Source organism: Lysobacter sp. Soil_N_51 (assembly GCF_057655755.1).
This window is the reverse complement of record NZ_JBDGLR010000001.1, coordinates 285,406-339,967: the sequence shown is the minus strand read 5'-3', so window position 1 is coordinate 339,967 and position 54,562 is coordinate 285,406. Positions and strand designations below refer to the sequence as shown.

Here is a 54,562-nt window from a genome sequence, read left to right as displayed (position 1 = left end):
CAGCACGGTCGGGGTGATCGCGGCGATCCGCGCCTCGATCCGGGCGCGGGCGTAGTAGTCCAGGTCGGGCTTGCGCTTGAGCGTATTCAGCTGAACCAGCGCCTGCTCGGGACGGCCGCGCAGGTAGGCGGCTTCGGCGTAGGCCTCGCCGGCACGGATCGAGTCGCCGGCGATTTCGCAGGCGCGGGCGAAGGTCTGCTGCAGCAGCGGGTCGTCGCTGTGGTTGCCGAACAGCGGCCGCAGCACGGCCTGGGCGCGCTGGCCGGCGGCGGCGGTGGCGCGGTCGGTCAGCACCTTGGCGTAGCTCAGGGCGATCGCGCGGTTGTTCGGGGTCTGCCGCAGCAGCGCCTCGAAGCGCGCGTCGGCCGCGGCGTTCTTGCCCGACTGGGCTTCGGCTTCGCCCAGCGCCAGGCTCAGCCACAGCTGGTCGGGGTGCTTGGCCAGCAGTTCGGTCAACGCCGGAATCGCCGCGCCGGACTGGTTGTTGCGCATCCGCGCCAGGGCCAGGCCGTAGCGCTGGGCTTCGGTGTTGGCGCCGAGTTTTTCGTATTCGCGCACCGCCTCGCGCGGCGAATTGGCGCTGAACACCCGGATCCGTTCGCGGGCGTAATCGAACAGCCCGGTGCCGCCGGCGGTCAGCGCCTGATCGGAGATCTTCAGGCCGCTGGGCAGCAAGGGGTTGTCGGTGCCGGTGGCGGTATCGGGCAGGCTGAAGGGGGCCTTGGGAATGCGCTCGACCCGGGTTTCGGTGGGGGTGGCGGTGACCGCGGTGACGCTGTTGCGGTTGGCGATCTGCTCGGCGCGTTCCTTGGCCTCGCTGATGCGGGTGGTGGTGACCGGGTGGGTCATCAGGTAGTCGGGGGTTTCGCCGTACCAGTTGGCCGCGTTGCTGCGCGAGACGACCTGCATGCGGCCGAAGAACCCGGCCATGGCGCTGGTGTCGTAATTGCTGCGGTACAGGGTCTGGATGCCGATCCGGTCGGCCTCGGACTCGTTGGAGCGGGTGTAGTTGATCTGGCGCTGCTGCATCAGGCCCAGACCGGAGGTGATCGCGGCCATGGTCGCGTCGTCGGTGGAATTGCTGCCGGCGCCCTGCGCGGCGACGATCGCGCCGAGCATCGCCAGCAGGATCGGCAACTGATCGCGCTGGGCGCGCTCGACCCCGCGCAGCACGTGCTGCTGGGTGACGTGAGCGATTTCGTGCGAGATCACCGCGGCGACTTCGTCTTCCTTCTCGGCGGTCAGGACCAGGCCCGAGTTGACCCCGATGTAGCCGCCCAGGGTGGCGAAGGCGTTGATCTGGCGCTCGCGCAGCATGAAGAAGGTGAAGGGCTGGCGCGGCTTGTCGCTGTTGGCGGCCAGGCGCGTGCCGAGGGTGTCGAGCCAGCTGTCGATCAGCGGGTCTTCGAGCAGGTAGTCGTAGTGGCGCAGCTGCGCCAGCATCATCGAGCCGTACTCGCGCTGCTTGGCCGGGGTCAGCAGTTCCGCGGCCGAGGAGCCGATGTCGGGCAGCTTGTTTTCCTGCGCGCTCGCGCAGACGCTGCCGAGGGCGAGGGTTACAGCGGCGGTGAGCAGGGCGATGCGGCGCAAGCGATGAATCCTCAAGGCGGTGGTGCGGACGACGACGGGCGGTGCGGGTACAAGGTCGTGGCGGTCATCGCGCTGCGAGTCGATGGCAGGATGCAGCCCGCCGCGATCGATGGCGTGAATGCGCCGTTAATTTCCATCGCAGCCCACCGCGAGAACGCACCCGTAGCGGAAAAGACCGGCCGACCCCACGCCAGCGTACTGAGTCCGGCCGGACTGCGTTCCATCGGCGCGCTTTAAACTGCCAAGCCGCACGCCCATATTCCGACCGCAACCCCTTTCAAGAGTTCAGCAGGAGAACCGTTTTGAGCGACACCGCCCCCAAGCCGCAGATCGTCATCTATAGCACCGCGATCTGCCCGTATTGCGTCGCCGCTAAGAATTTCCTCAAGAGCAAGGGCCAGGCCTGGAGCGAAGTGCGCATCGATCTGGACCCGGCCGAGCGCGAAAAGATGGTCGCGCTGACCAAGCGCACCAGCGTGCCGCAGATCTTCATCGGCGACACCCATGTCGGCGGCTACGACGACATGATGGCGCTGCACCGCGCTGGCGGGCTGGAACCGCTGTTCGCGGCCTGAGCGACGCCTTCGGGAGGCGTTCGTCGCCGCCCGTTTGCGTGCGCTGATGCCTGTTGATCCATGTCCGCCCGGGCGTGATGGTTTGCCGATGATCGCGCCGGAAGGTTCGCGCCGCGCGCCGCGATCGCGTCTGGCGGGCGTATTTCCCTTATTCGAGGAGCTTGTGTGAGCAACGACCGTACCGACGACAACGCGGCCCAGAGCCAAAGCGACCGCGTCGCCGAATTCACCGCCTTCCGCAAGCGCATGAACGAACGCATCCTGGCCGAGCCGAATCAGGTCGTGCGGCGCTTCTTCGCCCTCGACACCCAGACCTACCAGGTCGGCGCGCTCGACGTGAAGACCAAGGAGCTGCTGGGCCTGGTCGCCTCAATGGTGCTGCGCTGCGACGACTGCATCAGTTACCACGTCGCCCAGTGCAAGGAAGCCGGGGTCAATCGCGAGGAAATGTTCGAAGCGTTCTCGGTCGGCTTGGTGGTCGGCGGCTCGATCGTGATCCCGCACATGCGCCGCGCGGTCGATTTCCTCGACAAGCTGGAGCAGGGTGAGGCCGCCGCACCGGCCGGCCACGACCACGGCTGAACCCGGTTTCCCCTTGTAGGAGCGGCGCGAGCCGCGACCGCGCCACCGCAGTGACGACGCAGGCGCGATGTCGCGGTCGCGGCTCGCGCCGCTCCTACAGGGGGATGGCGGGCTTTCACCGCGCCGGAGGCCATGCCGAATCGGGCCGCTTTACAGCCCCCGACCATCGTCCAGTACTGCCCCGAATGCAGGGGCAGGCCGCTTCCGGCATAATTACGGGGCTAAGACCTCGTGCGCCGCGCCGCCTGCGCCGCGCCCTTCAGCTGGAAGAACTCCCTCATGACGCAAACCATTACGGTCATCCGTGGCGACGGCATCGGCCCCGAGATCATGGACGCGACCCTGCACGTGCTCGACGCGATGAACCTGGGCCTGTCCTACGAATTCGCCGACGCCGGCCTGGTCGCGCTGGAAAAGCACGGCGAGCTGCTGCCGGCCGCGACCATGGATTCGATCCGCAAGACCCGCATCGCGCTCAAGAGCCCGTTGACCACGCCGGTCGGCGAGGGCTTCAGCTCGATCAACGTCGAACTGCGCAAGCGTTTCGACCTGTACGCCAACGTGCGTCCGGCCAAGTCGTTCCCGAACACCAAGTCGCGCTTCCCGAGCGGCGTGGACCTGATCACCGTGCGCGAGAACACCGAAGGCGCCTACATCGGTGAAGGCCAGTCGTTGTCGGAAGACGGCGAGACCGCGCTGCTGACCCAGAAGATCACCCGTCGCGGCTCCGAGCGCATCGTGCGCTACGCCTTCGATCTGGCGCGCAAGACCGGCCGCAAGAAGGTCACGGTGGTGCACAAGGCCAACATCCTGAAGTCGACCTCGGGCCTGTTCCTGAAGACCGCGCGCGAAGTGGCGCAGCAGTACCCGGACATCCAGTGCAACGAGATGATCGTGGACAACACCTGCATGCAGTTGGTGATGCGTCCGGAGCAGTTCGACATCATCGTCACCACCAACCTGTTCGGCGACATCATTTCCGACCTGTGCGCCGGTCTGGTCGGCGGTCTGGGTCTGGCCCCGGGCGCGAACATCGGCACCGACGCGGCGATCTTCGAGGCCGTGCACGGCTCGGCGCCGGACATCGCCGGCAAGGGCATCGCCAATCCCTGCGCCTTGCTGCTGGGCGCGGCGCAGATGCTCGACCACATCGGCCAGCCGGAGAAGGCGACCAAGCTGCGCGAGGCGATCATCGCCACGCTCGAAGCCAAGGATTCGCTGACCCCGGACCTGGGCGGCGAGGGCAATACGCTGTCGTTCGCCAAGGCGATCGCGAGCCGCGCTACCGCTTGATCGGTGGGTTATCGCTGAGACACAACGAGGCGCCTTCGGGCGCCTCGTTGCGTTTGGGTGTTCTGCGGCCGATCTGCCCTCACACCCACCCCTCTCCCGCAAGCGGGAGAGGGGCTACAGAGCCCCAGCCCTTGATCCCTTCTCCCGCTTGCGGGAGAAGGTGCCCGCAGGGCGGATGAGGGCAGGTGGGCACGGCCCCCGACCGCCCCCATGAACTCCCCCAAAGCGTTCCACCCCCGGCACTCGACACAGGCCATGCTGCACTGCAAAATCGCGCCGTCTTAAAATCCATTCGGATGAAGCGATGAATGAGCCGCTCCGCCCCGGCACCCCGATCACCCCCAGTGCCCTGGCGCTGACGCCGCTGCTGCTGTTCCTGGCGCTGTTTTTCGGCGCCGGGCTGTATTTCACCGCCAACGGCGACGCGATGGGCTTCTACCAGCTGCATGCGCCGGTGGCGATCCTGCCGGCGCTGGCGCTGGCCGCGTTCATCGCCTGGCGCCGCGGGATCAAGCCGCTGGACACCCTGCTGGGCGGCATGGGCGACCACAACGTCGTGCTGATGTGCCTGATCTTCCTGTTGGCCGGCGGTTTCGTCGAAGTGTCCAAGGCGATCGGCGCGGTCGATGCGATCGTGTCGCTAGGCGTCGGCAACGTGCATCCGGCGTTGTTGTTGCCGGCGCTGTTCGTGGTCGCCGGTTTCATTTCGATGTCGCTGGGTACCTCGATGGGCACGATCGCCGCGGTCGCGCCGATCGCGCTGGGCGTGTCGGACGCGTCGGGCCTGGACCGCGCGCTGGTGCTCGGCGCGGTGATAGGCGGCGCGACCTTCGGCGACAACCTGTCGGTGATCTCCGACACCGCGATCGTCGCCAGCCGCACCCAGGGCTGCACGATGCGGGAGAAATTCCGCGAGAACCTCAAGCTGGCCTTGCCGGCGGCGATCGCCACCCTGGTGCTGCTCGGATTCCTCGGCGAGACCGCGCCGGTGCAGACGCCCGACCCGGTGTCGCCGTGGTTGATCCTGCCGTACCTGATCGTGCTTGGGCTGGCGATCGCCGGTGTCGACGTGATCATCGTGTTGAGCATCGGCCTGGTCATCGCCGGGTTGTTCGGCGTGTTCTTCGCCGAGGATTTCGGCTTCGCCGCCTATACCACGCATATCTGGGACGGCTTCGAGAGCATGGTCGAAATCACCTTGCTGTCGCTGCTGGTCGGCGGCCTGGGCGCGCTGATGAAAGCCGCCGGCGGGCTGGCCTGGGTGGCGCAGACCATCGGCAAGTTCGCGCGCGGCCATCGCAGCCGCCGCGCGGGCGAGATCAGCATCGCCGCCTTGTCGGCGACCACCGATGTGTTCACCGCCAACAACACCGTCGCGATCCTGATCAGCGGCGGCCTCGCGCGCGATGTCGCGCAACAGCACGGCGTGCCGCCGGCGCGCGCGGCGAGCGTGCTCGACATCTTCGCCTGCGTGACTCAGGGCGTATTGCCGTACGGCGCGCAGATTCTGTTGGCGGCGTCGTTGAGCAAGGTCTCGCCGCTGCAGTTGATCGGCAACGTGCATTACAGCTGGTTGCTGGGCGCGGTGACGATCGGGGCGATGTTGTGGCCTTCGCGCAAGCGGGCCCTCACCCCAACCCCTCTCCCGCAGGCGGGAGATGGGCTTTAGTACGGCTAGGCGGTTGAGTTCCCTCTCCTGCTTGCAGGAGAGAGGATTCAGTACGGTGAGGCGGCCATTACTCCCTCTCCCGCTTGCGGCGACCGAAACAAGTGCAGAGCTGAGAGGGTGGGGGTGAGGGCGAGGGGCGACCGGCATCGCGGATCAGCGGCCGCGCGTGCTAGTTGCCCGCCGGGTTGCCCGCATCGATCAACAGCGCCTGTCCCGGCTTGAGCACCGCATCGGCGGCGAGGCCGTTGCGCTTGAGCAGATCGGCGACGCGAATTCGATACCGCTTGGCGATGGTCCAGGCGTTGTCGCCGCGGCCGACGGTGTGGCGACGCATCTGCGCTTTCGCCGAGCTTCCATCGGCGACGGATGTTGCGCCGACACGCTTGCCGCCGTCGTCGCTGCGTGCAACGCGGTCGCGAGCTTTGCCTGTCGATGCCGCCACTTCAACCCGATCGCCCGACACCGAACGCTCCGACGCCTCGACCGACCCGCGCGTGCTCGCGATCGCAGTCGAGGCGCTGCTCGAGCCGCTGGCGACAGGCATGGCCGGCTTGTCGCCGCCCGCCAACTCGACACTCGCCAGATCGATATCGGCCGCACTCATGCCCGGCGTACCGATCGCGCTCGCCGCCACCGCCAACAACGGCGCGCGCTTGCCCGCGCTGCGAGCGATGCGACCGTCGCCGAACACCGGATTAAGGCGCTTGATCTGGGCCAGGTCCTGGTCGGTGCGCGCCGCCCATTCGCCGATGCTGTCGATCTCGGCCGGCACCGTCACCGCCGCCAGCCGCGGCACCGGGCGATCGAGCGCGCTCAGCCATTCTTCGCGGTCGTCGGCCTGTTCCATCAGGCACGACAGCGCGTGCAGCTTGCGCACATAGGCCGTGGTGATGTCGGACAGGCCGGCCAGTTGATCGTGGCGCACGTCGGCGATGCTCAGGCCGCTGCGCTTGACCGCGTTGAGCACGCGGTACTCGCCCGCGTTGTAGGCCATCACGGTCAGCCGCCAGTCGCCGCCGAACATGCCGTGCAGGGTTTTCAGATAGCGCACCGCGGCCTGGGTCGATTCGACCGGCGACAGCCGGCCGTCGTAGCCCTCGCGCATCCGCACGCGGTGGTTGCGCGCGGTCATCGCGATCATCTGCCACAGGCCGGCCGGGCCGGAGGGGCTGCGCGCGCCGGGCTTGTAGCCGCTTTCGACGAACGGGATCAGCGCGTATTCGGTCGGCAGGTGGGCTTCGCGCAAGGCGTCGACGACGTAGCCGAACAGCGGCAGCAGGTCGTCCTCGCTGGAGGCTAGGCGCTTGGGCGCGGTCGAGAAATGCTGGCGCCAGCGGCTGCTGACCCCGGGTTCGCAGGTCTTGTCGGCCAGGCCGTCGCGGAAGCGCTGGTAGATCTCGCGGCCGTTGCGGCTCGGGCCGGTGCCCGGGTCGGGCGCGGCGACCGCCAGTTGCGCCGCATCGGCGGCGATCGCCGGGGCCGACAGCGCCGCGCTCAGGCCCAGACAGGCCGCCAGCGCCAGGCGCAGCGATCTGCGCGCCGGGATGCGGACGCGGGTATCGCCGCGTCTCACGCGCGGAACCCGTCCTTCCAGCGCCGCAGTTCGGCGAAGGTTTCGGTCTCGTCGGCCGGGGCGCGGCCCAGCCGGGCGGCGATCGCGGCGATCACCGCCGGCTCGCGGGTGCGCAGGAACGGGTTGGTCGCGCGTTCGTCGCCGATCGAGCTGGGAAGGGAGGGACGTCCGGCGTTGCGCATGGCCTGGGCCTGTTCGATTCGGCGCCGCAGCGCGGGATTGGCGGGTTCGACCACGCTGGCGAAGGCCGCGTTGGACAAGGTGTATTCGTGGCCGCAACAGACCCGGGTGTCGTCCGGGAGCGCGGCCAGCCGGGTCAGCGAGACCAGCATCTGGGCGGGCGTACCTTCGAACAGGCGGCCACAGCCCAGGCTGAACAAGGTGTCGCCGCTGAACACAAGGTGGTCGGTGGCGCGGCCGCCGCGCTCCAGGTTGTCCCGTTCGAGGTAGTAGGCGACGTGGCTGCGGGTGTGGCCGGGCACGGCCAGGGCGGTCAGGCTCCAGCCGTCCACGTGCAGGCGGGTGCCGTCGCCGACCCGCGCGGTGGCGCTGGCGATGCGCTCGTCGTCCGGGGCGAACACCGGGATGTCGGGCCAGCGCTCGCGCAGCGCCGACGTGCCGCCGATGTGGTCGTCGTGGTGGTGGGTCAGCAGGATCCCGGCCGGGCGCAGCCCGTGCGCGGCCGCGGCCAGTACCGGCGCGGCGTCGCCGGGGTCGACGACCAGGGCCGATTCGTCGTCGCCCGACAGGGCCCAGATGTAGTTGTCGCTGAGGGCGGGCAGGGCGAGCAACCGCATCGTCGGACTCCTGGCGGCGCGCGGCCGGAGCCGTCGCGGTGGGCGGGGCGCTCGGCTTGCCTGACCGACGCCCGGGGCGCACAGTCGGGGCGTCGCAGACCCATGCCATCCTGGGCCGTACCGAGCTTCCTTGGTAAACGTTCGGGGCCGTGGCATCGGAACCGACCTCGGGACCGCGGGCGCCACGCTGGCCGCGCCTGATCCCGAATCCCCAATCCCGAATCCCGGCCCCACCGAGACGCGACCATGCCCGCCCTGTCCCACGGCCGTCAACCCGATCCCGAATCCGACCCGGCCCTGGCCTGGTTCGGCGAGGTGCCCGGCCACGGCCTGCTCGACGTCGAGTCGGCCTCGATGGCGCGGGTGCTCGCGGCCAGTCCGAGCCTGCCCTGGGCCTGGTTCGGGGTCGCCGCGGCCTCGCCGCCGTTGGGCCGCGGGGTCGCGCTGCGGCGCAGCGCCGACGGCTTCGACGGCGCGGTGCGCTGCCGTCTGCCGCTGCCGCTGGCCAGCGAGGCCTTCGGCGCGGTGCTGCTGCAGCACGTGTTCGACGACGGCGTCGACTGCGCGCCGCTGCTCAGCGAATGCGCGCGCATCCTCGCCCCGGGCGGGCGGCTGTGGCTGGCCACCCTCAACCCGTGGAGTCCGTACCGCCTGCGCTGGGCCGGCAGCGGCCTGCATGCGCGCGACGCCGGCCATTGGCAGACCATGCTGCGCGCCTCGGGCTTCGCCGCCGACCCGGTCAGCCTGCAGTGGCTCGGGCCGCGCTGGCGGGTCGCGCACGGCGAGGCCGGGGTCGGCGCGGCCGACGTGCTGCGCGCCGGGGTCGCCTTGACCCTGACCAAGCGCGTCCACGCCGCCATTCCGCCGGGCCGGCTGCAACAGCTGCGCTGGCAGACCGGGCTGGGCCAGGCCGGGCTGGCGAATGCCGGCCTGCCGCAGGCCGCCCAGAGCGGCCGGGTCGACAGCGGACGAGGCGACGCCCGTCGGGACGCATCCGCGCAATCCAGGATCGATCGCAAAGACCCCGCCGCGGCCGCGGCCCGAATCTCGCAAATCGTTCCCGATCGATCCGATGCGACCCGTGGCGGCGCGCAACAGCGATAATGCTCGGCCGTCGAAAGCGAGTAGCTGTTGCGTGAGCCAAACCACCGCCGAGCTCGATAAAACCGTAAGCATCCACACCGACGGCGCCTGCCTCGGCAATCCCGGCCCCGGCGGCTGGGCCGCGCTGCTGCGCTACAAGGGCCACGAGCGCGAGTTGTCCGGCGGCGAGCCCGACACCACCAACAACCGCATGGAGCTGATGGGCGCGATCATGGGCCTGGAAGCGCTCAGCGAGCCGTGCAAGATCGTGCTGACCACCGACTCGCAGTACGTGCGCAAGGGCATCACCGAGTGGATGAGCAACTGGGTCCGGCGCGGCTGGAAAACCGCCGGCGGCGACCCGGTCAAGAACCGCGACCTGTGGGAACGCCTGCACGCCGCGAGCCTGCGTCATTCGATCGACTGGAAATGGGTCAAGGGCCACTCCGGCCAGCCCGAGAACGAACGCGTCGACGTGCTGGCGCGCGTGCAGGCTGAGCGGCTCAGGCCTTATAGGCCTTGAGCCTAGGAACGAGTGGAGAGGAGTGAGGAGTGAGTGTTGGCACTCGTGGCTCTACTCGTTTCTCACTCCTGTGAACTCGTTCCTCGCTTCGACGTGCTGGCTGAGCGGCTCAGGCCTTATAGGCCTTGAGCCTAGGAACGAGTGGAGAGGAGTGAGGAGTGAGTGTTGGCACTCGTGGCTTTACTCGTTTCTCACTCCTGTGAACTCGCTCCTCGCTTCGACGTGCTGGCTGAGCGGCTCAGGCCTTATAGGCCTTGAGCCTAGGAACGAGTGGAGAGGAGTGAGGAGTGAGTGTTGGCACTCGTGGCTTTACTCGTTTCTCACTCCTGTGAACTCGCTCCTCGCTTCGACGTGCTGGCTGAGCGGCTCAGGCCTTATAGGCCTTGAGCCTAGGAACGAGTGGAGAGGAGTGAGGAGTGAGTGTCGGCACTCGTGGCTCTACTCGTTTCTCACTCCTCTAAACTCGTTCCTCGCTTTTTGAGATAATCGGCAAATGCGTCAAATCATCCTGGATACCGAAACCACCGGCCTGAGCTGGGAACGCGGCAACCGCGTGGTCGAAATCGGCTGCGTCGAATTCGTCGAGCGCCGCCCGAGCGGCCGCACCTACCACCAGTACATCAAGCCCGATTGCGATTTCGAAGCCGGCGCGCAGGAAGTCACCGGCCTGTCGCTGGAGCGTCTGGCCAATGAGCCGACGATGGAGCAGGTGGTCGATGAATTCCTCGAATTCATCAAGGGCGCCGAGCTGATCATCCACAACGCGGCCTTCGACGTGGGCTTCCTCAACAACGAGCTGTCGATCTGCGGCGCGCAGTACGGCAAGTTGGCCGATCACGTTCCCAACATCGAAGACTCGTTGCTGCTCGCGCGCCAACGCTACCCCGGCCAGCGCAATTCGCTCGATGCCTTGTGCAAACGCCTGGGCGTGGACAACTCGCATCGTCAGTTGCACGGCGCGCTGCTCGACGCCCAGTTGCTCGGCGAGGTCTACATCGGCCTGACCTCGGGCCAGGAAGAGATCGGCTTCGGCGATCCGGCCGCGATCGCCGCGCAGCAGAGCCCGGCGAGTTTCCAGATCGACCCGGGCGCGGTGCGGCCGCGGGTGATCGTGCTCGCCGACGAATTCGCCGCGCATCAGGCGCGGTTGGAGAAGCTGCGCAAGAAGGCCGGCGGCAAGTGCGTGTGGGATGTGTTCGATCCGCCGGCGGCGGTGGCTGAGGCGTAAGCGTCGCGATCGCGGCGAGCGATCGGCGATTCGATAGTCAGGTTGCGCCGGCCGTCGCGATAGCGCGGTCGCGGCTTGCGCCGCTCCTGCAGGGGGCGGTCGAAGCTTCGTTGGCTACCTGTAGGAGCGGCGCAAGCCGCGACCGCGAATCCGCAACTACCGCGCAACCAACGTCGCGTGCCGGTCAGCGACCACGCTCGAATATTCGCTGGCGCGATAATTCTGGAAAAATTTAGACGAAGACAAATTCGTCTAAATTTATGCCTCGCCGCCCAGCCTCAATGGCTGCGCACCAACACCACCGTGACATTGTCCGACCCGCCGCCGTCCAGCGCCGCGGCGACCAGCGAATCCACGCATTCCTGCGCGCTGCAGTCGTTGTGCGCCAACACCCGGGCGATGCTGCGGTCGTCGACTTCCTCGGTCAGCCCATCGCTGCACAACAGCAGTTGCATGCCCGGACGCAGCTCGCCGGTCATGGTCTCGACGTTGAGGTTGCGCGGGTCGGTGACACCCAGCGCCTGGGTGACCACGTTGCGATGCGGGTGGCTGCGCGCCTGTTCGTGGGTGATCGCGCCGTTGGCGATCAGCTCCTGCACATAGCTGTGGTCCTGCGACAACTGGGCCAGATGCCCGTCGCGCCACAGGTACACGCGGCTGTCGCCGACCCAGGCCACCTCGAAGCGGTTGCCGTTGATGCGCGCGGCGACCACGGTGGTGCCCATCGGCAGGGCGTCGTTGCGCCGGCGCGAGGTGCGGATGATCTCTTCGTCGGCGATGCGGATGGCCTGGGCCAGCCCGGTGCCGTTGCGGACCTCGCGCACGATCGACTCGCGCGCCAAGGCGCTGGCGACCTCGCCGTATTCGTGTCCGCCCATGCCGTCGGCGACCAGCCATAGGCCGAGTTCGCTGTCACCGTAATAGGTGTCTTCGTTGAGTTCGCGGCGCAAGCCGACATGCGTGAGGTGTCCGAATTCGATCATCTGCCGGTCAGTGCCATTCGCTTCGTCGGGGTTGCCATTGCAGTAACGGAATCATCGCGGCACAGCGGCCTAGTGACAAGAAAGCGTGATCCCTGCACGGCTTCATGCCCGAGATTCGATGAAGACCGCGTGTGTACCGGATCGGTGGAGCCCCGCCTGGCAACGCGCCGGCGCGAGGCCGGCCGCGGCATTTGCCCTGCATGGTGTCGCAAGTCGAATCTCGAGACTGGCTCAGTGCGGCCAAACCAAGCGTGAAGCGTGAACGAAAGCGATGGTCGTCGAACCTGGATTTGCGCGAAGTCTGCCGGAAAGCACAGCCGATATGCGCAACGAATGCAGCCGGTGTGAGTATCCACCCGGGTACGCGATGGCGATCGGATCGCCGCGCCCCGTGTCCGCCGCAGACGCAACCGCCACGGCGCGCAATGTGCCTGTCGCCGTCGCCGCCGAAACGCCGCCGCTGGCTTGGCCCGATGCTTCGACGGCCGACCCTGCCGCAAGCGCGAATGCCCAAAACAACAAGGGCCCCGAAGGGCCCATGTCGTGCGTATCTGGCGGAGAGGGGGGGATTCGAACCCCCGGTACGCTATAAACGTACGCCTGATTTCGAGTCAGGTACATTCAACCACTCTGCCACCTCTCCGGGTGCAGTGAGCCGCGAATGATACGGATACTCGCGACCGCCGACAAGGTTTCTCGCGCATCGGATCGATCCGGACCGCTCCGGCCCGCCTCCGGGCCCGGCGACGCTGGCCCGGACCTCGGCTCGAGCGCCCGCCGGGGCTACACTAAGCGGCCCCCTGATTAGCAAACGGCGGCGTCCCATGTCCGAAATTCTGGTCCCGGTGTCCTTCGGCGAACTGCTGGACAAGATCTCGATCCTGCAGATCAAGTCCGAGCGCATGAGCGACGAGGCCAAGCTGGCCAACGTCCGCGCCGAACTGAGCGCGTTGGAACAGACCTGGATGGCCCATCCGGCCGCCGGCGGCGACATCGGCCGCCTGCGCGCCGAGCTCAAGGCGGTCAACGAGCGCCTGTGGGTGATCGAGGACGACATCCGGATCAAGGAAAAGGCCCAGGCCTTCGACGCCGAATTCATCGCCCTGGCGCGTTCGGTCTACGTCGAGAACGACGTGCGCGCGCGGGTCAAGAAAGAGATCAACCTGGCGCTGGGCTCGACCTACGTGGAAGAGAAGTCCTACCAGGACTACGGCACCGGCGCGTTCTGATCGCGGCGGCCGCGGCACGGCCGGGCCGCTGAATCCTTCGGGCTTGCGTGCGCGGCGGCGCATCGCCGATGCCGACGCACGCGCGGCGGGCGCCCGCTGGGGCCCACTTAGCGCCGCGCCGCCAGACGTTTCGATTCCATGTCGCGGGTGTAGGCGTTGAAGTCGTCGTCGCTGGTGTGGCTGACGCCGATCCACACCGAGACCACGCCCTCGACGCTGTCGTCGATCACCGCGGCGACTCGAAGCCGGGCAGGGCGCGTTCGTAGCCGGCCTGGTGGCATTTCGCCGGATCGCTGGCGGCGTTCGGGTCGGCCAGGTCGTCCCAGCTGCGCACCGCGACGGCGAAGCCGAGCGCTTCGAACGCTTGCGCATGCTCGACGAAGGCTTCGTCGTCGTCGAACACGCGGTCGCCGATCAGCGCTTCGATCAGGCCGCGGCCCTGCAGCAACGAGAACTGGCCTTCGTTATCGAACTTGACGATAGCCGCGGTGGCCAGCGCGGTGCGTTCCGGGCCATGCCAGTAGCCGAACAGATTGCTCTGGTCGTCTTCGGCGAAGAAGCTGATCTGCGCGCAGACCTCGTCGATCGCGACGATGTTGGCGGCGATCGACGGATCGGCGCGTTCGGCCTCGCTGAGGTAGCTGTCGGGATGGAGCAGGGTCGGCGCGTCATCGGCGGCGAGCAGGCGGTAGCCCAGGTCCGACAGCGCGTCGTTCAAGTTCTCGTCGCCGCTGTCGCGCAGGCGCAGCAACTGGCTCAATTCGGGCGAAGGCGGGCCGTAGTCGTCGTCGATCGATCCCAGGGGCATGGCGGTCTCGCTGGCTTGGCGGTGAAAGGGGATGAGCGTGTCAGGCCGAGGTTGCACGCAGACGTTCGCGCACGTCCATCAAGGCGAAACCCAGCAGGTTGAGCCCTTGCCAGGCCTCGGGGCGGGTCGCGTCGGGATGATCGGCGGCCAGGCCGATGCCCCAGATCGGATCGACCGGGCTGGCCTCGACCAGCACCTGTTCGCCCGTGCTCAGCAGGAAATCGCGCAGCCGCGGGTTCTGTTCGAACTTGGCCTGATTGCCGGCGACCACCAGCTCGTAGCGATGCGCGACCCAGCGCGCTTCGTCGAAGCCGGCGATCTTGCGGCCGAGCGCCTTGACCTTGGCCGGGTCGTCGCTGGCGACGATCCGCGCGTGGATCGCCTCGTCGCCGAACAGCCGCGCCTTGCCGGCCATCATCCAGTGTTCGGCAGTGGCGTAACGCTGGCCGTCGCGCTCGAACGGCGCCGGGTACCACTGGCTGAAGCAGCTCTTGCCGACCTGGCCGGGCACGACCCGGTGGCCCCAGAAGCACAGATAGTCGAATTGCGCGCCGGCGCTCAGCGCGGCGCGCAGGTCGGCGAGGGAACGTGGAGTCATGTGCAACGGATCCTTGTCGGTAAAAGGTTTACGTGCCCGGATGATCGGCGCGGTAGCGTTCGAACGCGGCGATGCCGTCGTCGACGCCGATCAGATCCATCACCCCGTCGTGTTCGATCTTGGTGCCCCAGGCGATCTCGCTCGCGGGTTTGCCCAGGTATTTGCGCGCGGCGTCGTCGTAGCGGTCGGTGCAGTAGCGCAGGTCGCTGTACGGGCCGCTGCGCGCCGGGTTGCTGGCCGCGTGCAGGCCCAGCACCTTGGTGCCCATGGCGTTGGCGATGTGCATCGGACCGGAGTCCGGGGTCATCAGCAGCTGGCCGCGTTCGAGCAGCGCCGGCAATTGCTTGAGCGTGTCCTTGCCGACCAGGTCCAGCGCCGGATGGCGCATCGCCGCCATGATCGCGTCGGTGGTGTCGCGTTCGAGTTGGCTGCGGCCGCCGCACATCACCACCCGCCAGCCGCGCTGCGCGGCGTGATCGGCGACCGCGGCGTAGCGCTCGGCGCGCCAGTTGCGCACGGTGTGGCTGGAGCACGGCGAAATCAGCAAGGTCGGCGCATCGTCCCGCGGCCATTGCGCGCGCGCCCATTCGCGCGCGTCGTCGGGCACCGGCAGGTCCCACACCACCTGGGTCTGGCGCAGGCCCAGCGGCTCGCAGAAGCTGCCGATCGCGTCGAGCACGTGGATGCCGGGCCGGTCGGGGATGCGTTCGTTGACGAACAGGCCGTGCAAATCCTTGGAACGCGCGCGGTCGTAGCCGATCCGGCGGCGCGCCGGGACGAACGCCGACAGCAGATTGGCGCGCGCGGCGACCTGCATCTGCAGCAGCGCTTCGAAACGGCCGTCGGCCAGGCCCAGCGCGCGCAGTTCGCGGCCCAGCGCGCGCATGCCGGCCAGCCCGCTCTTCTTGTCGTATTCGACGAATTGCACGCCTTCGAGGCCTTCGAGCAAGCGCCGCTCGCCCTTGCCGATCACCCAGGTGATCGCCGCCTGCGGTCGCGCCTCGCGCAAGGTCCGCACCAATGGAACGACATGAGTGACATCGCCGAGCGCCGACAGGCGCAGCATGCAGAGGGTGGGAGCGGAACTGAGAGACGAATGGGTCACGTGACTTGTTAGACTCGGGCGGATGACGGGTTATGACGCCGCAGAAGGACTGACGCCGTACCGCGACGATAGCGGCTACGGTGCGATTCTGTTCGACCGCGCGCGGGTGCAGCAAGCCGCGCCGGACTGGTTCTCGCCCGCGCACTGGGGCGAAAAGGCGCGGCCGGTCGACAGCGGCGGCCGCGGCGGCGCCTGGTTCGTGGATGCGCCGTTCGGCCAGGTGGTGCTGCGGCGTTACCTGCGCGGCGGCCTGGTCGCGCGCTTCAACCGCGATCGCTACTGGTGGCAGGGCGCCAACAAGACCCGCAGCTTCGCCGAGTTCCGCCTGACCCGCGAACTCGCGCGCAAGGGCTTGCCGGTGCCGGTGCCGGTCGCGGCCTGGTATCGCCGCGACGGCCTGCATTACTACGCCGCGATCATGATCGAGCGCCTCGACGGCGTGCGTTCGCTGGCCGACCGCGCCGCGGTCGCCGGCGACGGCGCGCCGTGGGAGGAGGCCGGCCGGCTGATCGCGCGCTGCCACCGCGCCGGCCTCGACCACGCCGATCTCAACGCCACCAACCTGCTGTTCGACACCGCCGGCCAGGGCTGGGTGATCGACCTGGACCGCGGCGCGATCCGCATCCCGGCCACCGCCTGGCGCGAGCGCAACCTGGCCCGGCTCAAGCGTTCGTTGCTGAAACTGCGCGGTTCGCGCAGTCCCGAGCAGGTCGAAACCGACTTCGGCCGATTGCGCACGGCCTATGAACGCGCCTGGGAACGTGGTTACTAAGTACTTGGGCGAATTAAGAGGGCTGGAATGACTTGGCGGCTGCGTCTGCACGGTGTCGGCAATGCGTCGGCGGTGGAACTGGGTTCGGCGATGGCGACGCTGGAGCGCGACGGCGAGCCGTGGTTGACCGTCGACTGCGGCGGCGAGGGGCTGACCGCCTTTCTCGCCCATTACGGCCGCATGCCCGAGGCCCTGTTCGTCACCCATAACCATCTGGACCACATCGGCGGCTTCGAGCGCCTGTTTGTGGCCCATTACTTCGACGAAACCCGGCGCGGCAAGGTCCGCCTGTACGTGCCGGCGCCGATCGTGCCGCTGCTGCACCAGCGCGTGGCCGACTACCCCAACGTGCTGGCCGAGGGCGGGGTGAATTTCTGGGACGCGTTCCAGCTGATCCCGGTCAGCGGCCATTTCTGGCACCGCGGCCTGCGCATGGAGGTGTTCGCGACCCGCCACCACTGGCCCGACAGCAGTTTCGGCCTGCGCCTGCGCGGCAGCGCGATCTGGACCGGCGACACCCGGCCGATCCCGGAAATGCTGGCCCGGTACGCCGACGCGGGCGAGTTGATCGCCCACGACTGCGCGCTGGAGGGCAATCCCTCGCACAGCGGCATCGAGGACCTGGAGCGCGAATACCCGCGCGCCCTGCTCGAACGCTGCCTGCTGTACCACTACGGCAGCCGCGAAGAGGGCGACGTGCTGGCCGCGCGGGGGTATCGTGTGGGCAGGCCCGGCGAGGTCGTCGATCTCGCCGATCCCAGCGCCGTGCAGGCGCCGTTCGATTGACCCGCCCGGCGTCGTGACCCGCCTGGCTTGAAAGCCATCGATTGAGCGCCATTCGATTGAGAGCTACCGATTGAGAGCCTTCGCGTGAACGCCGTCCCAGGTCTGCCGCTGCCGTCGGTCCCGCTGGATCGCCAGGGCCGGTCGTTGCGCGATCTGCGGTTGTCGGTGATCGAGGCCTGCAATTTCCGCTGCCCCTACTGCATGCCGGCCGAGCGCGTGCCCGACGACTACGGCCTGGATGCGGCCTCGCGCCTGAGCTTCGACCAGATCGAGACCCTGGTGCGCGGCTTCGTGCGTATCGGCGTCAGCAAGCTGCGCCTGACCGGCGGCGAACCCCTGCTGCGCAAGCGCCTGCCCGAGCTGATCGCGCGACTGGCGCGGATCGACGGCCTGGACGACCTGGCCCTGACCACCAACGGCTCGCTGCTCGCGCGCCACGCCCGCGCGCTGCGCGAAGCCGGCCTGCGCCGCCTGACCGTCAGCCTGGACGCGCTCGACCCCGAGCTGTTCCGGCGCCTGTCCGGCGGCCGCGGCGACATCGCCGAGGTGCTGGCCGGAGTCGAGGCCGCGCGCGAGGCCGGATTCGCTTCGCTGAAGATCAACTGCGTGATCCAGCGCGGAGTCAACGAAGATCAGGTGCTGCCCTTGGTCGAACATTTCCGCGGCAGCGGCCACGTGCTGCGCTTCATCGAATACATGGACGTGGGCAACTGCAACGGTTGGAGCGAGCAGGGCGTGGTCAGCTCGCAGGAACTGCGCGACCGCATCCACGCGCGCTGGCCGCTGCGCCCGCTCGAGGCCAATTACCGCGGCGAAGTCGCCTCGCGTTACGGCTTCGCCGATGGCGATGGCGAGATCGGTTTCGTGTCCTCGATCAGCGCGCCGTTCTGCGGCGACTGCCACCGCTCGCGCGTGTCCGCCGACGGCCGCCTGTACACCTGCCTGTTCGCCGCCGAGGGCAGCGACCTGCGCCCGGCGCTGGCTCAGGGCGAGGTGGCGTTCTCGCAGCATCTGGCCACGCTGTGGACGCGCCGCAACGACCGCTACAGCGAACTGCGCGCGATGGATGCGCCGCGTTCGAAGCGGCATGTGGAAATGTTCCTGATTGGTGGCTGAGGAGGCGATGCGATCGGGTTCGTGCGGTGCATCGCGCACCCGGCGTTGAGCGGCTGGTCGCTCAAGCAGGATCGGCATCTCGTGCAACCGCCTGCGACGCTGCTGGAGCGCACGCTCGCGGTGCGTCTGCATCCGGACGTCTGCGGCGCCGGCGACGGCCCCTTGCGCGTGGTGCCCGGTTCGCATCGTCACGGCCGGCTCGATCCGGCGGCGGCGCGCGGCCTGCGCGCCGCGCACGGCGAGGTCGAATGCACCGCGCGGCCCGGCGATCTGCTTATCATGCGACCGTTGCTGCTGCATGCCTCATCCCAGGCCGTCCAACCCAGCGGACGGCGGCGGGTTCTGCATTTCCTGTTCGGCCCGCGCGATCCCGGGTTCGCACTGCGTTGGAGTCTGGCGATTTGAAACCCAAAGCTTCCCTGACCCATGTCGACCGCGCCGGCCGCCCGGCCATGGTCGACGTGTCGGACAAGGCGATCAGCGCGCGCGAGGCCATCGCGCGTTGCCGCGTGCGCTTTCCCGCCGCGGTCGCCGCGCAACTGCGCGCCGACGGGCTGCGCAGCAAGAAGGGCGCGGTGATCGATACCGCGATCATCGCCGGCACCATGGCGGTCAAGCGCACCCACGAATTGATTCCGTTCTGTCATCCGCTGCCGATCGACGGCTGCCGTTTCGCCATCGATTGGGACGGCGCCAACAGCCTGTCGATCGAATGCGCGGTCAAGACCACCCATCGCACCGGCGTGGAGATGGAAGCGCTGACCGGCGCCACCGTCGCCGCGCTGACCGTGTACGACATGTGCAAGGCGCTGTCGCACGCGATCGTGATCGGCCCGGCGCAATTGCTCGGCAAGCGCGGCGGCAAGCGCGATTTCGGTCGTAGTGATGCCGCGGTTGCGGCCCTGCAATCGGGTGAGGCCGAATCGAAACGCGGCGCGGTGAAGCGTGGCAAGCCTTCGACTGAAGTTTCTGTTGGCGCGACTCCCACGCGCGCGGTCAAGAAATCCGCATCCACCAAACACGCATCCGCCAAGCCCGGCTCGCGCAAACGCGCGGGCACGACGCGCGGCGCGCGAGGAGCCGGCGCATGAGCCTGACCGTGCTGTATTTCGCCAGCCTGCGCGACGCCGCCGGTGTCGCCAGCGAATCGGTCGATGCCGACAATGCCGACCTGCGCGGCCTGTATGAGACCTTGCGCGAGCGCCACGGTTTCGCCCTGCCGGCCGAGCGCCTGCGGGTCGCGGTCGACGGCGCGTTCGCGCGCTGGGACGATGCGCCGCGCGCCGGCAGCGAAGTCGCCTTCATTCCGCCGGTATCGGGAGGCTGAGCGATGAAACGATTCGTCCTGTCGCCGCAGCCGTTCGAAATCGCGCCGCTGCGCGAACAACTGCTCAGCGCCCACGCCGGCGCCTACGCCAGCTTCGAAGGCTGGGTGCGCGATCACCACGGCGGCCGCGCGGTCGCCGGCCTGCGTTACGAAAGCTACGCCGCGCTGGCCGACAGTGAGGGCGAGCGCATCCTGGGCGAAGCGATCGAACGCTTCGCCATCGTCGATGCGCGTTGTGTGCACCGCATCGGCGACCTGGCGATCGGCGAACTCGCGGTCTGGGTCGGCGTCAGCGCCGCGCACCGCGATGCGGCCTTCGCCGCCTGCCGCTTCATCATCGACGAAACCAAGGGGCGGGTGCCGATCTGGAAGCATGAGCGCTATGCGGATGGGGATGCGGATTGGCTGCATCCAACGCCGCCAGAGGTAAGTTGACGAGCGCGAGCGTTTCATAGGTGCGAAGGTCGCGGTTGCTTGTGGCTAAAGCTTGAAGTCGCTGAATTTCCGCGTTCGCGGGAATGACGGCCGGGAAGAACGAATCGGCTCGGGCACAGCAGGGCGGATGCCGACGCCGACAATCGAAAAGATCGCCGACATTCCACCTAACGTCATTCCCGCGAACGCGGGAATCCAGCGACTTTCGTTGCCGAGACCGCGGCACGTGAAGCGGTAGCCGCTTTGTTGTAGCGTCGACTTTCCATATCGTCAGACCGGCCGCCCGAATGTTCCGTTCAATATGCTTGTGCTTCTTGCTCTGCGCTTCGGTACCCGCGATTTCGGGCGAGCTTTTGGTAGGCAACAAAGCCGCAGACACCGTCTGGCGCCTGTCACTGAACGACGGCCGCAAGCTCGGCGAGTTCGCCACCGGGCAGGGGCCGCATGAGATCGCGGTTAGCCATGACGGCGCGATCGCATTGGTCGCCAACTACGGCGGCAAGGAGATCGGGCATACGCTCAGCGTGCTCGACCTGCGCGGCGCCACGCCGCCGCGATCGATCGACCTGGGCGAGCACGGCCGGCCGCACGGGCTGCGCTTCCTGCCCGGCGATCGCGAGGCGCTGGTCACCACCGAGGCTTCGCGGCATCTGCTCCGCGTCGATATCGCCAGCGGCAAGATCGTCGCGGCGATCGCATTGGGCGAGGGCAAGGGCCACATGGTCGCGGTCGCCGCCGACGGCAAGGCCGCGTACGTGAGCAAGGTCGATCGCGGCACCGTCAGCCGCATCGACCTCGCCGACAACACCAAGACCGACGAAGTACCGGCCGGCCCGGGCGCCGAAGGCATCGCGGTGCGGCCCGGCAGCGACGAGGTCTGGGTCAGCAATCGCGACGCCGGCAGCGTGACCGTGCACGACGCGAAAACGTTGGCGATCCGCGCCACCTTGCCGAGCCCCGGCTTCCCGATCCGCGTGGTATTCACCGCCGACGGCCGCCACGCGCTGGTCAGCAATGCGCGCGCCGGAACGCTGTCGGTATTCGATGCCAAGCGCAAGAAACCGGTGGCGACGATCGCGCTGCAACGCGACGGCGCGCAGTATCGCGACACCATGCTCGGGCGCGCGGCGTTGCCGATCGGGGTGATCGCCGATCCGAAGCGGCCGCGGGTGTACGTGGCGATCAGCGGCGGCGACGAGGTCGCGGTGATCGATCGCAAGCGCTGGAAGGTGATCGACCAATGGAAGACCGGGCGCGAACCCGATGCGCTGGCGTTGTCTTTCGCAACGGATTGATCGCGGCTGATCGGCGCGATCCAGAGCGGCGTCGAGCCCAGTTAGGCCGGCCTCGAATCCCCAATCCCGAATCCCCAAAAAGGTGGCGGCCCCGCAAGCGTGACTCCGGCGCCCGAATCGGTCGATACCGTTGCTGCCTTCCGGCCCTGGCGGGATTTTCAACTTATCGTCGCGGAGGCGCCAACGGGGCCACCATAGAGATCGCATGCGCGCCGGGGCGCCATGCGGTGTCCGGATCGGAGGCGGTGGCGCCGGGGCGTCGCCGTTTCCTTCCAGAGGGGCGGCATTCTGCCTGAAACCATCGCCGCGACGCAATGCGCCGGCGCCCGGCGTGGCCATCGGCCCGTACCGCAAGGCATTGCGGCCGCGCGACCGCGGCACTCCACGCGGCGGTGCGATGCCTTTGCGGGCCCGCTCAACCCCGCGTCCCGTGGTTCGATCATCGCGGCGACCGCCTCGCCGCAAAGGATAGAATCGCGCCATGCGCATCGCCGTCGTATCCGACATCCATGGCAACCTCGCCGCCCTCGACGCGGTGCTGCGCGACATCGAGCGTCGCGGCGTCGACCGCGTGGTCGACCTCGGTGACCTGCTGTCGGGCCCGCTGCAACCGCGCGAAACCGCCGATCGCCTGATCGCGCTGGGCTGGCCGACCATCGCCGGCAATCACGAACGCCAGGTGCTGACCGACCCGCCCGAGCGCATGGGCGAATCCGACCGCCATGCCGCCGCGCAGATCCGACCCGATCAGCGCGAGTGGATGCGCGGGTTGCCGACGACCCTGCGCTTGAACGACGAGGTGCTGCTGGTGCACGGCACCGCGCGTAGCGACCTAGAATGTTTCATCGAAACCGTCGACGCCGACGGCATGCGCGCGGCCACCGCGGACGAAGCGGCCGAGCGCGCCGGCGACAGCGACGCGCGCGTGATCCTGTGCGGCCACACCCACGTGCCGCGCAGCCTGCGCCTGGCCGACGGCCGCCTGATCGTCAATCCCGGCAGCGTCGGACTGCAGGCCTACACCGGCGAACACCCGTATCCGCATCGGGTCGAAGTCGGCACGCCGCAGGCGCGCTATGCGATCGTCGAACGCGACGACTACGGCGAATGGAACGCGCGGCTGCTTGCCGTCGACTACGACTGGAACGCCGCGGCCGAACTCGCGTCGCGCAACGGCCGTCCGGATTGGGCGAGGGCGCTGGCGACCGGACGGGTTTGAACCGCGCGGCTACCGGGAAGTGAGCCGTCAAGACGAACGTCCGCCGCTTTCGCCGAACGCCGCAATCAAGCAACGAATCAAGGGAATGAATGACATGAAGCACGCATGCCGAATGGTCCTGCTCGGGTCGCTGTTGTTCCCGGCAAGTCAGGTCGCGGCTCAGAGCACCGACGGGCGCCTGGATCAAGCGTCCAGATTGCGGCAGCCCGTGGTCTACCCGAAAGAGGCGATCGACAAGTGCGTCAGCGGAACGACGGTGATCATCGTCGACGTGGACGCCGAGGGGCGATTCGTCAACACGATCGTGGAGAAATCCAGCCGCGACCGGCACCTGGATAACGCAGCGCTGGAGGCCGCGCGCCACTGGGTCTACTTTCCGCCGCGCAACGAGCAGGGCGAGACCGAAGCGGACAGAATCCGAATTCCGCTGGATTTCGAAGAACATGAAAGCTGCTGGACGAAAATCGTCCCAGATACCCCGGCCTATCCCGAGGCGTCCTCGGTGGAACGCTACCCGCCGCAGTGGCCCGGCACGATCGAGGCGAACCGGCTCAGCGGCGAAGTGGTGGTCGTGCTGCTGCTCGAGAGCGATGGTCGCGAGCACTCGGTCCGGATCGCGAAGTCCAGCGGCGATATGGCCATCGACCAGGCGGCCAGATGGGCGGCGAGTCAATGGACCTACGTGCCCGCCGTGGTCGACGGCAAACCGGTGCGTTCGGTGCTGCGATTGCCGATCGCTTACGGCGAGAAGCCGAACTGACGGTGTCGCGGCCGATGCACCGCGCTCGGCCTGTCGCAGCCGATGTTGTCGAAGGGCAGGGCAAGCGACGTGGCGATCTCCGCCACGCCGCTTCAGATCAGCATTGAATCAAGCAACTTCGTCCGCGAACAGCCGAGCGCATTGCGCTGTCCGAACAGTTTCAATGCGCCCGACGCAGACCATGCGCTATGAAGTCACCAACAGCTGAGAAGCTTCCTTGGAAATTTCCTGGCGGATACCGGCGTACTGATCGCCGGAAAGCTCGCGCAGCAGCTGATCCTCGATAAACACGTTGGCGTTTTCGGTGAACGCCTTGAGGTATTTGTCCTCGTTGCCGGACTTGGACAACGCGTCGACCACCTTGCCTTTGAGCAGGTCCGTCGCCGCGCCGTCGGCGGCTTCGCCGGCGCCGGTTTCCAGAACCTTGTCCAGCGCGCGCACCGCGCCGCTGTCCTCACCGAACACCGACTTGAACGAAGAACGCAGCCCGGTGCCCAGGCTGTCGCCGCCCGGCAGCAGGCCGACGAACAGATTCATCATCGACTCCAGGTCGGCCTTGCGCGCCGCGTCGTCCTCGGCCTTGTCGCTGAAACCGTCCAGCACCGCTTGCTCGGTCGAGGCCATGAGATGGGTCAGCTTCTGCGTCGCCTGCAGCTTTTCGTTTTCGTTGTCCGAATTCAGTGCGTTGATGTAGTCCTTCGACCACATGTCGGCATTGCCGGCTAGCTTGTTCAACACCTCGGTGCCTTGCTCGTTGGTCGGCGACAGGCCGGTCAGGCGTTCCAGGTTGGCCATGATCCGCACGTTGCGGGTGGAATTGGTTTCGCCGTCCTCGCCGATGCCCGATTCGCCAAGACGCTTGGTGTCGAAAATCTCCGCGCCTTTCTTCAGCATCAACTCGTTCAAGGCTTCCTGTCGGCCTTCCTTGGGCATGTTCTTGTCGGTGTAGAAACCGTTGTCGCCGTAAGGATTGTTGGCCGACTGGGTGTAGACATATTCGGCCAGATCGCCGGCATAGCTGCGCTTGTCGTCGGAATAACGGCTTTCCTTGTCGTTGGCGACCGCCTTGATGATCAGGGTCATCGGATCGCGGTTGTACGCGTCCGACAGCTTGCTGTCGTCGCGGTTGAGCCACGCGTTCTCGGTGGTCACCTTGCTGAAACCCTTGCTGATGTCGTCGATTACCTGCTCGCGTTTTTCCTTGTCCACGCCGTGCAGGATGTTGTTGATCACCGACTGGTCCGGCCCGGCGCGATCGGCCGCGTTGATCAGCAGGCCCAGGTAATCGCCGCGCGAATTGGCGTCCTTGTCGTTGCCGGGCGCGCCGTCGTTGATCTGATCGATCGAGAACTTCTCGACGAACTTCGAGAACTCCTGATTCACGCCGCCCTTGCCGTCGTCCAGGCCAGCGAGCAAGCGGTCGAACACCTCACCGGTGTTGTTCTCGTTCTCGTAACGAGCGCCGGCGCGACTGCCGGCCGGATTCTTGTCGACGATCTCGCCGTCGACGCCGCCCATCTTCAGGAAATCCCAGGTCACGTCCTTGTCGACCTGACCGTTGTTGTAGCCCGAAGCCAGACTGGTCAACACCGTCCTGCGATCGTCGGCGCTGATGCGGCCATCGGCGACGAGCTTGTCGAGCCGATCGCCCTGCAGCCACGAACCGGTCGCGCCTTTATCGCCATCGAAAATCGCGCCCATGAAGCGGCCGCGGTCCTCATCGTTGAGCTTGGGCAGAAAGTCGCTGGCCAGCGCATCCAGACGTTTGTCGTAATCGTCCTTCTTGTGCTTGATATCGCCGACCGAATGCAGTTCCTTCGCCAGATCCTCCAGCTCGGAGCGGCTGGGCGAATGATAGTTGTCGGCTTGTTTCTCGACGCCGAGCTTGACCGCGTCGACTACGCCTCGGATGGCATCCAGTGCTTCCATGATCGTCACCTCTGTTCACGGGAAGGAAGACGACATTCGCGCGACGGGCGCCACGCTCAGTCATGCATGACTGAAGCGTTGAATTTAGTTCGATCTAATTCAACTAGGGGATTCCCTAGAAAATTGGCGGAAACGGGGTGGTTCGGTGATGTGAAGTGGTGTTGGATCACATCTGGGGATATTCATGCTCGAGCTGAGCATTCGAGCGAGCAGCTCCGTGATCGCGGAACCCTTGGGAAGCGCGTCTGAGAACTCAAATCTGATTATTGGTGCAGTCCATGCCGCGGATCAGGCTGTCGTTGCGCTACATTGGGGGCTACCCGCTGGATACGTTGCGCGAGACCTTGGAGCGAGTTCGGTCGGCCGACAAGCGCATCGAGCAAATCTTCGGCCGCGAAGACGTCGTGGATATCACCCCCGAAATCATCCGTCAGCTTGTAGGACAGGGTTGGGAAGAAGCGACTTTGCTGGAAGCAGTTCGGGCGGGAGCGCAGTATTCGCCCTCGCGAAACACGGTGTTGTATCCGGCGGTGTTTGGAGAAGAGGAATAGGTGAGGGTCTAGCCCTGATCACATGGCTGGCGCCCATTCCATTTGTGGACGCTTCGAAAAAAGCAGAGCCCCCTTTCGAGGGCTCTTATCGGGTCGTTTTTTCTTCTAAGCCGCCTTGCGGCGGTGAACGAGGTAACACCCCCGCGATCGCGGGGAATGACCCGATGCATGGAGGGTAGGGCAGTCAATTCAACTGTCAAGCTGGTGAAGCAAGATGGCGCCGCTCGGGTTAGCCAAACCCCTTCTCGTAGCGAAACTCTCCGAGCAGCCCCCGCATGAGATCCCCATCAAGCTGTTCAAACTCGAGAACGAGTTCCTCGCCAGGTGCCCGCGGCTTCGCTGGACCATCATGCGGTGCGTTCTTGGTGTGTCCCCGGACCCGCTCACCGTTCGACTTGATATAGGGGAGAAGGACAATTCGGCCGAAGTTCGCCGAATGTATCTTGCCTTCGAACCAGATTGCTTCGTCATCCTCGCTGTCTGCGCTTCCACTGCGCTCCTTCACTTGCCAGCCAATACCGCCTTGTTCATACCAGAATACGTAGCTGCCCCAAACTACGGCACGTTTGCCGCGTGTTAGTGCGTCTGCCAGGAGCTGCTGCACACCACGCATCGTGAGGATGCGACTGGCCTCGGGGAGCAGCATCTGCCTGATCGCCGCCTTCGTTCTTCCGTAGTGATCGAACTCGTTCAGGCCGAACCCGTTTGCAATCGGGGCTCGGTGAGCACCTCTGAGGCCCTTGCGATTAGCGAGAAAAGACTTGGACCAAGAGCCATCATCGCGCCGTTGAGCCATGCGTCTGCGTCGCCCATCGCCAAATGCGATTGAGCGAATATAAGGATGCTTAGTGAGTGCCGTTTCGATTTCTATACGGTAGGTTTCGTCATCCGGATGCAGTCGAGCGGGCAGCATGGCGACAGGAGTTTCAGACAACCCACGGGCTCGCCCAATTGCCAGCATTAGTTCTTCTTCTTGCTGCAAGCGTTGGTGCGACTGGCGAGCTTTTTGAGCTCGAAGTTGAAGAGAAAGGCGGCGTTCGGCGTCGGGCTCATTGGCGAGTTCCTGATCAAAAAATGCATTGAGTTCATGTTCGCGCGCCTGCGCCTCCTCCCGTGTAGAAAAAGCCCTGGCAGGAATATTGGGTGTGTCGTTCGGGTGGTGTCGCCGCCAAGATGGAGGCGATCCACCTTTCGCGACAAGGACTTGAACGAACCAAAAGTTGTAGTAAGGATCGAACTCGGTTCGAGCACTAATGTATTGGGTAGTCATATAAAACAACAACGCCTCGTCTATTAGTTTAGAAGCCGCAGACGCGAGCGGCAGCGTCGTCGCTATCTTTCCTTTCGTGTGGCAACGCGCGTGGACCTCGTCCTATTTGCGTGGCCACGGCAGTTGTCCCGTTAGGGCCGGCAATCGCTCATCGTCCTCGTCCCTATCAGTAGACTGCTCAGTTGATCCACCTACGTGCTCGAATGTTAGAAGCGACAAGGTTTGCTTCCACGCCGCCATGTGGAGCGCTTCTTCATAACAAGCGTAGTTGTCTGCGGGTGCGCTGTTGCTCCAATCCGATGCATCGAGATCTTCGGTATCGAAGCGACTTCCGTTGTGAAGCAGCTTGGATGCTGCGGACCCGCTTGGAAGTTTTATCCCCCGTTCGATATAGATCCCGGCATCGCGCACAGCAGCAGATGACAGTGCCAGTTGGATGCTTCCATCCTCGGCATAGACATAGGCGACAAGTTCACGCGAGGCGCGCACAAAGCTCGATGCGATGCATCGATGCGAAGCTTGGAACTGCTCGGTGAGCGTTTGAAGGGTTTCAACCGTGAAGGGCAGGCTAGACGCCAGTGGTCGGATCAGATGCAGAGGCACTAAGCATGCAGCCGCGAAGGCATCACATAGTTTTTCTTCTGGCGGACGACCTGCGAAGCGTTCAAGCTCGTTGGAGGGAAGCATCTCGCCATGCTTAGAAGGAACGTCCAGCACGTGATGGGCGACTTCGTGCAGCATGGTGAAGCGTTGACGATAAGGATCATCGTTTTGGTTGATGCAGATGATCTTTCGGCCAGCTTTGGGAAACGTGTTGCCAGCCTGATTAGGAGGGAGGTCTGCAAACTTGACCTCGAAGCCCAGTCCTTGGGCGATGCCAACTGCGTCGACGGGTGCCGACGCAATGTCCTTGACTAGGGCATGGGCTCTGCCCATTGCAATCAGCTCGTCCATGAGGCGATCTCCTACATCGAGCGCACGAGCTCGATGATCTTCATCCAGTCATCTTGGGTGGTGGGACGGGTGCCACGAAAGCTCATAGTGGCCGCCGGCTCGATGTCTTCAATCGGGATCTCGGGATGCTGGTTGATCAACTCGAAGAGCGCATCATCAATAGGGGTTTTGGACAGGAGGGCCAAGATTTCGGTGTCTCTGGGTCCGAGCTCTAAGGCCCGTGCCATCTTCCCAACCGTGTCCTCAGAAGGTGCCGTGCGATGCCCGCTGGCGAGGCGCCATAAGTAGACGTGGTCCAAGTCTTCCACGCGTTCACTGAGCTGGCGGAAGCTCGTGCCCTCCTTCTTCAAGGAGACAAAACCCTTTAAATCCATGCACTTAGTCTCTTACTTGTACGGTTCTCGCGCGCAGTATAAGCTGTTGCCCGAGTCAGAAACACCGTGCATCAGATGAGGCCGTGAACGCGGTCATATTTTGGACCTCGGTGTTGCCTGGCGAGGCAGCGCCCGCCTCGGCGGGCTTTTTTAGAGTCAGGCTGTTGCCTGGAATGGAAACGAGGAAATGCGCGATGAGCAAGACCAGCGGTTTGAAGCCCGGGCAGACGGCTCCCCGGTCCGGCCAGTATCAGATCACCGGCCCGCGTGGTGGCCAAGGTCCGGAGCGGACGGTTGTGAGGGGCGAACCCCTTCCGCCTACCCCGAGTCCGCGGTCTACCTACACCTTGGTCGATCCGACCAAAACGAAGTAATCACCAAAGTCGCGACCGGTGCGACGGCCATCACATTCAATCCGGTCGCAACTCTTCCGTTTGCCCCTCCGTCCTCTGAGGAGATTTTGATGAAGCCCTTTCGGGTGCTCTGCTTAGACGGCGGAGGAATGCGAGGCGTATATCAGGCCGCTTACCTGCGGGCCTTCGCTGCTCGCGTGTGTGGTGAAGGCGATACCGAACTGGACGTAGGAAGGTGCTTTGACTTGATTGTCGGCACCAGCACCGGCGGCATCGTTGCTTCCGCCCTGGCGGCGGGGGAACCCCTCTCCAAGGTGGACCGGCTCTATGAGGAACACGGCAAGGAAATTTTTCCGGGGCAGTGGATCCGCCGTGTTCCGTGGTTGGGGTTGGTCATTCCGTTACTTGGTCTCGGCACGCGGCGCGGAGAGACGGCGCTCAGGAGCGCGCTCGAAGCGACCTTCCAGGACAAGACCTTTCGGTATGTCCAAGACGTCCGGGGCATCAGCCTGGCGTTGACGTCGATCGATATGGCACGCCACGCGGCGGTCGTGTTCAAAACGCGCCACCTGCGTCGGCTCAATGGCCGCGACGACAACCGCACACTGGTGGATGCCTGCATGGCCACTACCGCGGCTCCGATCCTGCGCGCTTTGGCGCGACTTACCGAGCCGGGCGGTGAGGCCCACGTGGTTTATGCCGACGGCGGTCTGTGGGCAAACAACCCCGGGGCTCTCGGCGCGATCGAAGCGGTCGAAATCCTTGGAGATCGGGAAGAGGCGCGCCCGATCCACCTTTTCATGTTGGGCGCACTCCCGGCACAGGGCGGAGAGGAGCTCTCAGATCGACGCCGGTATCGCGGTGCCTTGGGATGGAAAGGCGGGTTGCATGCGATCAGCGCGAGCCTCAACTCGCAGGCGGTTGGATACGACTACCTGAGCAAGAAGATCCTGGAACTGCGAAAGGACGAAAGCATGGCGTTCCGCTTGCCTGCGCAGTGCCCATCCGAGCAACTCCTCAAATACATCCAGAACATGGATGACGCCAGGCCAAAGGTGCTCAACGCCCTTCGCCGTCAGGCGACTTCCGATGTCGACTACGCATGGGCTCAGTCGGTCAAGCCCGGAAGCGAGATGGCGCACTTTCGCGCAGCACTGACCGATGGCCTTTGTAAGCAGAAAGGAGAAGGGTAATGGCTGTTTTTGATTGTGGCGACGACATGGAGAAATTCCATGACAACAAGATCAACCTGAGCACGAACGAGCGCACCGAGATGCGCGAGCGACGCAATACCGGTCGCCGCCGCTTGGAGATCGGACTGGATGAAGAAGAACATCCGCAGCCGAAGATCACCTGCACTCAGGGATCCTACGCGATGCATACGATGGTTCAGGATCCGGAGTGCGACTACGACATCGACGATGGGATCTACTTCGCCGAAGACGATCTTGTTGACGACCTTGGTTTGCCGCTCACACCGCAAGAGGCCAAGGAACGGGTGTGCGCAGCGCTATCGCGCGACAAGCGCTTCGCCAGCCCGGCAGAAGTGTTTCCCAAATGCGTCCGGCAGGTCTACTACGCGGGTTATCACATTGACATGCCGGTCTATCGCATCCGAAAGGAGGATGATGGCCAAGGCGGCAAGCGGGAGGTCTTCGAACTGGCGGGTGATGGCAGTTGGGACGCATCCGACGCACGTGCGACCACGCGGTGGTTCCGGAAGGAGGTCTCGACGCGGAACGAAACGAACGAGGACGAAGGTGAGCAGATGCGCCGCATCACCCGTCTCACCAAAGGTCAGGCACGTAGTCGTGAAGACTGGAAGGATGAGACGACCAGCGGGATCGTGATCACGAAGCTGGTGGTGGATAACTTCGTGCCCTCCGCCGGGCGCGACGACGAGGCTCTGCTGAATACGTGGAAGACAATCGAGGCACAGCTCAAAAAGTCGACGGTCATAGCTCACCCGGTGAACGCCTCGAACTTGGCAGAGGAGGGCAACCCGAAAGTAGCCTTCTTCCGGGACAAGCTCAGCGAGGCACTCGAAGAACTTGCGATCCTGGAAAAGGGTTGCACGCGGTCTGAGGCTCGCAAGGCGTGGGATGCCGTTTTCGACAGCGGCTATTTCCAGAAGCTCCCCGATCCGACCGTTAAGGAGGACGCCACGAAGGCGTTCTTTATCGCCACGTCGGACAAGTCCGATGTCCGCAATGATGGCAATGGCCGCTTTGGCTGAGGACGAGGCGTCTGGACTTCACGGCAAACCAGGTTGAGGAGATTGAGCAGGGTCTGGATCAGTCCAGGCCCGGCTCGTGGCGCCGCTTGCGTCCGGAAGAGGAAGGCGCGTTCTCGCGCTTTGGGCTGGTAGCGGCATGGCGAGTAGACATGCCCGCGGACTGGCACCGCCATCCGTTGATCGACCACGTTGTGGTCGGTATCAACGCAGTGTTTCCCTTCTCAGACCCGGTTGTCGTCACGCTGCAAGGTGTTGCCAAAGACGCGCCGCATTGGCCGCACATCGACCCGACGGGAAATGTCTGTCTTGGTAGGCTCCGCTATTCCTCGCCTGCGGCAACGCGAATTCTGAGCACCTTGCAAGATGCGCTGACGGTCTTGGATATGCCGGAAGAAGAACGCAACGCTGAGCATCGGCGTGAGTTTCTATCCTATTGGGCGCAGCTGGGACAGCCCACACGCACCCCCTACCTTAGCCTGATGGGTGGGGCGAAAAGTTCCAGGGATATCGCCTATTACAACGACCCGCGCCATGGGGTCTTCTTTGCGGAAGATGCGACGCAGCTCAATGAGTGGCTGGCGCGCATCGGAAAGCAGCCGCCGAAAGTCGCGTCTACTACACACCTCATTTGGCTGGATCAGCCGCTCCTGCCGGATCAATTTCCCAAGACTGGCAGGGAAGTTATTGCATTGGCCGGGGCGCGCGCACTTGAACCACACGTGCGACCGGGAGGTGTGCTTCCTGTGCTGCTCGGCTGTGAGATCGACGGCAACCCGGTGTATGTCTGCGCGGAAATCGAAGGCATCAGCATTAAAGATGCCGCGAAGGGGTTCCGACCATCCAGGCCGCGGCCGCCGGCTCTGATCGCCGCGAGTTTCCATGCGAGACCCGCAGTGCGCAGGAGCGTTCAGCGGGCTGACTACGCGTGGGTGCATGGACGCGGCAAGAATGCCGATATCGAGGTGATGCGTGGCAAACGTGTCGCGATTGTAGGTTGTGGCGCGCTCGGTGGCTCCCTGGCAAAGGCGCTTGCCCAAGCGGGTGTTGGCTCCCTGCTTTTGATCGATTCCGATGAGCTAGTTCCGAGCAACGTCGGGCGACACGTGCTTGGCATGGAGGCCGTAGGCCAGGACAAATCGTCAGCTCTTGCAAAAAGGCTCCGTGCGGATTTTCCTCACGCAGTGGACTTTGACGCCTGGAAGGGGGCGATCCAGAACGCCAGTGCGGAGCAGAAGATTGAACTTGCCGCTTTCGATCTAGTGGTGGCCGCCGGCATCAATCTGGCTGGCGAGTTGGCCTTAAACCACTGGCGGCAGGAACTGGGAACCCCACCACCACTCATTTGGACATGGATCGAGGAGTTTGCGGTTGCGGGGCACGCGGTTGCCCTTGTTGATGGCGCCGATTTGGCCAGATCTCTCAATGCTGATGGAGAATTTCATATGCGGCTTACTTCCGATTGGCCGGCGGGGCAGGGCTACGCGCTAGAAGCCGGTTGTGGTGTTGCATATCAGCCGTATAGCGCTGCCGACATGATGGGCACAATCAATTGCGCGCATCGTCTTTGCCTTGATGTCTTGCTTGGGAAGCAGCAGGGCAGCATCGTTCGGTCTTGGCTGGGTGATCGGGATATCGCCGCCGCAAGTGGATGCACGATTGATGGCGCGTTTGAACGCTCATTTTGCGAAATTTCACGTGTTTGGGGCTGGTAGGTGACCATCGTTGCCACATTGCCAGAAAGCTCACAGCGCATCGTGATTGAGGAAGGGGTGTTTGGCCATATGGCGCGGCATCGGCAACTATCCTGGTATTCCAGAGAGGCGGGGGGCCAACTTTTCGGATCAATCAATGAGGGTGAAGTGGTGGTCTCGGTCGCAACGGGGCCCTACCGCGGAGATCAACGTTGGCGGTCTAGCTATCGATCCAACGCTAAGGCTGCTCAACGGGCGATCGACTGGCATGCCAAGAATGGGCTTCTCTACCTAGGGGAGTGGCACACGCACCCGGAAGAGCATCCAAAGGCGTCCACGGCTGATCAGGACGCGATGGCAAGCTTACGTCGTGCGTCGCAGACTCGTTTGAACAACTTACTCATGGTGATCCAAGGCTGCTCGGATGGAGTTGGTGGCTTAGCGCTCTACTCATTTGGGTCAGCGGGGCTCGTCCGATGGGCAATCATCGATGATCGTCAGCCGAGCCTTGGCTAGTATATGCGTGAGGTAGGTTGCGGTTGACAACAGCCGATCTTGCCCTAGCTTCATGCCTTTAGAAGCGAGGGCTGGGGTAGATGAGGAACGAATATGAGGGGTGCTCGATAAATGATGCGGAGAAGCGGATCTGGCTGACCGCATATCTCCGCGGACTGGCTGCGGGTGCGCCCGATGACGCAGCAGAGGCTGCAGAGTATGCAATCCGCCTTTATGCGCAGCGCTGGACGGACAAATCGCCTATGACTCCGGCTGAGACTGAGCGAGAGGCGGCATTTCAGGCTGCGGCCCGCCGCGCCTCAGAAATTCTCGATCGTCAACACCGCTAGCGTCGGGGTGTCCGCGATTTCACTTCCGGGTGTCGATCATGTTCGAGGGGAGCAGGATAGCTCGATGAAGCTCGACGGCGATGCGCACCACTTCTGATCGTGCTTGTGTCGTCAGGAGAGTCGAGTTCGTAGGCCTTTACGATCCGATGTAAGGCGCCGGTCCTTCCCACGATATCAAATACGGATCCCTTAGAAGATGTGATGATGGCGCAGAAGGGAATGTCTTCATCACTGCATAGAAAGTTCACGTATTCCTGAAATTCCTCGAGTTCTAAGCCCAAGTGGCGCCAAGCCACGCCGTTCGCTGCGAGATTGGTTTCGGCCGCGATCCTAGCTATGCGAGTGTGCACCATATCCAGCGTGGCCTCGTTGACGTCTACGCAATCAATATCCTCGTGATCTTCCTGATCTAAGTCCGATTCAGATGCAGAAAGTGTGTATCTGTCCAGGAAGGCGGAAGCCCCGCCGCAGTGTCGATCTAAGAGGCTCTGCGCATGCAGACCCAATAAATAGGGGGCGACTACCGGCTGTGCCTGTGGCCCACGGTCGCCAGGCCGCCAGTATGCAAAGTGGTGCGCAGCGAGAGACTGCGCGACGATGCGATTTTTTGGAGATAGAAATGGGTCTTCGTTGCTCTGGTTTTGTATGGCGATAATTTCGGAAACAAGCTTTCTGTAGGCGGACTTTTCCCGTTCGGCACCTGTGACCGACTCCCTTTCATACTTGAACTTATCCTTGTTTGCTTTAATTTCAAACAGAAAAAGGCGCTCTCCCATCTTAATTATATTGTCGCCGAGCCGACGCTCAGATTTGTTGCTGAGCTGCAGATTGAGTTCGACTGGCTTATTTGCAGATATGCCTTTCCGATATTGCCAATCGATGATTGCCTTTACTACTGACTTTTCATCGGGAGTCAAAGTGGTCATTGCAAATTCCGTTTGCCATGGGTGAGTAGCTAGCTTAGTGACGTGAGGGCGGCGGCGAAATAGAGAGCCCCAAGTCCGGGCGTCGAGAACTGACCGGACTTCACACCGTGCAACTTCTCTAACGGCGTGAACTCACGGCTATACACGGCGTGGTGTTCGTCATCGAGCTCGTGCCCGACGATCTGAGCTCGCATTTCGGATGCGACGCCCTTGCCTTGCAGCTCCTGGATGACCGATTTACGAAGAGAGTGAAAGCCTCGCTTGGCCGGCGGCATTGGCTGCCCACCTTCTTCAAGTAGTTGCCGACGGCCTTGGTGATCCAGTTGCCTCGGCCATTGATCGCATCGATCTTGCCCTTCGGGAAGAACTGCGACTCATTGGCCTTGACCAGGGTCTGCACGTGATCGAGGAAGCCCAACCGAATGAGCTCGGGGTGGATAGGCACCACGCGCTTGCTAGGCTCGCTTTTCAGACTCTGACCTTCGCCTTCATCTGTGAAGCTGAAGCAGAGAATGCTGTCTAGCTCGATGATGTCCAAGATCCGGAGCTGGCCCACTTCCGCAACGCGCGCGCCGGTATACAGCCCAATCAGGCATGCCCACCGCGCGTGGAACGAAAGCTTGGCGAAGTTCTCCGGGGCGAAAAGGATCTGGATCTCTTCCGCGGTGAACGCCTTGAAGCCGAACTTCCTGCGCTTGCGCTTCTCGTTGGCGGTATAGGACACGTGCCCGGCGGCGGGGTTGTCGCCTGCGGGTAGTGGCCAGACGCCATCGCCCAGGCGAAAAAACCGTGCTTGCCACCGATATACGACTGCTTGTTGGTCAGAGTGGGCGTTGAGATCTTCTCGTCGCGCAGGTGCTGATACCAGCGGGCCAGATCGGGTCGGGTGAGAGAGTGGACCTGGCGTGTCTCTCCCACGAAGCGGACTAGCCCTTCGATCTCGGCTGATTTGATGCTCAGGGTCTTCTTGGTCGTGCTGGGGGCGATCGACTTGATCCAGGCCTCTTTGGCCTGCTTCATTGAAATGACTTCGGCGACCTTGGGGACGGGTGGAGCCGTCGGCTCGGGCGAGCGGGCCAAGAAGCCGACCGATCCGATGCGCGCCAGCGCATCCATCGCCAAGGCATGATCCTCAGGCCCGTCGACTTTCAGCCGACCCGATTGCAAGTCGAGTTCGTAGCGGCTCAGGCCATTGGCCTGCACGCTGGCGAGGATGTCCTCAGGCTTCGGAGGTTTAGGCATTCCTTGCCAACCCAGCTGCTCGAAAATCTGAGCATAGCGGGCGGCCAAGCTAAGTGCTTGCTGTTGTGCGAGACGTGCGTCGGTCGTGCACAAGGCATGCTTGATGACCGAGCGCTTCATCAGTGCTTGAAGTGCACGCGGCACACGCAGGCGGAAAACGAAACGGCCTGAGGGATTGCGAACCAGGTAGTGGGGAAGTCGCATCGGGAGTGTCCCGATCGGTGTCTCACAAGCGATTCTGAATCCAAGAAAAAAGCCGTTGAAAATCAACGGCTTATTCTATTTGGCGGAGAGAGGGGGATTCGAACCCCCGAAGCGCGGTTTAGACGCTTACACACTTTCCAGGCGTGCTCCTTCAACCACTCGGACACCTCTCCGGACCTGTCCGGCCGCATGCGCGGGCCGTGCAGAGCCGGGGATTCTAGCGGCGACGGGTCGCGGTAACAAGCCACGCCGTGGGTCGGGCGCCGGGAGCGGGGCGGCGCTCGGGCGCGAGGGTGGGGCGTGGCACAATGCCGGGGTGCGTTTGGGTCCGCCGGCGGTGTCCGCCCGGGGACCCGTGTCGCGGCGGCCGCGACGGTCGCCGGCGCGGGCATCCGGCCGGTCCGGACGCCCGCCGCCGGTCCGTCGCACGCCCCAGCCGTCGCTCTTCCGCCCCGCCTGCTCAACGTTTTCAAGGATCCGATGTCCTATCTCGTCCTCGCCCGCAAATGGCGCCCCAAGCGTTTCGCCGAACTGGTCGGGCAGGAGCACGTGGTACGCGCGCTGACCAATGCGCTCGGCACCGGCCGCGTGCACCACGCCTTCCTGTTCACCGGTACCCGCGGCGTCGGCAAGACCACGATCGCGCGCATCTTCGCCAAGTCGCTGAACTGCGAGCACGGCACCTCGGCCGATCCGTGCGGGCAGTGCAGCGCCTGTCTGGACATCGACGCCGGCCGCTACATCGACCTGCTCGAGATCGACGCCGCCAGCAACACCGGCGTGGACGACGTGCGCGAGGTGATCGACAACGCCCAGTACATGCCCAGCCGCGGACGGGTCAAGGTCTATCTGATCGACGAAGTCCACATGCTGTCGAAGTCGGCGTTCAACGCGCTGCTCAAGACGCTGGAGGAGCCGCCGGGGCACGTCAAATTCCTGCTCGCCACCACCGACCCGCAGAAACTGCCGGTGACGGTGCTGTCGCGCTGCCTGCAGTTCAACCTCAAGCGCCTGGACGAGCAGCAGATCAGCGGGCAGATGACCCGCATCCTCGCCGCCGAGGGCATCGGCGTGGACGAATCGGCGATCCGTCAGTTGGCCAAGGCCGCCGACGGCAGTCTGCGCGACGGTCTGTCGTTGCTCGATCAGGCGATCGCGTACGCCGGCGCGGGCGGCGATGCGCCGCTCGAGGGCGCCGCGGTCGCGGCGATGCTGGGTTCGGTCGACCGCACCCGGGTCGGCGCGGTGTTGTCGGCGCTGGCCGATGGCGAGGGTCAGCGCCTGCTCGATGAGGTCGCGACCCTGGCCGAATTCTCGCCGGACTGGGGCAGCGTGCTTGAAGCGCTCGGCGACGCCTTGCACCGGATCCAGGTGCGGCAGTTGGTGCCCGAGGCCTTGGTCGAGGCCGATGGGGTCGATGTCGATCATCTGGCCGCGCAGTTGCGGCCGGAGCTGGTGCAGCTGTGGTACCAGATGAGCGTCAACGGCCGCCGCGATCTGCCGCTGGCGCCGAGCCCGCGCGCGGGTTTCGAAATGAGTGTGTTGCGCATGCTCGCGTTCCGGCCGAGCGCGGCGGGCGAACCGGCCTCGGCCGGTCCCGGCCCGTCCTCGGGCGGTCGCAGCGAACCGGTGCGTTCGGCCAACGCCGCCGCGCAGGCCGCAGCCGCTATTCGCGAGATGGGGACGCCTGGCCGCAGTGCCGCGCCGACTCAGAGTGCGCCGCTCGACAGCGCGCCGAAATCGGCCGCGCCGCCGCAGAATCCGCTGCGCGAGGCCGCGCCGCCGTCGCGCGAGGCAATGCCGTCGCGCGAGCCGGCGCCACGCGCCGCCGCGCAGGAACAGACCGACGATCGGCCGCCGTGGGCGCTGCCCGAGCCGGCGCCTGTGCGCGCCGCGCCGCCGGTGTCGGTCGAACCAGCGATGCCGACGCCGCCGCGCAGCGAGCCTGCCGCGCCGCGCACTGCGCCGGTGTCTGCGGCCAGCGAGCCGGCGCCGTCGATGCGGGTGAGTGAGTCCAGGCCGGCCGACGCATTCGTCGCCGTCCGCGACGAACCGCTGTGGCCGGAAGACGAACCCCTGCACGACAAGCCGCCGGCGCGGGTCGCCGCGGCAGCGGTCGACGCCAGGCCCGAGCCCACGGTCGAAAAGAACGTCGCGCCGGCCCCGATCGAAACCTGGGCCGAGCCGACGCGTGAGCCCGCGCATGACACGGCGGCTGCGCAAACGGCATCACCGGCGATGCACGGTGAACCGCAGCGCAGCACCGCGGCGCCGGAAGCCATCCACTGCGAACCGCCGCGCGACGATATGTTCGCCGCGCCGTCCGCGCCTCCCGTCGCGGCGGCACCCGTCTCCGAGCCGATCACCATGCCCGCGCGCGCCGCCGCGACGGGTTCGTCGTCTGCGGGTATCGCCGACGACGATGCGTGGCATGCCATCGTCGACGCCAGCGGCCTGCGCGGCCCGGCCCGGATCCTGGCCGAGCACGCCGGTTTCATCGGTTACGCCGACGGCGTGCTGAACCTGTCGCTGAGCCCCGACGACGACCACCTGCGCGCGCCGGCCCTGATCCAGCGGGTCGCCGATGCGTTGGCAACACGCCTGGGCGTGGCGCCGCAGATCCGCTTCGAAACCGTCAAGTCCGGCGAGTCGCTGCATGCGCGCAACCAGCGCGCGCGCGATCAGCGCCAGGCGGCGGCCGAGGACATGTTCATGAACGATCCCGACGTGCGCCGGCTGATCGAGGATCACGGCGCCAAGGTCGTGGCCGACTCGATCCGGCCGTTCGACGACGCCTGAGGCCGCGCGACCGCGGCGGCCCTTGCGTCGGGCCGCTTGCGGCCCAAAAACAGGATCGGTATTCATACCGATGACGTGTGGCCGCGCCATCCTCGCGGCGCTCGCACAGATCACTGCACCACCCGACCAGACAACTCACGACAGGCAGGACACCATGCGCGGCAACATCGCCCAACTCATGCAACAAGCGCAGAAGATGCAGGAAAACGTGCAGCGCGCCCAGGAAGAATTGGCCAAGATCGAAGTCACCGGCAGCGCCGGCGCCGGCATGGTCACCGTGACCCTGACCGGGCGCATGGAATGCCGCAAGGTGCGGATCGATCCGTCGGTCATCAGCGACGCGGAAATGGCCGAGGACCTGGTCGCCGCGGCGTTCAACGACGCGGTCAACAAGATCAACGCCGAGTCGCAGACCCGCATGTCGGCCGCCACCGCCGGCATGCCGATGCCGCCGGGCATGAAGCTGCCGTTCTGATAACGAAACCACGGAACGCACGCACATGGGTTTTCATATCGGCCTCACCGCCGCGCTGATCGCGGCGATCCTGCTGGGCCTGGACGTCTACACGACCTGGGCGATCTGGCGCGAGCCGGACCTGACCGGCGCGCAGAAAGCGGTGCAATCGGCCTTCGTCTGGCTGCTGCCGCTGCTCGGCGCGATCGTCTGCCTCAACGTGGTGCGCGCGATGAATCGCGAACCGGTCGCGCGCAGCAACTTCACTCCATCCGAGTGAACGTCGTCGTGCCGACCGTCGCGCGTTCTTGCTCGCTCATGCGCCTGCTCGTGAGCCGGACCGGCGCATGAGCAGCGCGTTGCTCGAACAGCTGATCGACGCGTTCCGGGTGTTGCCCGGTGTCGGCCAGAAGTCGGCCCAGCGCATGGCCTACCACGTGCTCGAACGCGAGCGCGCGGGCGGCCAGCGCCTGTCCAACGCCCTGGCCGAGGCGATCGAGAAGATCGGCCATTGCGTGCGCTGCCGCGACTTCAGCGAAACCGAGGTCTGCGCGACCTGCGCCAGCGGCTCGCGCGACGCGCATCTGCTGTGCGCGGTGGAATCGCCGGCCGACCGTCTGGCGATCGAGCAGGCCACCGGTTACCGCGGGCTGTATTTCATTCTGCAAGGCCGCTTGAGCCCGCTCGACGGCATCGGCCCGCGCGAACTGGGCCTGGACCGTTTGGCCGCGCGTCTGGCCGAGGGCGAGGTGCAGGAACTGATCGTCGCGACCAATCCCACCGTCGAAGGCGAGGCCACCGCGCATTACCTGGCCCAGCTCGCGCGCCAGCACCAGGTGCGTCCGAGCCGGCTCGCGCACGGCGTGCCGCTGGGCGGCGAACTCGAATATGTCGACCGCGGCACGTTGTCGCATGCGTTCGGCAGTCGTAGTGAGATGGGTTGAGAGCGGGGATTTGGGATTGGGGATTCGGGATTGGCAAGAGCGGGTGGATCGGCGAGGTCGGTGCAGGCTCGGCACGCGGACCGGCGTCGGCGAAATCGTCGCTTATCCGGTGTAACGTAATCCCTAATCTCCAATCCCGAATCCCGGCCCTCATGACCGACTCCACCATCTTCGGCAAGATCATCCGTCGCGAACTGCCCGCCGACATCGTGTACGAGGACGACGATCTGATCGCGTTTCGTGACATCGCGCCGCAGGCGCCGGTGCACGTGCTGTTCGTGCCCAAGACGCCGATCGCGACGCTCAACGATCTGCAGGCAGAGCAGGCGGTCATCGTCGGCAAGTTGGCGCACGCGGCCGCGGCGTATGCGCAGCGCGAAGGCTTCGCGCAGGACGGCTATCGGCTGGTGATGAATTGCAACGAGCATGGTGGGCAGACCGTGTTCCAACTGCATCTGCATCTGCTGGCGGGCGCGCACCTGGGGCGGTTCGGTACGCCGCATTGATCGGTTTGCGGGTTGGGCGATCCGCCTCCTTTGCCTTTGCTATTCCCCCCTTTGCAAAAGGGGGGCAGGGGGGATTCGCTTTTAGCCCCAATAGCCCGCAGCAAGAAGCAAATCCCCCGGCGCATTGAGTCATCGCAGAGACCTCATGCATCTCAGGCGCCAGCCCCCTTTTTCAAAGTGGGCAATGTTTAGCGTTTCCCCCGGGACGCGATGTTCAGCGCTCGCCGGTTTGCATTGCGTTGGCGATCCGCATACAGCGAAGGCATTCTGCGCGGCGATCCGTCGACACAACGCCACGCTCAAAACGTGAGTCCACCGCGACCCTCGCCATAAACCACAGCCCCAAAACGACCGAAGGCGCTTTCGCACCTTCGGTCCGCATCACCATTCGCGATTGATCATCGCGACGGGTTCACCACCAGCCCCACCACGGCCACGGCGCCGGGCGTTCGATCACGTCGACCTGTTGCCGCACCGGCCACAGATAGACCACGTCGGCGTCGAGCTGCGGGAAGCGGTAGTCGTACTGACCGATGCGCCGCGTTTCGTAACCCGAGACGCGGCCGGTGAAGGTCACTTCGCGGTTGGTCTCGAACAGCGCCGGATCGTAGAACCCGGTGCGGCAGGCGAGGAAGCGGCCGCCGGTGTCGTCGGTCGCCCAGTACGGACGGCCGGTGTCGGTCAGGCGGGTCGAGATCATTTCGAAGCAGGTGCGGTTGGCCTGCGGTTCGACCGAGACGATGCGGCCGCCCCAGCGCACCACCGCGCCGGTGCTGTCGTTGGCGGCGGCGTCGGCCGGGGTCAGGGCGGTGAACGCCCCCTGCAGCGGTTTGGGCGCGCTCACGCAGGCGCTGAGCAGCGCGACGCTGGCGGCTAATAAGGCAAGACGGAGCTTCATCGAGGTTCTCCAGTGCGGCCCGGACGGTGTACGCGTAGCGCCCGGACCAGTTCGTTGCGCAGTTCTCGGGCCTCGCGCCGCCCGGCTTGGGCACCAGCGTACCGCCAATCGCTGAAGCGTTGGCTAAGTTGGAGCAGTCCGATCGTCAAATCGGGACGCGCCTTTCCGACACGTTCAGCCCAGGCCAGGGCCGGCTCGTGCGGTTCGCGCGCCAGGCCCAGCCGGCGGTAGCGCCGGCCCAGGGCGTGCCAGGCGCGCAGCACCGGGTCGCGTTCGCGCTCGCCGCGGCTGCTGAGCCAGATCATCCACAGCCCGGCGACGCTCGCGAACAACACGAACAGCACAATCAGCTTGCTGCTGTCGAGGCGATCCACGCCGAACGGCTGCAACAGCCGTTGCTGGCGGTTGGCGTCGAAGCCGAGCACGAAATCGTTCCAGCCGCGGCGCATCCAGTCGCTGAGATTGAACAGCGGCGTGACCGCGCCGATCGAACCGAACAGGCCGCTGGCGCCGGGCGCGCGATCGGCCAGGGTGTCGTAGATGCGTTCGGGCGCGACCGCCGCGGTCGGATCGACCCGCACCCAGCCGCGGCCAGGCAACCAGACCTCGGCCCAGGCGTGTGCGTCGGAGCGGCGCACCAGCCAATAGTCGCCGATGCGGTTGTAGTAGCCGCCGGCATAACCGGTGACCACGCGCGCGGGGATGCCGGCCGAACGCATCAGCACCACGAACGAGGAGCTGAAGTGTTCACAGAACCCGGCCTTCTGGTCGAACAGAAACTCGTCGACCGAATGCCGGCCGAGCAGCGGCGTGGTCAGGGTGTAGGCGAACTCGCGGTGGATCATGCTCATCGCGCGTTCGACGATGGCCGCGTCGTTGCCGCCGAGTTCGCGGCGCCAACGCTGCGCCAACGCCAGGGTGCGCGGGTTGTAGCCCTCGGGCAGGGCGAGCGCGGCGCGGCGCATGGTTTCGCGCAGTTCGGGTTCGTAGTTGGCCGGCGGCGAGGACTGCAGATGCCAGCGGCTGAGCGAGCTCAAGGTCTGCTCGGCGTAGATGCCGTGATCGAGCGACAGTCGCGAATTCGGCGGCGCGGCCAGCGGCAGATCGAGGGCGACGAATTGACGGTCGTCGGTGGCCTCGACTTCCAAGTCGTAATCCCACAGCACCCGGCTCGAGCGCACCGGCGCCGGCGGCAGACCGCGGAACCAGCGCGGCTGGGTCCATTGGCGGCCGTCGAAATTCCACAGCACCGGACCGCGCCAGTACATCTGCGACGTCGGCGGCGCGGCGCCGCGGAAACGCGCGCGCAGGGTGACGGTCTCGTCGTTCATCAGATCGACCATCTCGCCCGGCGTCATCTTGTCCGACAGGCCCGGGCGCGCGAGCGCGCGTTCGGGCACGCCCCACAGCGGCGACCCCAGGCGCGGGAACAGCCAGAACACCGCCAGCGCCAGCGGCAGGCCGATCCCGACCAGGCGGCCGATCGCGCTCAGGCGTTGCCACGGCGACAACGCCGGTTCGACCGCGCGGCCCGGCTCCGGGCGCGCTTCGACTTCGGCCAGACGTTGCAATGTCGCCAGCGCGAACAAGGCCGCGGCCAGACCCAGGATCAGCGACAACGGCCCTTGGTCGAGCAGGAAGGTCGCGAACGGGCCGAACAGGGCGAAGCCGATCAGGCTGCGCGCATCGCGCAGGGTGTAGGTCTCCGACGGCTTGAGCGCGAACATCGCCGCGAGCAGCGCGCAGCCGGTGTCGCGGCCGATGGCGAAGCGGGTCAGCACCAGCACGGTGCCAACCAGCGCCATCACCATGACCAGACGCAACAGCGCCGGCAACGGCCGGCGCCACGACAGCACGCCCACGCCGATGCCGGCACCGGCGATGGTCAGGGCGATCTGCAGCGGCAATTGCAGCAGCAGCGGCAACAGGCAGCTCGCGCCGGCCAGCAACGCCCAGCGGCGCGAGGTCGGTTCCAGTGGCGGTGCGTTGGATCGGGCCAACCGAAAGAATTCCTGACAGGCGAAACGACACAGGCGAAGGAGCATGCGAAACAGGCGCGCTCGGTCGCATCCCAGGTGATGATGCGAACGCGACGCCGTCGTGCCGGTCAATGGCGACGGTGCGTATGCCAATTCGACGCGACCGCGACTCGCACAGTTGTCGATTGCGGACTGCTTGGCAGGCGCTATTGCCGATTACGTTTTGCGTTGTGGCGCAGCGCGTCTCGGCGCCCAGTAGTAGACCGCATGGACGCATTCAGGACAAGGACGCCGGTCGCGGTCGAACGGCGGTCGCGCGGCGTGCGATGCCGACAGCTTCGCAGACGTTGGCGACAGACATGGCGTCGCGGTCGCCGCACGGTCTGCACGCGGACCAAGCCGGCTTGACAAGCCCCGACGGCGCGGGCTATCTGGACCGTGCGCTCCTGTCGCCGCGCGTCGCAGACGATGCCCGCGGCGAGCGGGGCGATCCGGGTCGGAGGCCCGGGTCTCCATCGAGCCCGATCGAACGGGCCGGTACATTCCACTGCATCGCGCCAACTACAAGGAATCGTTATGGCCACCGGTCCCGCGCCGATCCTCGTCCACGGCACCACCGTTCCGCCCGGCAGTCCGCCGCCCGTGGCCGGTTCCACCACCGACGGCAAGCCGACCAGCAGCCAGGAGCTGTTCCGCCAGGGCGATGTATTCATCACCCGCGAAACCGTCACCGCGACCGACCCGAACTCGCGATTGCAGTTCGCCGACAAGCTCGTCATCAACACCGGCTCGGGCGACGACAAGGTCGAGATCGGCCAGCGCAACAACGGCTTGCTCGATGTCAGCATCAACGGGCAGAAATATCAGATCACCCTCGGCCCGGATCAGCAACTGGGTGTGCGCAGCGGCGACGGCAACGACGTGATCCAGGCCGCGGCCAGCGTGCGCGTGGACATGGACGTCGACGGCGGCGCCGGCAACGACACCATCACCACCGGCAAGGGCCGCGACCGCGTCGACGGCGGCGCCGGCAACGATCGCATCCAAGGTGGCGACGGTCGCGACGATTTGTTCGGCGACATCGGCAACGATCGCATCGACGGCGGCCGCGGCAACGACGTGATCTACGGCGGCGACGGCGATGATCGCCTGCTCGGCGGCGACGGTCGCGACTATCTCGAAGGCGGCAAGGGCCACGATGCGCTCGAGGGCGGCAAGGGCAACGACATCCTGTCCGGCGGCCTGGGCGACGACAACTTGCGCGGCGACCGCGGCAACGACGTGGTGTACGCCGGCGCGGGCGCCGACCGGATCGACAACCGTTCCGGTATCGACACCGTTTACGCTCAGGCCGGCGCCGACAACATCAGCCACGCGAAGGGCGCCAGGAACAAGTTCACCGAAGTCGACATGACCGCCGCGGTCGGTTCGACCATCACCGTCAGCGGATCGACCCCGTCGAACGCGTTCGAACAGCGCACGCAGGCCGATCTGGAGATGCTGCGCGCGTCGCCGAACGGCCGGCAGATGCTGTCGGAACTCGATCGCGGCGCCGATCCGACGCTCGGCAACGGCAAGCGGCTGACCATCGACGAACTGCAGAGCGAATACAACGGATTCACCGGTCCGGTGACCAATCCGACCTATCTGCAGACCGATGCCGCCGGCGTGACCACGCCCGGCACCGGCGAGCACACCCGCATCCAATACAACCCTTCCGATCACGACGAACGCTTCCCGGTGCCGGCGGTCACGCTGTATCACGAGCTGTCGCATGCCTACAACGGCATCAACGGCACCGCCCAGCGCGATCCTTTCAGCGGCGTCGGTGGTCCCGGTGGCGTCGACAGCGGCCAGAACAACGACGAGCGTCAGGCCGTCGGACTGGAAAACGACGGTGTCCCCTTCGATTTCGACCGTGACCCCAGCACTCCCAACACCACCGCCAATCCAAAGCCGCTGACCGAAAACGGGTTGCGCGAGGAAATGGGCCTGCCGTTGCGGCCGAGCTACGACGTCGGCACCTGGTCCGGCGACATGGCGGCGAACAGCGCGTCCATGCCGGGCGGCGGCACCACCGCGCTGGCGAGCCATCAGGCGCGCATCGACGCCTTGCTCGCGGCCGCCGGTTCCGGCGATCCGGCCGCGCTGCGCGCGGCGACGCAAAGCGTGGCGGCCAGCCCGCTCGGGCAGTCGTTTCGCGAAGAAGCCGCGCAGGCCGCCACGGCGCAGGAACAGGCTGCGCGGGTGTCCGCGCCGGTGCCCGAGGTGCAATTCGAGCAGGCTGGCGCGATCGCGATGGGCCCCAGACGATGAGTCGATCGAACACCAAGCTGCGCGCGCGCACCCTGTTGATCGGCGGGCTGCTGATCGCGGGCGTGGCGACGGGATGCGCGCAAGTCAAGCCAATCGACAATCCGGAGAACACCATGAGTTCCAGCGCTACTCACACGGCGAGCGCCAATTCGGCGAGCGCCGCGATCCGATCGCCGGATGCCGACCTGCAGGCTCAGTTCGATTACGACACCGCCTCGCGCATCCTGAGCGTGAGCTATAGCGTGCGCAACGCCAGCACCAGCGCCGCCCTGGTGGTGTTCGATCGCGGCAACGCGAGCGCGGTCGCTGCCGGCCGGCAGACCTTCGGTGCGGTCGGCGCGCCGTTCGAACAAGCGCAGGGCGAGGACGTCGAGCTGACCCACGCGGTGTTTGCGCTGCGCAAGCCAACGCCGACCGTGCCGCCATCGCCGATCGCGATTCGGGTCGAACCGGGCAAGGGCGTGGCCGGCCGGTTCGACGTCGCACTCAAGGGCTCGGTCGCACCGAAACGCTTGCGCTGGTGCGTGGGGGTCGCGGCGTTCGATACCGATTACCTGCGCGAGCCGCGCGACAGCGCGCAAGGCCAGTTGTGGACCGCGTCGTTCACGGCGGTGGATCACCAGCGGATGCTATGCACGCCGTGGTACGACGTCGCCACCGGAAAGTTCGAGTCCTGAGTGGATCGGTGTCGCGCGGCTAAGCGCGCGGCATCAACGCCAGCGCCTTGAGGCAGGCATGCCGATGCGCCGCGCCGGCCCCGGGCCCGAGCGCGGGCTGGTTGGGCAGGTTCAATCGATAGCGGCAGCCGTCGCGTTCGGCTTCGTCGACCCAGCGCGCCAGCCGCGAGATCCGCGCTTCCTGAGTCAGGCCGGCCAGTCGGTGCCACTCCAGTTCGACGTCGGCGCCGACGGGTTGCTCGTATTCGCGCACCAGCAGCATGTCGCGCCGTGCCGAATGCTTCCAGGCGATCGCGCGGCGTGCGTCGCCGGGGCGGTAGGCGCGCAGATGGTGGACGTCGTCGCCGGCCGGATGCAGTCGGCTCACCGCCTGATCGCCACCGCCGACCGGCAGCGGAGGGCCGTGCGCTTCGGGTGTCGGGTAGACCAACAGCGGCGCTTGCGGCCACACATGCGACCAGGCGCGCGCCAGGCCGAGCGGGCGGGTGGTGGACACGCGCAGTTTCGGCAGATCGAGCCAGCCGCGATGTTCGGTGAGCACCCGCAGTTCGGCTTCGCCCGCGCCCTGATCGAGATCCAGGCGCGCGCCGCTCAGTTCGGCCGCGCCGGGCGCGTCCACATGCAGGCCGCGCCGCACCCGGTCGGGCGCGGCGCGCGCATGCACGCGCACCAGCAGCGCGGTGCCGGCCGGGACCGGTTCGGCGTCGATCGCGACGATGCTCAGACCGGCCAGTTGCAACTGCGCCGCGATCAGGCTGGCCAGGCCGGCGCCGGCCAGCAGCAGCGCCAGCAGGAACGCCGGGTTGTTGTTGTAGTTGAGCGCGCCCAGCAGCATCGCCGCGAGCAGCGCGGCGTAGAACGCGCCGAACCCGGTCGGCAGCACGTAGATGCGGCGGCGGTCGAAACGCACCGGCAGCGCTTCGGGCCGGCGCGGCCGGGTCAGCGTCATCATCCGGGCACGCAGTGCCTGGACGTAGCGCGCTCGGATCGATGGTGCAGGCTGCGGCGAAGTGGCGGCCATGGCCGGGTTCAATCCACCGTCACCGCGTACAGGATGGACTTGGCGATGTCCGGGCCGGCGTCGGCTTCGGCGACCAGTCGATGCGAGGCGACCGCGGCGAACAGCGCCTGCACGTCCTCGGGCACCACATGCGCGCGGCCGAGCAGCAGCGCATACGCACGCGAGGCGCGCAGCAGCGCCAGGCCCGCGCGCGGCGACAGGCCTACGCGCACGCCCGGGTGCTTGCGGCTGCGCGCGAGCAACGCCTGCACATAGGCGATCAGTTGTTCGCTGGCGTAGACCGCGTCGACCGCGCGGCGGATCGCGTTGACGTCCTCGCTGCTCAGCACCGGTCGGGTCTGCGCGATCAGGTCGCGGCGATCGGCGCCCGACAGCAGATTGCGTTCGGCGGCTTCGTCGGGGTAGCCCAGTTGCAGCCGCAGCAGGAAGCGGTCGAGTTGCGAATCGGGCAATGGATAGGTACCCGACAGGTCCACCGGGTTCTGCGTGGCGATCACGAAGAACGGATCGGGCAGGGGATGGGTGCGGCCGTCGACGGTGACCTGGTGTTCGGCCATCGCTTCGAGTAACGCGCTCTGGGTGCGCGGCGGCGCGCGGTTGATTTCGTCGGCCAGCAGCACCTGGGTGAACACCGGGCCGGGATGGAACTGGAACTGGCGCGACTGCGGATCGAACACCGACACGCCGACCACATCGGCCGGCAACAAGTCGGAGGTGAACTGCACGCGCTGGAATTCCAGGCCCAGCGCCGCGGCCAGCGCATGCGCGAGAGTGGTCTTGCCCAGGCCGGGCAGGTCTTCGATCAGTAGATGCCCGTCCGACAGCAAGGCCACGAACGCCAGCCGCACCGCCTGCGCTTTGCCGAGCACCAGGCCGTTGACCTGGGCCTGGGCCTGTTCGAGGGCCGTGCGCAGGGCATCGGGTAGGATGCTGGCGTTGCCCGCCGCGCCGCTGTTGTCCGCGCGGGTCGCTGCGAGTGTGGCGCCTGCGGTCGCGGAACCTGCGGACGGTGTTGCGCTCGTCGGTGCTGCGGTCATCGTTGCGTAAGTCCTGAGTCTGTAGGGTCGAGCGTACCGCGTGCCATGGCGGTCGGTGCGACGGCGCGGGCGGGCGGCATGATCGCCCGCGGGTTCCGTCGGCTGCATTGGACGACAGGTTTTCTGGGATGAGCGTCAACAAACGCGCCTGTCACGGCGCTCCCCCCGGATGGCGCTGTGTCGCCCGACATCCACCCCATCCACCGTGGGCAGTGCCGGTCGCGCCGGCACGTACATCCATCCGAAGTGTAGCGAGGTCGAGTATCGATGCGGGACAAGGACGAAACCGGCGCGTTGCGCGATCTGCCGATTGAGCGTGTGTTCTGGAGCCTGTGGTCGCTGGTGTTGCTGCTCAAGCTCGCCGTCGCCGCGAAACTGCCGTTGTTCGTCGACGAAGCGTTCTACTGGCAGGAGGGCCGGCATCCGGCCGCGGCGTATTCGGACTTGCCCGGGCTGACCGCGTGGCTGGCGCGGGTGGGGGTGGAACTCGGCGGCAACCACACCCTGGCGCTGCGCGCGCCGTTCCTGTTGATCGCGGCGTTGGTGCCGTGGCTGCTGGCGCGGATCACCGCGCGCGAATTCGGCGAGCGTCAGGGCTGGATCGCCGGTTGCTTCGCGATCCTGTTGCCGTTGTCGGGCACCTTGGGTGTGCTCGCCTTGCCCGACGCGATGATGGCCTTGGCGACTTTGTTGTGCCTGGATGCAGGCGCGCGCTTGTTGCGCGAGGTCGATGCGCGCACCGCGGTCGAACTGGCGGCCGGATTGGCGCTGGGCGCGTTGAGCCATTACCGCTTCATCGCGGTGATCGGGGTCGGCTTCGTGGTGTTGCTGTTGTTGCCGGAAGGGCGGCGCGCGTTGCGCGACGTGCGCCTGATCATCGCGGTCGCGATCGGCGCCTCGGCGTGGGCGCCGCTGGTGGCCTGGAACATGGACAACGCCGACGCGGGCCTGCGTTTCCAGCTGGTCGACCGGCATCCGTGGTCGTTCCACCTCGACGGCCTGTGGTTCATCGCGATCCAGGCGCTGCTGGTGACCCCGGCGCTGTTGCTCGCGCTCGCTCTGGCCGGCGCGCGTGGCGCGCGCGCGGTGTCGCCGGTGACGCGTTACTTCGGCTTGCTCGGCAGTCTGGTCGTGTTGGGATTTTTCGTGCTGGGGTTTTTCGCCGACACCGAGCGGGTCAGTTTTCACTGGCCGCTGCCGGGCTTCCTGGCTCTGTTGCCGCTGCTGCCGGGCGTGCTCGCGGCGTGGCCGGGCTGGGCGCGGGTGCTGACCGTCGCCTGGGCCGGTGCGACCTTGCTGGCGATGCTGGGCTATTACGTCGCCGTGTCGATCCCGGGTCTGCGCGCGCACAGCGCCGGCGAGAAATGGTATCCGTCCAATTTCGCCGGCTGGGACGAACTGGCGCGCGCGGTGCGCGCGCGCCAAGGCGCGATGCCGCCGGGGACGCGCATCGTCGCCGACAATTTCAAGGTCGGCGCCGAGTTGGGATTCGCGCTGGACGATCCGCGCATCGCGGTGCTCGATCATCCGATCAACCACAAGCACGGCCGCGCGCCGCAGCTGCAGTTGTGGGGCCTGCACAGCGCCGGCCGCGCCGACTGGGGCGCCACGCCAGTGCTGTTGGTGGTCGGCGTGACCGAAGTCGAATACAAGAACCTGTTGCAGCGCTATCACGCCTTGTGCGCGATGGCCGGGCCGTTGCCGCCGCCGCAGATCCTCAATGTCGATCACGGCCGCCAGCGTTTCGCCTTGTTCGCCTTCGACGGCACGCTGCGCGCGGGCGAGTGCACCACGCCGGCGATGGCCTGGGTCGATGCGCCGGTCGCCGGCGCGAAGGTCGGCCGCGAGTTCGAGGTCAACGGCTGGGCGTTCAAGGACGGCGTCGGTCTGGCGCGGGTCGAGATCATGCTCGACGGACGCGTCGTCGCGCAGGCGGACTACGGCGGCGAGCGGCCGGGCGTGCGCGAGTACTGGGCCTTGCCGGACGGCAAGTATTCCAGCGATCCGCAGCATCCGAGGATCGGTTTCAGCGCGAAGATCGCGCTTGATGCTGAACCGCCGGGCCGGCATTGGCTGGGCCTGCGCCTGCACGGGCGCGATGGCAGCGTCGAGGATTGGGCGGAGCAGCCGATCGAGGTCAAGCGGCGGTGAGGTGTGTTCGGCGGATCGATAAAGCTCGCGAGTGAATCCGCGCGGATTTTTATCGCAGCGGCTTCAGCCTCGATGTGTTTCGTTTCGATCGTATCGATGCCGTATCGGGCCGTGATCGCAAAGCGTCGGGTTGAAGTCGCACCAACAAAAGCTTGGGCAAGATTGATCGCGATTGGGCATTGCGCGCAACGATCGCAACCTCGATCAATGCAGCATCAGTCAGTACCGCATCACGGCAACCGATACCCCGCCTCGCGCAACAACCGCGCCGTCGCGATCAGCGGCAGGCCGATCAGCGCGGTCGGGTCGCGCGATTCGATCGCCTCGAACAAGCTGATCCCCAGGCCTTCGGACTTGAAACTGCCGGCGCAGTCGTAAGGCTGCTCGGCGTCGACATAGCGCGCGATCTCATCGGCGCCGAGTTCGCGAAAGCGCACGACCGTGGTGTCCAGCGCGGTCAGCGGCGTCTGGTCGTGGCGCAGCACGCACAGGCCGGTCAGGAAGCGCACCTCGCGTCCCGACATCGCAGTCAGTTGCGCCAGCGCGCCGGCGCGGTCGCCGGGTTTTCCGATCGGCCGACCGTCGAACTCGGCGACCTGATCCGAACCGATCACCCAGGCCTGCGGATGCAGCGCGGCGACCGCCACGGCCTTGGCCACGGCCAGGCGCGCGGCCAGCTCGGCCGGCGCTTCGCCGGGCCGCGGGGTTTCGTCGGTCTCGGGCCGGGCGGTGTCGAACGGCAGGCCTAGGCGGCTTAGCAGTTCGCGGCGGTAGGTAGAGGTGGAGGCCAGGAGCAGGGGCATCGGGCTAGAAGAGAGTTGAGAGGAGTGAGAAAAGGAGTGGGGGGAGCGGCTAGTCGTCTCGCTAGGTATCGAGACTTTGCGTTTTCACCCCAGCGGCGCGGTCCGGACCCGCTCGATCTCGTTCAGCAACTGCTCGATCTTGACCCGGGCCGCGTCGATCGAGGCGCGGACCTCGATCAGCTGGGCCGGGCTGGCGCGGCGGCCGTGGTCGCGCAGCCACAGGCGCTGGCGCAGCATTTCGCGCATCGCGTCGCCGACCGGGTCGCGGCCCTCGTCGCCGGCGACCGCCTCGATTTCGGCGCGCGCGGTGCGCAGCCGGGCTTCCAGCGCATCGGCCGCGTCGAGCACCTCGCGCATCGCGCGCTGGCGCCGGGCCGGGCCGAACAGCCAGATCAGGGCCGACGCCAGGGCCGCCAGCACGGCCACGGTCAGGAGCAGGACGACGTTCAAGGGCGGGCTCGGCGCGGCTGCGGTGGGCCGGGCAGTCTGCACGGAGCGCCGGGGCGGCGGCAAATCCCGGCGGCAAATCCTCGTCCGGCCCGGGGCTTACGGTTTGACACAGCCCCGCACGGTCTCTAACATTCCGCGGCTTATGTCAGCCGATGTGCCATCCGGGCGGGTGCCCGATCTTCTCGATGCCTGGCGCCTGGTGGCGTCCCGGCGTGGTGTGGAAGGGCGTCTGCCGTTGTCGGCGCTGACCCGGTTGCAGGCCAGTCTGCTCGATACCGAAGGTTTCGTTGAGTACTCGCTGGATTTCGACACCGACGAGCTCAAGGTGCCGTACGTCGAGTTGAAGATCGATACCGAGTTGCCGTTGCTGTGCCAGCGCACGCTGGAACGGTTCCTGCTTCCGGTGCGGATGGTGCAGCGTCTTGGTCTGATCCGCGAGGAAGCCGACGAAGCCGCGCTGCCGGAAGGCTACGAGCCGCTGCTGATGCCCGAAGACGGCATGCTGCGGGCCTCCGAGCTGGTCGAGGACGAACTGATCCTCGCCGTGCCGGTGGTGCCGATGGCGCCGGGCACCGAGGCCATCGAGCGCGACTGGCCGGCGCCGCAGGAAGAACGCGACGCGGCCAACCCGTTCGCGCAGCTGTCCTCGCTGAAGAAGAATTGACGCAACACGCAACACCCCGCAATAACCGTTCGACCCAAGTTTCCTTCCGACCTGCAGGCGAATCAGCAAGCCGTTCCTGCTAATCGGGCTACGCTATCCACCTCAGGTTTCGACCGCTTTTCCGGAGCAAGACCATGGCTGTCCAGAAGTCCCGCGTTTCCCCGTCCCGCCGTGGCATGCGCCGCGCCCATGACGCGCTGACCAGCAAGCAGCTGGCCACCGACCCGACCAGCGGAGAGACCCACATCCGCCACCACGTGACCGCCGACGGCTATTACCGTGGCAAGAAGGTCATCGAGACCACTTCGCGCGTCGCCGACGAAGAGTAAGCTTCGTCTGCAAGCCGCGCCGCATGCCGTGAACGGCATGCGTTGCCGCTGATCTGGGCCGGCGCCGATGCGATCCGCATCGTCCCGGCACCGATCCGGGCCGTTCGCCAAGAACGGCCCCGACCGCAAGCAGACCTGCGGCCGCCGCGACTTCTACCTGCCGCCAGCTTATGCTGGCGGTCCTGTTTTCCGGTGGCCCGCGTTTGCCTGTCTCGCGCTGAGGCGCAAGCACCCTGCGGACCGCCTTACGGCAACGCCGCGGAGTGGTGATGACAGATCGGATTTACGCCCGTATCGCGGGCACCGGCAGCTATCTGCCGGAAAAGGTGTTGACCAACGCCGACCTCGCCCAATTCGTCGATACCAGCGACGAATGGATCGTCAGCCGCACCGGCATCCGCGAGCGTCATGTCGTCGCCGAAGGCGAGACCACCTGCGACCTGGCTTACCACGCCTCCGTGCGCGCCCTCGAGGCGGCCGGCGTGGACGCCAGCGAGATCGACCTGATCGTGCTCGGCACCACCACGCCGGACCTGATCTTTCCGTCCACCGCCTGCCTGCTCCAGCACCGCCTGGGCGCGAACGGCTGTCCGGCGTTCGACGTCAACGCGGCCTGTTCGGGCTTCGTCTATGCGCTGACCGTCGCCGACAAGTTCATCCGTTCCGGCGCGGCCAAGACCGTGCTCGTGGTCGGTTCGGAAACCCTGACCCGGATGCTCGACTGGAGCGATCGCGGCACCTGCGTGTTGTTCGGCGACGGCGCCGGCGCGGTCGTGCTCAAGGCCGACAGCGAAACCGGCATCCTCAGTACCCATCTGCACGCCGACGGTGGCAAGAAGGAGCTGCTGTGGAATCCGGTCGGTGTGTCGGTGGGCTTCAAGCCCGAAGAGCACAATGCCGGAGTCAAGGTTTTGATGACCGGCAACGAAGTGTTCAAGCATGCGGTCAAGGCGCTGGATTCGGTGGTCGAGGAGACCCTGGAAGCCAATGGCCTGGACCGGCATGAAATCGATTGGCTGATTCCGCATCAGGCCAATCTGCGCATCATCGAAGCCACGGCCAAGCGCCTGGACATGCCGATGGATCGCGTCATCGTGACCGTCGATCGTCACGGCAACACCTCGTCGGGTTCGGTACCGCTGGCGCTGGACGAAGCGGTGCGTTCGGGCAAGGTGCAGCGCGGGCAGTTGCTGTTGCTGGAAGCGTTCGGTGGCGGTTTCACCTGGGGCTCGGCGCTGCTGCGTTATTGATTTCTTGCTGGTTGCGAGGGCGGCGTTGGCCGTCCTCGTTCGATGTCCGGTTTTTTTGCGCGGATCGGGCTTGTCGGGTTCGGCTCGCATAGTGCAGCTCGCATGTTGCAGCTTGTTGATGCGGTGCGCGTTGGCCGGCCGTTGGTTTCGACGCGGTTGTTGATTCGCGGTCGCGACTTGCGGCGCTCCTACAGTCGGATACGTAACTAACGCTCCGCGTGCGCCACACACTTGTACGAAAGCCGCGTATCGCACTGTAGGAGCGGCGCAAGCCGCGACCGCGCAGGCATGAGTTCGCGGCGCAAGCGTGTGCGCGCACCGCGCAATCGTCATCGGCGCATCATCGCGTCAATCAAACGTTCC

General features: G+C 66.0%; 55 protein-coding genes, 2 tRNA genes, 1 other RNA gene and 2 pseudogenes (1 of these 60 cut by a window edge). 36 read left to right on the top strand and 24 right to left on the bottom strand.

The window, feature by feature from the left end:
- Positions 1-1,590, bottom strand: the 5' portion of a protein-coding gene (locus tag AC3A4T_RS01585) for a M48 family metalloprotease (protein WP_487673772.1). It extends 48 nt beyond the left edge of the window; 1,590 of the gene's 1,638 nt are visible here — the first part of the coding sequence; it begins with the start codon at positions 1,588-1,590; the stop codon falls past the left edge of the window.
- A 3-nt stretch (positions 1,591-1,593) separates the two neighbouring features.
- Here AC3A4T_RS01585 and AC3A4T_RS01580 point away from each other — a divergent pair, with 3 nt between their 5' ends.
- The 5 genes from AC3A4T_RS01580 to AC3A4T_RS01560 all read left to right on the top strand — a co-directional run bounded on the left by AC3A4T_RS01580 (position 1,594) and on the right by AC3A4T_RS01560 (position 5,709).
- Positions 1,594-1,827, top strand: coding sequence for a hypothetical protein (locus AC3A4T_RS01580; RefSeq protein WP_487673771.1), 234 nt, complete (start codon positions 1,594-1,596; stop codon positions 1,825-1,827).
- 65 nt (positions 1,828-1,892) lie between these two features.
- Positions 1,893-2,165, top strand: a complete 273-nt coding sequence (grxC, locus tag AC3A4T_RS01575) for a glutaredoxin 3 (RefSeq protein WP_487673770.1) — start codon at positions 1,893-1,895, stop codon at positions 2,163-2,165.
- Positions 2,166-2,411: 246 nt separating this feature from the next.
- Entirely contained in the window at positions 2,412-2,747 is a 336-nt protein-coding gene (locus AC3A4T_RS01570) for a carboxymuconolactone decarboxylase family protein (RefSeq protein ID WP_487674031.1), read from the top strand.
- 279 nt (positions 2,748-3,026) lie between these two features.
- A complete protein-coding gene (locus tag AC3A4T_RS01565; RefSeq protein ID WP_036112137.1) occupies positions 3,027-4,040 on the top strand; it encodes an isocitrate dehydrogenase in 1,014 nt (337 codons plus the stop codon).
- A 304-nt stretch (positions 4,041-4,344) separates the two neighbouring features.
- Positions 4,345-5,709, top strand: a complete 1,365-nt coding sequence (locus tag AC3A4T_RS01560) for a Na+/H+ antiporter NhaC family protein (RefSeq protein WP_487673769.1) — start codon at positions 4,345-4,347, stop codon at positions 5,707-5,709.
- A 169-nt stretch (positions 5,710-5,878) separates the two neighbouring features.
- Here the strand turns inward: AC3A4T_RS01560 and AC3A4T_RS01555 are convergent, their stop codons facing one another.
- Positions 5,879-7,282: a lytic transglycosylase domain-containing protein gene (locus AC3A4T_RS01555; protein ID WP_487673768.1), complete on the bottom strand. Its 1,404-nt coding sequence runs from the start codon at positions 7,280-7,282 to the stop codon at positions 5,879-5,881.
- Complete coding sequence (gene gloB, locus AC3A4T_RS01550; protein WP_487673767.1) at positions 7,279-8,079, bottom strand: hydroxyacylglutathione hydrolase; 801 nt, start codon at positions 8,077-8,079, stop codon at positions 7,279-7,281. The genes AC3A4T_RS01555 and gloB overlap by 4 nt, the downstream gene beginning before the upstream one ends.
- A 246-nt stretch (positions 8,080-8,325) precedes the next feature.
- Between gloB and AC3A4T_RS01545 the strand changes: the two genes are divergently transcribed.
- The 3 genes from AC3A4T_RS01545 (at position 8,326) to dnaQ (ending at position 10,913) form a co-directional block, all read left to right on the top strand.
- On the top strand, positions 8,326-9,183 hold the full coding sequence (locus AC3A4T_RS01545; RefSeq protein WP_487673766.1) for a methyltransferase domain-containing protein: 858 nt from the start codon (positions 8,326-8,328) through the stop codon (positions 9,181-9,183).
- A gap of 31 nt (positions 9,184-9,214) precedes the next feature.
- Positions 9,215-9,685, top strand: a complete 471-nt coding sequence (gene rnhA, locus AC3A4T_RS01540; RefSeq protein ID WP_487673765.1) for a ribonuclease HI — start codon at positions 9,215-9,217, stop codon at positions 9,683-9,685.
- 493 nt (positions 9,686-10,178) lie between these two features.
- Positions 10,179-10,913, top strand: a complete 735-nt coding sequence (gene dnaQ / locus AC3A4T_RS01535) for a DNA polymerase III subunit epsilon (protein ID WP_487673764.1) — start codon at positions 10,179-10,181, stop codon at positions 10,911-10,913.
- 278 nt (positions 10,914-11,191) lie between these two features.
- Here the strand turns inward: dnaQ and AC3A4T_RS01530 are convergent, their stop codons facing one another.
- Together AC3A4T_RS01530 and AC3A4T_RS01525 are read right to left on the bottom strand one after the other, a co-directional pair.
- Positions 11,192-11,896 carry a PP2C family protein-serine/threonine phosphatase gene (locus AC3A4T_RS01530; protein ID WP_046657254.1) on the bottom strand — a complete coding sequence of 235 codons (705 nt, stop codon included), beginning with the start codon at positions 11,894-11,896 and terminating at the stop codon, positions 11,192-11,194.
- A 552-nt stretch (positions 11,897-12,448) separates the two neighbouring features.
- Positions 12,449-12,539: transfer RNA gene (locus AC3A4T_RS01525), tRNA-Ser, on the bottom strand.
- A 181-nt stretch (positions 12,540-12,720) separates the two neighbouring features.
- Here AC3A4T_RS01525 and AC3A4T_RS01520 point away from each other — a divergent pair.
- The gene (locus AC3A4T_RS01520) at positions 12,721-13,125 is read left to right on the top strand and encodes a DUF6165 family protein (protein WP_036112047.1); all 405 of its coding nucleotides are present in this window, start codon (positions 12,721-12,723) and stop codon (positions 13,123-13,125) included.
- A gap of 107 nt (positions 13,126-13,232) precedes the next feature.
- On the opposite strand, the gene AC3A4T_RS01515 is transcribed toward AC3A4T_RS01520, so the two are convergent.
- Genes AC3A4T_RS01515 through AC3A4T_RS01500 form a run of 4 tightly spaced genes read right to left on the bottom strand, consistent with a single transcriptional unit; the run spans position 13,233 to position 15,597 of the window.
- Positions 13,233-13,355, bottom strand: a complete 123-nt coding sequence (locus tag AC3A4T_RS01515) for a hypothetical protein (protein WP_487673763.1) — start codon at positions 13,353-13,355, stop codon at positions 13,233-13,235.
- Positions 13,352-13,933 carry a hypothetical protein gene (locus tag AC3A4T_RS01510; RefSeq protein WP_487673762.1) on the bottom strand — a complete coding sequence of 194 codons (582 nt, stop codon included), beginning with the start codon at positions 13,931-13,933 and terminating at the stop codon, positions 13,352-13,354. Before AC3A4T_RS01510 ends, AC3A4T_RS01515 begins: the two co-directional genes overlap by 4 nt.
- A 40-nt stretch (positions 13,934-13,973) precedes the next feature.
- Positions 13,974-14,531 carry a riboflavin biosynthesis intermediates N-glycosidase gene (gene ybiA / locus AC3A4T_RS01505; RefSeq protein ID WP_487673761.1) on the bottom strand — a complete coding sequence of 186 codons (558 nt, stop codon included), beginning with the start codon at positions 14,529-14,531 and terminating at the stop codon, positions 13,974-13,976.
- 28 nt (positions 14,532-14,559) lie between these two features.
- Positions 14,560-15,597, bottom strand: coding sequence for a glycosyltransferase family 9 protein (locus AC3A4T_RS01500; protein ID WP_487674030.1), 1,038 nt, complete (start codon positions 15,595-15,597; stop codon positions 14,560-14,562).
- Between the two features lie 61 nt (positions 15,598-15,658).
- Here AC3A4T_RS01500 and AC3A4T_RS01495 point away from each other — a divergent pair, with 61 nt between their 5' ends.
- The 8 genes and pseudogenes from AC3A4T_RS01495 (at position 15,659) to AC3A4T_RS01460 (ending at position 21,367) form a co-directional block, all read left to right on the top strand.
- A complete protein-coding gene (locus AC3A4T_RS01495; RefSeq protein WP_487673760.1) occupies positions 15,659-16,408 on the top strand; it encodes a 3-deoxy-D-manno-octulosonic acid kinase in 750 nt (249 codons plus the stop codon).
- A gap of 27 nt (positions 16,409-16,435) precedes the next feature.
- On the top strand, positions 16,436-17,194 hold the full coding sequence (locus AC3A4T_RS01490) for an MBL fold metallo-hydrolase (RefSeq protein ID WP_487673759.1): 759 nt from the start codon (positions 16,436-16,438) through the stop codon (positions 17,192-17,194).
- 84 nt (positions 17,195-17,278) lie between these two features.
- The gene (gene moaA, locus AC3A4T_RS01485; protein WP_487673758.1) at positions 17,279-18,310 is read left to right on the top strand and encodes a GTP 3',8-cyclase MoaA; all 1,032 of its coding nucleotides are present in this window, start codon (positions 17,279-17,281) and stop codon (positions 18,308-18,310) included.
- An 81-nt stretch (positions 18,311-18,391) separates the two neighbouring features.
- Positions 18,392-18,715: a phytanoyl-CoA dioxygenase family protein gene (locus tag AC3A4T_RS01480; protein WP_487673757.1), complete on the top strand. Its 324-nt coding sequence runs from the start codon at positions 18,392-18,394 to the stop codon at positions 18,713-18,715.
- A gap of 47 nt (positions 18,716-18,762) precedes the next feature.
- A pseudogene (gene moaC, locus AC3A4T_RS01475) lies at positions 18,763-19,188 on the top strand (cyclic pyranopterin monophosphate synthase MoaC); the annotation flags it as partial.
- Positions 19,189-19,397: 209 nt separating this feature from the next.
- Entirely contained in the window at positions 19,398-19,637 is a 240-nt protein-coding gene (locus tag AC3A4T_RS01470; protein WP_056111476.1) for a MoaD/ThiS family protein, read from the top strand.
- A gap of 3 nt (positions 19,638-19,640) precedes the next feature.
- Positions 19,641-20,072, top strand: coding sequence for a molybdenum cofactor biosynthesis protein MoaE (locus tag AC3A4T_RS01465; RefSeq protein WP_487673756.1), 432 nt, complete (start codon positions 19,641-19,643; stop codon positions 20,070-20,072).
- A 353-nt stretch (positions 20,073-20,425) separates the two neighbouring features.
- Positions 20,426-21,367: a cytochrome D1 domain-containing protein gene (locus AC3A4T_RS01460; protein WP_487673755.1), complete on the top strand. Its 942-nt coding sequence runs from the start codon at positions 20,426-20,428 to the stop codon at positions 21,365-21,367.
- 89 nt (positions 21,368-21,456) lie between these two features.
- Here the strand turns inward: AC3A4T_RS01460 and ffs are convergent.
- Positions 21,457-21,553: signal recognition particle sRNA small type (gene ffs / locus AC3A4T_RS01455), an RNA gene on the bottom strand.
- Between the two features lie 295 nt (positions 21,554-21,848).
- Here ffs and AC3A4T_RS01450 point away from each other — a divergent pair.
- Together AC3A4T_RS01450 and AC3A4T_RS01445 are read left to right on the top strand one after the other, a co-directional pair.
- Positions 21,849-22,586 carry a metallophosphoesterase family protein gene (locus AC3A4T_RS01450; protein WP_487673754.1) on the top strand — a complete coding sequence of 246 codons (738 nt, stop codon included), beginning with the start codon at positions 21,849-21,851 and terminating at the stop codon, positions 22,584-22,586.
- A gap of 85 nt (positions 22,587-22,671) precedes the next feature.
- Positions 22,672-23,346, top strand: coding sequence for an energy transducer TonB (locus AC3A4T_RS01445; protein ID WP_487673753.1), 675 nt, complete (start codon positions 22,672-22,674; stop codon positions 23,344-23,346).
- 186 nt (positions 23,347-23,532) lie between these two features.
- On the opposite strand, the gene AC3A4T_RS01440 is transcribed toward AC3A4T_RS01445, so the two are convergent.
- Positions 23,533-25,275 carry a hypothetical protein gene (locus AC3A4T_RS01440; RefSeq protein WP_487673752.1) on the bottom strand — a complete coding sequence of 581 codons (1,743 nt, stop codon included), beginning with the start codon at positions 25,273-25,275 and terminating at the stop codon, positions 23,533-23,535.
- Between the two features lie 278 nt (positions 25,276-25,553).
- Here AC3A4T_RS01440 and AC3A4T_RS01435 point away from each other — a divergent pair, with 278 nt between their 5' ends.
- Positions 25,554-25,826 (top strand): hypothetical protein, encoded by a 273-nt coding sequence (locus tag AC3A4T_RS01435; protein ID WP_487673751.1) that lies wholly within the window; start codon positions 25,554-25,556, stop codon positions 25,824-25,826.
- Positions 25,827-26,055: 229 nt separating this feature from the next.
- On the opposite strand, the gene AC3A4T_RS01430 is transcribed toward AC3A4T_RS01435, so the two are convergent.
- The 3 genes from AC3A4T_RS01430 to AC3A4T_RS01420 all read right to left on the bottom strand — a co-directional run bounded on the left by AC3A4T_RS01430 (position 26,056) and on the right by AC3A4T_RS01420 (position 28,424).
- Positions 26,056-27,096, bottom strand: coding sequence for a hypothetical protein (locus AC3A4T_RS01430; protein ID WP_487673750.1), 1,041 nt, complete (start codon positions 27,094-27,096; stop codon positions 26,056-26,058).
- A 102-nt stretch (positions 27,097-27,198) separates the two neighbouring features.
- Positions 27,199-28,050: an ImmA/IrrE family metallo-endopeptidase gene (locus tag AC3A4T_RS01425; RefSeq protein ID WP_487673749.1), complete on the bottom strand. Its 852-nt coding sequence runs from the start codon at positions 28,048-28,050 to the stop codon at positions 27,199-27,201.
- Between the two features lie 11 nt (positions 28,051-28,061).
- Complete coding sequence (locus tag AC3A4T_RS01420; protein ID WP_487673748.1) at positions 28,062-28,424, bottom strand: hypothetical protein; 363 nt, start codon at positions 28,422-28,424, stop codon at positions 28,062-28,064.
- A gap of 463 nt (positions 28,425-28,887) precedes the next feature.
- Between AC3A4T_RS01420 and AC3A4T_RS01415 the strand changes: the two genes are divergently transcribed.
- The 4 genes from AC3A4T_RS01415 to AC3A4T_RS01400 all read left to right on the top strand — a co-directional run bounded on the left by AC3A4T_RS01415 (position 28,888) and on the right by AC3A4T_RS01400 (position 33,220).
- On the top strand, positions 28,888-29,970 hold the full coding sequence (locus AC3A4T_RS01415) for a patatin-like phospholipase family protein (RefSeq protein ID WP_487673747.1): 1,083 nt from the start codon (positions 28,888-28,890) through the stop codon (positions 29,968-29,970).
- Entirely contained in the window at positions 29,970-31,013 is a 1,044-nt protein-coding gene (locus tag AC3A4T_RS01410; protein WP_487673746.1) for a cyclic GMP-AMP synthase DncV-like nucleotidyltransferase, read from the top strand. Before AC3A4T_RS01415 ends, AC3A4T_RS01410 begins: the two co-directional genes overlap by 1 nt.
- Positions 31,014-31,162: 149 nt before the next feature.
- On the top strand, positions 31,163-32,725 hold the full coding sequence (locus tag AC3A4T_RS01405; RefSeq protein ID WP_487673745.1) for a ThiF family adenylyltransferase: 1,563 nt from the start codon (positions 31,163-31,165) through the stop codon (positions 32,723-32,725).
- A gap of 69 nt (positions 32,726-32,794) precedes the next feature.
- Entirely contained in the window at positions 32,795-33,220 is a 426-nt protein-coding gene (locus AC3A4T_RS01400) for a Mov34/MPN/PAD-1 family protein (protein ID WP_487674029.1), read from the top strand.
- Between the two features lie 325 nt (positions 33,221-33,545).
- On the opposite strand, the gene AC3A4T_RS01395 is transcribed toward AC3A4T_RS01400, so the two are convergent.
- Both AC3A4T_RS01395 and AC3A4T_RS01390 read right to left on the bottom strand, forming a co-directional pair.
- Positions 33,546-34,475 (bottom strand): hypothetical protein, encoded by a 930-nt coding sequence (locus tag AC3A4T_RS01395; protein WP_487673744.1) that lies wholly within the window; start codon positions 34,473-34,475, stop codon positions 33,546-33,548.
- Between the two features lie 118 nt (positions 34,476-34,593).
- Entirely contained in the window at positions 34,594-35,199 is a 606-nt protein-coding gene (locus tag AC3A4T_RS01390; protein ID WP_487674042.1) for a site-specific integrase, read from the bottom strand.
- A gap of 228 nt (positions 35,200-35,427) precedes the next feature.
- On the opposite strand from AC3A4T_RS01390, the gene AC3A4T_RS01385 reads away from it, so the two are divergent.
- On the top strand, positions 35,428-35,604 hold the full coding sequence (locus AC3A4T_RS01385; protein WP_487674041.1) for a hypothetical protein: 177 nt from the start codon (positions 35,428-35,430) through the stop codon (positions 35,602-35,604).
- A 185-nt stretch (positions 35,605-35,789) separates the two neighbouring features.
- Here AC3A4T_RS01385 and AC3A4T_RS01380 read toward each other — a convergent pair.
- Together AC3A4T_RS01380 and AC3A4T_RS01375 are read right to left on the bottom strand one after the other, a co-directional pair.
- Positions 35,790-35,921: pseudogene (locus tag AC3A4T_RS01380) on the bottom strand (DUF6538 domain-containing protein); the annotation flags it as partial.
- Between the two features lie 80 nt (positions 35,922-36,001).
- Positions 36,002-36,094 (bottom strand) — tRNA-Ser (locus AC3A4T_RS01375).
- A 307-nt stretch (positions 36,095-36,401) separates the two neighbouring features.
- On the opposite strand from AC3A4T_RS01375, the gene dnaX reads away from it, so the two are divergent.
- The 5 genes from dnaX (at position 36,402) to AC3A4T_RS01350 (ending at position 40,624) form a co-directional block, all read left to right on the top strand.
- Entirely contained in the window at positions 36,402-38,720 is a 2,319-nt protein-coding gene (gene dnaX, locus AC3A4T_RS01370; RefSeq protein WP_487673743.1) for a DNA polymerase III subunit gamma/tau, read from the top strand.
- 154 nt (positions 38,721-38,874) lie between these two features.
- Positions 38,875-39,195 (top strand): YbaB/EbfC family nucleoid-associated protein, encoded by a 321-nt coding sequence (locus AC3A4T_RS01365; protein WP_036112019.1) that lies wholly within the window; start codon positions 38,875-38,877, stop codon positions 39,193-39,195.
- 25 nt (positions 39,196-39,220) lie between these two features.
- Complete coding sequence (locus AC3A4T_RS01360) at positions 39,221-39,454, top strand: hypothetical protein (protein WP_036112016.1); 234 nt, start codon at positions 39,221-39,223, stop codon at positions 39,452-39,454.
- 67 nt (positions 39,455-39,521) lie between these two features.
- Complete coding sequence (recR, locus tag AC3A4T_RS01355; RefSeq protein ID WP_046657220.1) at positions 39,522-40,118, top strand: recombination mediator RecR; 597 nt, start codon at positions 39,522-39,524, stop codon at positions 40,116-40,118.
- A 152-nt stretch (positions 40,119-40,270) separates the two neighbouring features.
- A complete protein-coding gene (locus AC3A4T_RS01350) occupies positions 40,271-40,624 on the top strand; it encodes a histidine triad nucleotide-binding protein (protein ID WP_487673742.1) in 354 nt (117 codons plus the stop codon).
- Between the two features lie 412 nt (positions 40,625-41,036).
- Here AC3A4T_RS01350 and AC3A4T_RS01345 read toward each other — a convergent pair whose 3' ends face one another.
- Both AC3A4T_RS01345 and AC3A4T_RS01340 read right to left on the bottom strand, forming a co-directional pair.
- A complete protein-coding gene (locus tag AC3A4T_RS01345; protein ID WP_056111507.1) occupies positions 41,037-41,522 on the bottom strand; it encodes a Slp family lipoprotein in 486 nt (161 codons plus the stop codon).
- Entirely contained in the window at positions 41,519-43,522 is a 2,004-nt protein-coding gene (locus tag AC3A4T_RS01340) for a transglutaminase TgpA family protein (RefSeq protein ID WP_487673741.1), read from the bottom strand. The genes AC3A4T_RS01345 and AC3A4T_RS01340 overlap by 4 nt, the downstream gene beginning before the upstream one ends.
- Positions 43,523-44,077: 555 nt before the next feature.
- Here AC3A4T_RS01340 and AC3A4T_RS01335 point away from each other — a divergent pair.
- Complete coding sequence (locus AC3A4T_RS01335) at positions 44,078-45,817, top strand: M91 family zinc metallopeptidase (RefSeq protein ID WP_487673740.1); 1,740 nt, start codon at positions 44,078-44,080, stop codon at positions 45,815-45,817.
- Positions 45,814-46,494 (top strand): hypothetical protein, encoded by a 681-nt coding sequence (locus AC3A4T_RS01330; protein WP_487673739.1) that lies wholly within the window; start codon positions 45,814-45,816, stop codon positions 46,492-46,494. Before AC3A4T_RS01335 ends, AC3A4T_RS01330 begins: the two co-directional genes overlap by 4 nt.
- Before the next feature lie 19 nt (positions 46,495-46,513).
- Here AC3A4T_RS01330 and AC3A4T_RS01325 read toward each other — a convergent pair whose 3' ends face one another.
- The gene (locus AC3A4T_RS01325; protein ID WP_487674028.1) at positions 46,514-47,446 is read right to left on the bottom strand and encodes a DUF58 domain-containing protein; all 933 of its coding nucleotides are present in this window, start codon (positions 47,444-47,446) and stop codon (positions 46,514-46,516) included.
- A gap of 77 nt (positions 47,447-47,523) precedes the next feature.
- Positions 47,524-48,552, bottom strand: coding sequence for an AAA family ATPase (locus AC3A4T_RS01320; RefSeq protein ID WP_487673738.1), 1,029 nt, complete (start codon positions 48,550-48,552; stop codon positions 47,524-47,526).
- A gap of 267 nt (positions 48,553-48,819) precedes the next feature.
- Here AC3A4T_RS01320 and AC3A4T_RS01315 point away from each other — a divergent pair, with 267 nt between their 5' ends.
- Positions 48,820-50,703: an ArnT family glycosyltransferase gene (locus AC3A4T_RS01315; RefSeq protein WP_487673737.1), complete on the top strand. Its 1,884-nt coding sequence runs from the start codon at positions 48,820-48,822 to the stop codon at positions 50,701-50,703.
- A 230-nt stretch (positions 50,704-50,933) separates the two neighbouring features.
- Here AC3A4T_RS01315 and AC3A4T_RS01310 read toward each other — a convergent pair whose 3' ends face one another.
- The gene (locus AC3A4T_RS01310) at positions 50,934-51,506 is read right to left on the bottom strand and encodes a Maf family protein (protein ID WP_487673736.1); all 573 of its coding nucleotides are present in this window, start codon (positions 51,504-51,506) and stop codon (positions 50,934-50,936) included.
- Positions 51,507-51,590: 84 nt separating this feature from the next.
- Positions 51,591-51,956 carry a hypothetical protein gene (locus tag AC3A4T_RS01305; protein ID WP_487673735.1) on the bottom strand — a complete coding sequence of 122 codons (366 nt, stop codon included), beginning with the start codon at positions 51,954-51,956 and terminating at the stop codon, positions 51,591-51,593.
- 142 nt (positions 51,957-52,098) lie between these two features.
- Here AC3A4T_RS01305 and AC3A4T_RS01300 point away from each other — a divergent pair, with 142 nt between their 5' ends.
- From AC3A4T_RS01300 to AC3A4T_RS01290, 3 genes are all read left to right on the top strand, one after another.
- Positions 52,099-52,620 carry a YceD family protein gene (locus AC3A4T_RS01300; RefSeq protein ID WP_036111995.1) on the top strand — a complete coding sequence of 174 codons (522 nt, stop codon included), beginning with the start codon at positions 52,099-52,101 and terminating at the stop codon, positions 52,618-52,620.
- 134 nt (positions 52,621-52,754) lie between these two features.
- Complete coding sequence (gene rpmF, locus AC3A4T_RS01295; RefSeq protein WP_036111991.1) at positions 52,755-52,949, top strand: 50S ribosomal protein L32; 195 nt, start codon at positions 52,755-52,757, stop codon at positions 52,947-52,949.
- 269 nt (positions 52,950-53,218) lie between these two features.
- On the top strand, positions 53,219-54,199 hold the full coding sequence (locus AC3A4T_RS01290) for a beta-ketoacyl-ACP synthase III (RefSeq protein ID WP_215495003.1): 981 nt from the start codon (positions 53,219-53,221) through the stop codon (positions 54,197-54,199).
- Positions 54,200-54,562: the final 363 nt, after the last annotated feature.

Excerpts from the sequence above, each read along its gene's own strand:
- AC3A4T_RS01400 (WP_487674029.1), top strand. The coding sequence starts at position 32,795 with ATGGCGCGGCATCGGCAACTATCCTGGTATTCCAGAGAGGCGGGGGGC.
- dnaQ (WP_487673764.1), top strand. The coding sequence starts at position 10,179 with ATGCGTCAAATCATCCTGGATACCGAAACCACCGGCCTGAGCTGGGAA.
- AC3A4T_RS01470 (WP_056111476.1), top strand. The coding sequence starts at position 19,398 with ATGAGCCTGACCGTGCTGTATTTCGCCAGCCTGCGCGACGCCGCCGGT.
- AC3A4T_RS01430 (WP_487673750.1), bottom strand. The coding sequence starts at position 27,096 with ATGACTACCCAATACATTAGTGCTCGAACCGAGTTCGATCCTTACTAC.
- AC3A4T_RS01500 (WP_487674030.1), bottom strand. The coding sequence starts at position 15,597 with ATGCTGCGCCTGTCGGCGCTCGGCGATGTCACTCATGTCGTTCCATTG.
- AC3A4T_RS01560 (WP_487673769.1), top strand. The coding sequence starts at position 4,345 with ATGAATGAGCCGCTCCGCCCCGGCACCCCGATCACCCCCAGTGCCCTG.
- AC3A4T_RS01530 (WP_046657254.1), bottom strand. The coding sequence starts at position 11,896 with ATGATCGAATTCGGACACCTCACGCATGTCGGCTTGCGCCGCGAACTC.
- AC3A4T_RS01490 (WP_487673759.1), top strand. The coding sequence starts at position 16,436 with ATGACTTGGCGGCTGCGTCTGCACGGTGTCGGCAATGCGTCGGCGGTG.
- AC3A4T_RS01465 (WP_487673756.1), top strand. The coding sequence starts at position 19,641 with ATGAAACGATTCGTCCTGTCGCCGCAGCCGTTCGAAATCGCGCCGCTG.
- AC3A4T_RS01315 (WP_487673737.1), top strand. The coding sequence starts at position 48,820 with ATGCGGGACAAGGACGAAACCGGCGCGTTGCGCGATCTGCCGATTGAG.
- ybiA (WP_487673761.1), bottom strand. The coding sequence starts at position 14,531 with ATGACTCCACGTTCCCTCGCCGACCTGCGCGCCGCGCTGAGCGCCGGC.
- AC3A4T_RS01420 (WP_487673748.1), bottom strand. The coding sequence starts at position 28,424 with ATGGATTTAAAGGGTTTTGTCTCCTTGAAGAAGGAGGGCACGAGCTTC.
- AC3A4T_RS01545 (WP_487673766.1), top strand. The coding sequence starts at position 8,326 with ATGCCCGCCCTGTCCCACGGCCGTCAACCCGATCCCGAATCCGACCCG.
- AC3A4T_RS01405 (WP_487673745.1), top strand. The coding sequence starts at position 31,163 with ATGCCCGCGGACTGGCACCGCCATCCGTTGATCGACCACGTTGTGGTC.
- AC3A4T_RS01415 (WP_487673747.1), top strand. The coding sequence starts at position 28,888 with ATGAAGCCCTTTCGGGTGCTCTGCTTAGACGGCGGAGGAATGCGAGGC.
- AC3A4T_RS01320 (WP_487673738.1), bottom strand. The coding sequence starts at position 48,552 with ATGACCGCAGCACCGACGAGCGCAACACCGTCCGCAGGTTCCGCGACC.
- AC3A4T_RS01565 (WP_036112137.1), top strand. The coding sequence starts at position 3,027 with ATGACGCAAACCATTACGGTCATCCGTGGCGACGGCATCGGCCCCGAG.
- AC3A4T_RS01360 (WP_036112016.1), top strand. The coding sequence starts at position 39,221 with ATGGGTTTTCATATCGGCCTCACCGCCGCGCTGATCGCGGCGATCCTG.
- gloB (WP_487673767.1), bottom strand. The coding sequence starts at position 8,079 with ATGCGGTTGCTCGCCCTGCCCGCCCTCAGCGACAACTACATCTGGGCC.
- AC3A4T_RS01450 (WP_487673754.1), top strand. The coding sequence starts at position 21,849 with ATGCGCATCGCCGTCGTATCCGACATCCATGGCAACCTCGCCGCCCTC.
- dnaX (WP_487673743.1), top strand. The coding sequence starts at position 36,402 with ATGTCCTATCTCGTCCTCGCCCGCAAATGGCGCCCCAAGCGTTTCGCC.
- AC3A4T_RS01495 (WP_487673760.1), top strand. The coding sequence starts at position 15,659 with ATGACGGGTTATGACGCCGCAGAAGGACTGACGCCGTACCGCGACGAT.
- AC3A4T_RS01425 (WP_487673749.1), bottom strand. The coding sequence starts at position 28,050 with ATGGACGAGCTGATTGCAATGGGCAGAGCCCATGCCCTAGTCAAGGAC.
- AC3A4T_RS01300 (WP_036111995.1), top strand. The coding sequence starts at position 52,099 with ATGTCAGCCGATGTGCCATCCGGGCGGGTGCCCGATCTTCTCGATGCC.
- AC3A4T_RS01445 (WP_487673753.1), top strand. The coding sequence starts at position 22,672 with ATGAATGACATGAAGCACGCATGCCGAATGGTCCTGCTCGGGTCGCTG.
- AC3A4T_RS01435 (WP_487673751.1), top strand. The coding sequence starts at position 25,554 with ATGCCGCGGATCAGGCTGTCGTTGCGCTACATTGGGGGCTACCCGCTG.
- AC3A4T_RS01345 (WP_056111507.1), bottom strand. The coding sequence starts at position 41,522 with ATGAAGCTCCGTCTTGCCTTATTAGCCGCCAGCGTCGCGCTGCTCAGC.
- AC3A4T_RS01570 (WP_487674031.1), top strand. The coding sequence starts at position 2,412 with ATGAACGAACGCATCCTGGCCGAGCCGAATCAGGTCGTGCGGCGCTTC.
- AC3A4T_RS01410 (WP_487673746.1), top strand. The coding sequence starts at position 29,970 with ATGGCTGTTTTTGATTGTGGCGACGACATGGAGAAATTCCATGACAAC.
- AC3A4T_RS01290 (WP_215495003.1), top strand. The coding sequence starts at position 53,219 with ATGACAGATCGGATTTACGCCCGTATCGCGGGCACCGGCAGCTATCTG.
- recR (WP_046657220.1), top strand. The coding sequence starts at position 39,522 with ATGAGCAGCGCGTTGCTCGAACAGCTGATCGACGCGTTCCGGGTGTTG.
- AC3A4T_RS01385 (WP_487674041.1), top strand. The coding sequence starts at position 35,428 with ATGCTCAGGGTCTTCTTGGTCGTGCTGGGGGCGATCGACTTGATCCAG.
- AC3A4T_RS01330 (WP_487673739.1), top strand. The coding sequence starts at position 45,814 with ATGAGTCGATCGAACACCAAGCTGCGCGCGCGCACCCTGTTGATCGGC.
- AC3A4T_RS01310 (WP_487673736.1), bottom strand. The coding sequence starts at position 51,506 with ATGCCCCTGCTCCTGGCCTCCACCTCTACCTACCGCCGCGAACTGCTA.
- AC3A4T_RS01350 (WP_487673742.1), top strand. The coding sequence starts at position 40,271 with ATGACCGACTCCACCATCTTCGGCAAGATCATCCGTCGCGAACTGCCC.
- AC3A4T_RS01365 (WP_036112019.1), top strand. The coding sequence starts at position 38,875 with ATGCGCGGCAACATCGCCCAACTCATGCAACAAGCGCAGAAGATGCAG.
- AC3A4T_RS01440 (WP_487673752.1), bottom strand. The coding sequence starts at position 25,275 with ATGGAAGCACTGGATGCCATCCGAGGCGTAGTCGACGCGGTCAAGCTC.
- AC3A4T_RS01580 (WP_487673771.1), top strand. The coding sequence starts at position 1,594 with ATGAATCCTCAAGGCGGTGGTGCGGACGACGACGGGCGGTGCGGGTAC.
- rpmF (WP_036111991.1), top strand. The coding sequence starts at position 52,755 with ATGGCTGTCCAGAAGTCCCGCGTTTCCCCGTCCCGCCGTGGCATGCGC.
- AC3A4T_RS01510 (WP_487673762.1), bottom strand. The coding sequence starts at position 13,933 with ATGCCCCTGGGATCGATCGACGACGACTACGGCCCGCCTTCGCCCGAA.
- AC3A4T_RS01325 (WP_487674028.1), bottom strand. The coding sequence starts at position 47,446 with ATGATGACGCTGACCCGGCCGCGCCGGCCCGAAGCGCTGCCGGTGCGT.
- AC3A4T_RS01395 (WP_487673744.1), bottom strand. The coding sequence starts at position 34,475 with ATGACCACTTTGACTCCCGATGAAAAGTCAGTAGTAAAGGCAATCATC.
- AC3A4T_RS01335 (WP_487673740.1), top strand. The coding sequence starts at position 44,078 with ATGGCCACCGGTCCCGCGCCGATCCTCGTCCACGGCACCACCGTTCCG.
- AC3A4T_RS01520 (WP_036112047.1), top strand. The coding sequence starts at position 12,721 with ATGTCCGAAATTCTGGTCCCGGTGTCCTTCGGCGAACTGCTGGACAAG.